Below are 57,671 nucleotides of genomic sequence, written 5' to 3' on the forward strand. Positions count from 1 at the left end.
TGGCGAGAACCTCGCTTAAATAACAGTGCGACAACCGCCCAATAGGCAATAAATGTCACCACGCTTAAGCCAATAGGTTGAGAGCGATAAGCAAAAAACGAAACTAAAAAATTACCAAAAACACTGGAATCATCAAGAATATGGCTAATATCCCAAAGTGGATAAATAAAGAAATCAGGTAATTCAAAATCCATCTCAATCAGTAGATTTGCAATTTCTTCTACTGCTTTTAATAACAGAGAAACAGCTAGAAAGAGTAATAAAAAACCGGTTACGGTAAAGAAATAGCGCCATGAAATCACTTTTGAAGTCAGCAGAAATAACCACAGTGTGAATGCTGCGACAACTAAGCCAATAAAGACTTCAATAAAGAAAGGCAGTGCTGTTTGTGTATTGAGGGTCATTATATGGCTAGAAAGGAATACCACCACTTCACTGCCTTCTCTGGCAATCGCAATGGCTATAATCAATAAAATACCCCACGCACTTTGTTGCTGTGTTTTTTGGGTGAGTTCATTTTCTATATTTGCTTTTAATGATTTTCCTTGTCCATTCATCCAATAAACCATCTGTACAATAAGCACACAGGCGAGAATTTCCATTGTGAGCATAAATAGAGATTGCCACATGTCTTCTAGCGAGCTAAATACACCATAAATACTCAGCGCTAGAATAACGGCAAGAAATAGCCCAAATATCACGCCACCCCACAAGTATTTCATACCTTGTTGTGGTGTTGGTGAACGTTTTATCCATGCATAAATAATACCTATTACTAATAGCGCTTCAAAACTTTCTCGCCAAACAACAAACAGAACTTGTCCCATATTTACTCTGCCTTTTCAGTTGCAACAATTTCACCTTGAGGGTGAGAAAGGTGAAAATCATCAAAGAAGGTGTAACGACCCGGTTTTAGTGGTGCGATTACAACGACAGAATTTGCGCCCGGTGCTAATACTTTTTCTTTTCTTAGCTGTGTACTTTCAAATTCAACAGGGCTAGTGCCTGTATTACGAATTTTTATTCTTATCGGTTTTTTGGCGGGAACTTCAAGTACTTGTGGGATAAGTTCACCATCTTTCATTTCTAATTCAACAGTGTATTTCTCTGTTGCAAAAACAGAGTATGTCACCATTAGCAGTAGTAATAATGTGTATTTAGAGAGAGTTTTGATCATCAGCATTTCACTTAAAAAAGAGAAAAAGGACAAATCCAAATGATTGGATTTGTCCTTTTTCAAGCTAATTAGTAACTACCTTTACGGCCTGTACCGCTATAGGTGAAATCCCACGACACTTCAAAGGGTTCAAACCAAGGTGCAACGCCAGTTTCTTTATCAATATGGCGACCAAAAGCGATATCTTTGTTGTATGAAGGCGGGTAAATCTTATAGGTCACGTTATATTGACCATTTCCATCCAGCTTCAGGTTTTCACCATAGTGAGGGCCATCATTGGCAACCATTGCCATAAATGTGCCTTGCTGTTTTTTCGCAGGTGCATCAGATTTTGTTACGGTGTACTCAATGGTGAGGTAGGGTATCCAATCGCCTTCAGCAAATCCATTCGGATTATCTTCTGTGGCATGAATATCTGCTTCTAAATGGATATCTGCTTTATCAGCCGCTAAGTGATTCATCGCATGATGACCTTCTTCAGTATCCATGGTGATAGGTTGGAGATAAACCCCTTGAATTTCCATACCATTTTTAAGAATAGGGTGACCAACTGGATACTCAACGGCTAATGCAGATGCAGAAAGAAATGAGAGTGCAGAGAGAGAGAGCGCATAGCGATATTTCATGTTTAACCCTTATTATTGAATGATAATTGTTATTATTCTTAATAAGATTAACATAGTTTGTATTAGAAATAGGAGATAATCTGTACGAAAAATATCGCTTAATTTGGTGGGGAAATCAGTGAAAATAGTACTAACATTTTCTTTTATAAAAGAAAAAAATTTGTTGTTCTAAAATAAATATATGAAAGGAATTAATAATTCTAAGTAATAATACCCAATAAAATCATCTAATTAAGAACGATATATGGAAATCTTATTTATCTTAATGAGAAGATAAAACAGAAGATTTCCATACCTAGAATATTAAATTTGACTTTGAGCACTCCAAAACTGTTTGGACTGTGTCAATGCCACAGCAGAAACTTGCTCTTCATTTGGTGGTAGGAAAAATGCAGGAGTGACTTTTAGCTCTTGTGCAATATGAAAGAGCATATCAACATCAATCTTACATAGCCCATTCTCATAACGTGAAAATTGTTGCTGGCTAATACCGACTCGTTCAGCGACAACCTTTGCTGACAAGCGAAGTTGCTGGCGTTGTTTACGAATTTTATGCCCAATAATTTGAGAAATGGGATAAATCTTTGACATTAGTGACCTCATTCTTCCTATCAACCACCAATAATATCCAATAAATTGAATATCAAGTTTCCGTGATGGATCTTCAAAATATACAAGCACTCCGGCTTGAATGAGTAAAATCCATACTAATGTGTTATCGGTTAATTGGGTGAATTATTTATACCCATCATGTTATAAGATGATATTAATTTTCATTAAACTATTTTGATATCCTTCTTATTTCCAGCAGGATTGTCGAGAATTTTTTGATAAACAGTGCTATATATTGTCTAAACACCATTTTATCTGCTATTTGTGCTCGCATTTGTGATTAATAAAGAGTAAATAATGAGGCTATAACAAGAAAGATAAAACCCTCTTTGACTGTGTTTATACTCGAAAATACCTTTTATGCCTTTTTATAATGGGTTATTTTTGAGTTTTTTTTTATATCGTCGAGATTTCCTTTCTTAAACCCGTGTTAAATTCAAACAACTATCCTCACTTTATTGAAATTTATAAAATTACATTCACATCTAATAGGCTACGGCGTTAAGATTGTTAACTATAATACTTAGGCAAGATTATAAGTGTTGCAGGGTAATTATCTATTTATCGTCAAGGTCGAGATTATGAATGTAAAAGATATCATTCGTCATGAACCATTTGGAACATTGTTAGGCTATGCGCCTGGTGGTGTCGCGATTTACTCTTCAGATTACAGCAGTATTGATAAAGAAGACTATGCCGCTAATGATTCATTCCGTAGTTATATTGGTAATGAATATATGGGGCACAAGTGGCAGTGTGTTGAGTTCGCTCGCCGTTTTCTCTATTTGCATTATGGGGCTGTATTTACTGATGTGGGAATGGCTTATGAGATCTTCTCACTGCGTTTTCTACGTAAAACGATAGATGATGATATATTGCCATTACAAGCCTTCGCGAATGGTAGCAAACAACCCCCAGCAGTGGGTGCTTTGCTGATTTGGCAAGAAGGTGGTGAGTTTAAAGTAACTGGGCATGTCGCTGTTATTACTGAAGTGCTTGAAGATAAGATCCGTATTGCAGAACAAAATGTTATCCACACTCGATTGCCAGCAGGGCAACAGTGGACAAGGGAATTACCTCTTAAAGTGACGGATAACGGCTACTTTATTCAAGATACTTTTAATAATACAACGCTATTAGGTTGGATGATCCAAACAGAGCCTAATGTCTATAGCCTTCCTCAACCTAAAATTGCGCCAGAACTGTTAAATATTCATGCCGAAAAGCTTGATAATAAAGGCCAATTCGATGGTAAGTGGTTAGATGAAAGCTCGCCTCTAGAAAAAGCCTATGTCCTTGCACAACACGGCCATATTATTAATCAAGATAGCTATGAATATTTCACCATCTCAGAAAGTGCAGAGCAGGAGCTTATTCGCGCAAGTAATGAAATGCATTTGATGTATCTACATGCAACTGAAAAAGTGTTAAAAGACGATAAGTTACTGCGTTTATTCGATATCCCTGAAGTGTTGTGGCCTCGTATCCGTTTATCATGGCAAAACAGACGTCATCAAATGATCACGGGACGATTAGATTTTTGCATGGATGAGCGCGGTGTCAAAGTTTATGAATATAATGCTGACTCTGCCTCTTGCCATACAGAAGCGGGTTTAGTTATCGAAAAATGGGCACAGAAAGGTGGAATTAAAGATGGTTTTAACCCTGGTGAACGTTTACTGGATGCATTAGCAGATGCTTGGAAACACTGTGATGCGAAACCTTTTGTGCATATTCTTCAAGATGATGATAGCGAAGAAGATTATCATGCTCTGTTTATGCAACAATCGCTGACTCAAGCAGGTTATAACAGTAAAATTCTACGTGGACTAGATGAGCTTCATTGGAATAGTCGTGGTCAATTAATTGATGCAGACAAACGTGTCGTTGAATGTGTCTGGAAAACATGGGCTTGGGAAACGGCGTTAGACCAATTAAGAGAAGAGAGTGAGCAACAAGCACTGATCCCTATTCGCACAGGACATCCTGAAGATGAAGTACGTTTAGTTGATGTGCTTTTACGTCCTGAAATTACAGTTTTTGAGCCTCTTTGGACATTAATTCCTAGTAATAAAGCCATTTTGCCGGTTTTATGGCAATTATTCCCTGATAACCCTTATTTATTAGATACTGATTTCACGGTGACGCCTCGTCTTGCACAAAGTGGTTATGCAATTAAACCTATTGCTGGGCGTTGTGGTAGTAATATTGGTTTAGTGGATCATAAAGAGAATGTCTTAGATGAAACCAATGGCCAATTTGATCATCAAGAAAATATTTACCAAGAACTATGGTGCTTACCAAAAGTGGCAAATCGTTATATCCAAGTTTGCACCTTTACTGTTGGTGGGCATTATGGTGGTTGTTGTTTACGTTCAGACCCAACTCTGGTGATTAAAAAAGAGAGTGATATTGAGCCTTTAATAGTGGTTGAAGATAAACACTTTTTAGCTAAATAAGATCATAGACGTTAAGAATGAAGAAATAATAGACCCGCCTAATAGGCGGGTTTATTGTAAAAATAACGAGATCCTTAGTGAAAAATAGAATGATACAAAAATTTGAAACGCTTAGTGAGTTATTAGCATCGCTTTCAACACTTGAATCTAATGAGTGGATTTATACGGAAATTACAACTTGGGATCGTGATCCTGATCAGGCAACTTTTTATTACATTCCTTGGGATTATCTTCAAGAATTACCTGATGATGAGATTTACCTTGATGATGAAGATCTGGAAATGCCAAAAGTTGTTGAAGATAAAAATTTACGGGGCTGGATGGTCGTTTGTGATTTAGTGTTATTTTATCAAACCCAACAAGCTCAACAAAAAAACTTGCAGTGGGTCATTGAAGAAATTAACCATTATCGTGAGTATGATGCCTTTCGGTGTTTGAGTTAGATTTTATTCTTAGTAATAAAATATCAAATCATTAACTATAATGATTTGATAATTAATGATTTGATTTATGATTTTTATTTTAATAAAGAATATTTTCAATATTGAGCCAATCATTGGCATAATGATCTGTCATTAATAAAAAACATTCGGCAATAGCGCGATTGAGTGATTTATGTTCAACAGTGTCTTTTTCTACTGAAGTGACAGACCATACTTTGTTTTCTTGATGATAAGAGCATGCCATTTCACAATCTTCTAATAAAGAAAGCGCATCATCGGCATTTTTGAGTAAATCGAATGATGCACCATCGGGATCTAAAGAGCTCCAAACTTTTTCGGTTTCTGTATCAAATTCGATTTCATAACCATAACGACGATAGATAGCGGTTAGGTTTATTTGAAAATCCGTATAGTGACTATAACGATGAATGGAAGGCTGGTAAGTATCAGGCTCTTGAGCTTTTCGATTATTTTTATAGTCTTGAATTTGTTTCTCGCGAGCTTGTGCGCGTTGATAGCCCTCGTTGCCAAATTCTAAAATACGTGCTTTGCGATGAACGTTACTAAAATCCAGCACCGCAGCCCCATAATAAAGTCCTTCTTCTGTTTTCACATCCAGTAAATCAACGAGGATATAACGTTTATTTTCTGTGATATTTTCTTTATTCGTGATCGTTAGCCCTGCATATTCTGCAATAGCAATAATTTGTTGTGTTGAAAAGGTCATCTCTTTCATCGGATTTTCCTTAAAAAATTAAATGCTTTCCTTGATTTGTTTTTTCAGCCATTGAATGAAAAGTTGTACTTTAGCATTATTTTTTTCATTTCGAGTGACAAGGTAATAACGCTGAGCACAAAAAAGCTCACTATTATCAAAAGGAATAATTAATTCTTTATTAGCCAATTGTTTTTGTACTAAACGCTTTCTTCCCATTGCCACCCCTGAGTGGTTCACAGCAGCAATAACAGCAAGATCAGAACGGTCAAAACAGATATTGCTACGATTAGGAAAAAGTGAAAGCCCCATATATTCACTCCAAGCTCGCCATTCGTCAAAATCAGAGTTATTACTCCACGCTTGTCTATCATGTAGCAATGTGCAATTAGAAAGATGATGAATATTGCCGACAAGCTCATGCCTTTTCGCATATTCGGGACTGCATACAGGAATAATAGATTCTGAAATTAAATCTTCACAATAAAGGTTTTGTAGCTGCTTATCATCGAAATAGATTGCGAGATCAATACCATAACCTCGAAAGTTAATATCATCATTTCCTGTGAGTAGATTTAATTCAATGGATGGATACCGTTCAGTAAAATCTGAAATACGAGGGACTAACCAACATTGAGCAATAGAAGGGCGAGAATAAACAGTGAGAACACCGGAGACTTCTTGATTATGAATATCCAAAATCTCTTGGTTAATATCTTCTAGTGTTTTTTTAAGTGCCCAATAAATACGCTCTCCTTCTTCTGTCAACTCAATTCGGCGATGAAATCGGTTAAATAGCTTAATGCCTAGCTCTTCTTCCAATGTATTAATACGGTGGCTAATGGCACTGGGGGTTAATGATAGCTCTTCTGCCGCTAAAGCGAATGAAAGATGACGACCTGTTGCTTCAAAAGTGTGAAGTCTTGCTAATTGATAACTGGATAATCGTTTATTTCTTAAAATCACGTTAGAAGATTCAAACATTCTTTTATTCTCGTTTTGTTATTAATAGTAACGTAGGTTAACAATCAAGCTAATATTAAGATGAAATACCATGCTACCACTCGTCATAATGTGATTATTTGTGCTTTTGATCACTTATTTGAGTTAATTGAGTTCATCTTAGTGTAAATTTTCATCATTTGTAAGTACCGAATGATTAATATTCAATATGATTAACAATAAATAAAATATTTGGGATGGATATATGGATTCAACGTTATGGGTGCTAGGTACTCTTATAATTAGTATCTTGCTCATTGTTTTTACTATAATAAAACTTAAGTTTCACCCGTTTTTAGCCTTACTATTGGCAAGCTTCTTTGTGGGTACTGCAATGAAGATGAATCCTTTAGAAATGGTAAATGCGATTGAAAATGGTATTGGTGGTACGTTAGGATTTTTAGCGGCAATTATTGGTTTAGGCACTATTCTTGGTAAGATGATGGAAATATCAGGTGCCGCAGAACGCATTGGTATTACATTACAAAAATGCCGTTGGTTATCTCTAGACGTTATTATGGTATTGGTTGGTCTTATTTGTGGTATTACACTCTTTGTTGAAGTGGGTGTGGTATTACTTATTCCTCTTGCTTTCTCAATTGCGAAAAAAACAAATACATCATTATTAAAATTAGCTATCCCATTATGTACAGCATTAATGGCTGTTCACTGTATTGTTCCTCCTCATCCTGCTGCTCTATTCGTAACAAATGAATTAGGAGCAGATATGGGAACCGTTATTGTTGCAGGTCTTGCGGTAGGCTTAGCTGCATCTTTAGTCGGTGGTCCTCTATTCTTAAAAATGTTAGGCGAGCACTTACCATTTAAAACCGTACCTGAAGAATTTTCTGATATGGAAATTCGTGAAGAAAAAGATTTGCCTTCATTAGGTTCTACTCTGTTTACGGTCTTATTACCTATTGTTCTGATGCTGATAAAAACAGCAGCCGAATTAAATATGACTAAAGGTACATCGGTTTATACCGCATTACAGTTTATTGGTAACCCAATTACTGCGATGTTTATTGCTGCCTTTGTTGCTTATTATGTGTTAGGTATTCGCCGTAATATGGGCATGAATACTTTATTAAAGAAAACAGAAGATAGCTTTAGCTCTATTGCCAACATCTTATTAATTATTGGTGCGGGTGGTGCTTTTAACGGCATTTTAAAAGGTAGTGGTTTAAGTGAATCTTTAGCGTTAATTCTTTCTAACTTGGATATGCATCCAATTTTATTGGCTTGGTTAGTCGCCATTATCCTTCATGCCGCTGTTGGTTCTGCAACTGTTGCAATGATGGGCGCTACTGCAATTGTTGCACCATTAATGCCTTTATACCCAGACATTAGCCCTGAAATTATTACATTAGCAATTGGTTCAGGTGCTATTGGTTGTACCATCGTCACAGACTCACTGTTTTGGTTAGTGAAACAGTATTGTAATGCAACTTTAAGTGAAACTTTTCGTTTTTACAGTGTCGCGACCTTTATTGCCTCCTTTGTCGCATTAGGCGGTACATTTATGCTTTCTTTTGTCATATAAAAGAGAACGACTATGAACCATATAGATATAAATAAATTAAAAAGTAATTTTCCACTAGTTAATGACTTAGTGGACTTAAAAGAAGTGGTTTGGTTTAACCCAAAAGTGACCACCACTGACCAGGGACTTCCATATGTTGGTTTAACGCAAGATGACGTAATTGACGCACAAGCACGGTTACAACGTTTTGCACCTTATTTAGCTAAAGCATTTCCAGAAACAGCGGTTACTAAAGGAATCATCGAATCAGAAGTGGTTGATATTCCTAAGATGAAAGTTGCTCTTGAAAAGCGTTATAACACCTCCATTAGCGGTCAATTGCGTTTGAAAAAGGACAGTCATCTGCCTATTTCAGGTTCAATTAAAGCTCGCGGTGGAATTTATGAAGTACTGACTCATGCTGAGAAATTGGCAATCAATGCGGGATTATTAAGTACAGATGATAATTATGAAAAATTATTTTCTGATAAATTCCGTGAGTTCTTTAGCCAATATAGTATCGCGGTAGGTTCTACAGGCAACTTAGGTATGTCTATTGGGATCATGAGTGCGAAATTAGGCTTTAGTGTGAGTGTTCATATGTCTGCTGATGCACGTCAGTGGAAGAAAGATAAATTACGCTCTCATGGCGTGAATGTTGTTGAATATGAACAAGATTACAGTATCGCGGTAGAAGAGGGGCGTAAAGAAGCAGAGAAGGACCCTAACTGTTTCTTCATCGATGACGAAAACTCAAAAACATTATTCTTGGGTTATGCGGTAGCGGGATTACGTTTAAAACGCCAATTTGAAGAACAAGGTGTTCGTGTTGATAGTGAACATCCTCTGTTTGTTTATCTGCCTTGTGGTGTTGGTGGTGGTCCTGGTGGTGTTGCTTTTGGGCTGAAACTGGCATTTGGTGATGCAGTACACTGCTTATTTGCAGAGCCAACGCATTCACCTTGTATGTTATTGGGCGTTTATACCCAATTACATGAAGGTATCTCTGTACAAGAGATTGGTATCGATAACGTCACTGCCGCTGATGGTCTTGCCGTTGGTCGTGCATCAGGCTTCGTAGGTCGTGCCATGGAGCGCTTAATTGATGGTTATTACACTATTGATGACCAAGAGCTTTATGACTTACTCAGTTTATTAAATAAAGAAGAAGGAATTAAGTTAGAACCTTCGGCTTTAGCTGGAATGGCTGGTGCTATACATGTCACTCAAGCTAGAGATTATCTGCAAGGCTTATCACTGGACAGTCAAAAAATGCAAAATGCAACGCATTTAGTGTGGGCGACGGGTGGTGGTATGGTTCCTGCGGATGAAATGCAAAAATATCTCGCTCAAGGAAAATAGAGTGTAGAACGGGTGCTATCAGCTTTTGTTCTGATAGCATCTTAAAAAATAAAGGGAGTAGTACAAGTATCTCTAATCATTATCTAAAACAATAATAGCGTAGCAATGTGTTACACCAAGTGTTACATCAAACATTCACACCAGGATGTCACACCAGGGGAAAATGTCGTAGTATTATTATAAAAAAGAGGCACCCATTGGGTGCCTCGCTTACTTTATATCTTGTTAAATCAGAATATATTAAAAATCAATTTTGACATTTACTCCATAATTTCGACCCGGTAATGGCGCTAAGTATTTCAATTGAGAAGATGCCGGTCTTGCTTCAGTATTGGTGAGATTATTAATAATAAAATCAACTGAAACGTCTAACTTATCAAGATGATATTTTTTACCAATACCCGCATCGACTAAAGTATAAGAAGGGAAAGTAATATCTCCACCATACATTAATCCACCACTTTCTTTCTGTTTTTTATTGTAAGTGGCGCTACTAAATGCCGTTAATTCTCCATGCTGATAATTAATGCTAATACCATGTTTTTCATTAGGTAAGTTTGGCAAATAATTACCTGCAATAAATAGCTTTCTTTTGCTTTTATTTTCGACAAAATCCCCAAATAGTGTAAATGTGAGATTGTGCTCGTGAGGTAATTCGTATAAATACTTAAATTCGTATTCTAATCCTTTTGTTTCAAGATCTGTTTCATCCCATTCCATAACGGTAACTCCACCACGGCTAACTCCTGTTAATCTCCTAAATTTAAAGTCACTATAGTCTGTTTTATACAGATTAAGTTTATTAGAGAAATTACCAACCTCGATAACAGATGATAATTCAATACTTTTACTTTTCTCTGTATTAAATTTACTATTTCCTTGTTCCTCAATTAGATAAGCATAATGAGGACCATGTGTATAAAGTTCATTAATTTCTGGTGCCCGATAGGAAATATTTTGTTGTAGCTTTAATGTCCATTCATCAATTGGTGTAAAAGATAAGGCTAGTGTATTTGCACTTGTATCAAAATGACGGTTTTGTAAATTAGAACCTTGTCCTCTACCGCTATTATAATTAGCTGGAATATTGAGGTGATGTTGAGTGTAGCCTTTACGGTATCCAGCGGTAATTTCAAAAGGAGATAAATTGAGTGACTCAACCCAATATATCCCATACTCTTTGGTTAATACACTTGGTAAATAAGCATCATAACCAGACGTTTTCAGATCACGATAATTACCATTAACGCCAACAGCACCATTTAACCGATTAAATAGTGGAGCATGTGCAGTTTCTAATGCTAATTGGTGATTTTTTGTCTCAAATACTGATGATGCAATTTGTCCCACCAATTCTTCATCTTTAGATTCAGAATAAGAGTAATAAAAAGCACTGTCCCTTAAAAAAGGTGTTAAGTGATAATGTTTTCCCTGTATATCTATCCGCCGATTATGGTTTGAAACTGAAACCGGTTTATACATTTCTCGGCTTGTTTTTGTGGTGAGATAGGCATATCCCGGCACACCGTAAGAAGTCTGAAAATCAGTAACAGATAAACCTATATAGCCTTTATCTCTAATATAAGAAAGAGATGCATTGCCACTTTGGCTTTTTAAAAAGCTATTCGGGATCTCTTTATTGTTATTTTCAACATAATGTTTAGGTGGAGTTACATGTTCAATAGATGTAGGACTGCCGGGTTTATATAGTGAATTTGGTTCGTTATTTACATAGCCAATGCCTGAAAAATAATCTTTATCTTTAAAGGTGTATTTATCACCTTCACTTAACTCATATTCAATCTGATACTTTTTCCAGAATTCACTAATATAAGGATAAGCTTCAGGATTACGACTGGTAAAAACTTTCATATCCACTTGGCATTGATCACGTAATGCAAAGTGCTCTTTAAGTTGCTGAAAGCTGTAGCAAGGACCTGCTTTAGAATTCGTAGGAATTTTATATCTAGAGACACGCTTCGTTGCTCCAGAAAGATTAAAAATCCAATTTTCTTCATCGCTGAGTTTAATATTTGCAGAGCCACCATTACCGTTATTGGTACTTCCATTAAAAGTTACAGCACCTGAAATGGCTTTTTCAGGTAATTGTGTCATTATCCTATCATCCCATAAATGAATGGCACCACCGCTTGTACTACCACCATAAAAGAGAGCTTCAGAATTCTTACTGATCGATATTTCATTAATTCGGTTCATATCAATGGGAATAGGCATATTTCCACTAATAAATGAAACATCATTAATTGGCAGATTATTGACTAAAATACCGACACGATTTCCTGATAAACTTCGAATAACAGGTCTTGCAGCATTAGGTCCAAAACCTTCGGCTTGTACACCCGCGACTTTTGCAACGGTATTACCAATAGTATTCGTTTTTATTTGTTCAAGTTGTTTATCTTTTATCTCTTCTCGGTTATTAAGTAATAAAGAGGAAAACGTCTCTTTATTTTTTATTAGTGTGCCTTTAACTGTTATTGCATCGTTTTGATTTTCTTTTTCTTTGCCTTTATCATCATTACTCTCTTTTCCATATAAAGGAGATGACAAAAGCATAAGCAAAATAATAGAGAGTTTACTTTTTTTCATGATATTTATATTAGAATGTAAGAGTAGCGCCTAAGATAATATTACGACCTGGTAAATACATTTCATCTTTAATATAAGAGGTACTGTCTTTCCCTTTTGCATCAAAGATATTATTAATCTTGGCATATAAGGTATAATCGGTGTTGTCTAAATAACCAATATATTCACTACCTAAACTAACCGTGTTATAAGCATCTGTAGATGTTTCATACTCGGCTGTTTTATTCTGTTTCCCAAAATGATCAACACGGATTTGTCCGGTTAAGTTTTCTGCCAAACTATGTTTAATATAAGCACTTAATCGATAAGCCGGTATTCTTGGTATATTTCCCTTATTATTTAGTAAATTTGCTCTGATATAATCACCAGAAATACCAATTAAGCTATTTTGGTTATAGTAATAATCAATATTTCCTTCTACACCTTTAAATTGTGCATCATGTTGAACATATTGTAATGAACGATAACCATTATTTAATTCAGCACCAGTAAACTTACCGTAAATATAATTATTGATACGATTGTAATAGGCACTCATATTAAATTGAATATCGCCTGTTACTTTAGTTACTCCAATATCAATATTATTTGCGGTTTCTGCAGTTAAATTAGGATCGCCTTTTTCAATGGTTCTACTTGCTGCATGAACACCATTCGCATAGAGCTCTTCTGCGACAGGTAATCTTTTTGTGTGTGATAGTGATAAATTTAAAAAATAGTCTTGTGTAAAATTCCACGCTAATCCAGTAGAAATAGAAGATGCACTCTGTTTATTAGTTTTTTGAGTTTCTCTATTTAACAGCGATTGCCACTCTTGGCGAAATCCTAATTCATAGCGAAAATCACCTAATTGGTATTCTTCTAATAAAAAGAGTGAGTGATTTTTTGTTTTTGTTGAAGGAACATAAGCCTCCTCTCCATAGGCACTAAAATCACGTTGATTAAATTGTCCACCAATAACGCCATGCCAGCCTAAAATTGGTTTATGTGTGAAAGATAATCTTAATTCATCTCCTTTGTTTTTAAATTGGGTGCTGACTTCATGATCTTCTTTTTCGTCATGATGATAATTGGTTCTGGCTGCACTGAAACGTACAGATTCAATACCGGCAAAAGGGTTACTTTTTTCACCACGAAGATCCCATCGTTTACTCTCTATAACAATATAAGGAATGCCATGTTCATGTTGTTCATCAGGGTATTCATGATTGTGATCATGATGATGACCAGCTAAAGGAGGGCTAATAGGGGCGTGGTGGTGGCCCTCATCATGATCGTGAAAATGAGTATGACCAGGCAATCCATATCGGCGATGCTGTTCACCATAGCCAATACCAATATAGCCATCATCAAAGATCCAAGATGTACCAATATTTGCAGATTGGTTATCTTGATAAGAGCCTGCTAAACGGCTAGGTTCTCCTTGATGCAAAGGCGCAGGTTGTTTGTAATCGCTTTGATAACGCTTAGTGCCTTCAATACGCAGAGCTAAATTATCTTGCCCTAATGTTAATCCGGCTGATCCTGTATTTCCCTTAGAAACGGAATCGTATTGATACTGTAATTCACCCTCGTAGCCTTTTTCAGGTACTGACATAGGAATTTTGCTATCAATAACATTTATTGCTCCTCCTATCGTACCTCCTCCATAAAGTAATGTTGTCGGTCCTTTTAATACTTCAATACGCTGGCTTAAAAAAGGTTCACTGGTGATGGCGTGATCAGCACCAATAGATGAAACATCCATAAGATCACTACCACTGTGCAATACCTTGACTCGATTTCCTGACATTCCCCGAATAACAGGGTGTACCGAACCCCCCCCAAAAAAGCTGGCATGAAAACCTGGCAAAGATGTCAATGTTTCTGCAATAGATGCACTACGATTAGTGCGTAGATCTTCTTGTATTAAAACCGCAACGGGTATTGCCATTTTTTCTTGTGATGTATGTAAAGGTGTTGAATAGACTTTTAATACCTCATTATTCTGATTTTCCTTTGACTTTATTGCGGGGGTTGCATTTGCAAATAAAGAATAACTTATTGAAATAAAAAGTGTTGTATAGCTAAAAATAGATTTTTTCATATCACTTACCCTCCTTTATTTATGATGTTATAACATAACATTTTGTAAATATTGTAAGTAAATATAATTATCATTAGCAAGTGATCATTTTTAAAAATAATAAAAATCTTATAATTGATTGTAATTTAAGGATAAAAAATAAATTAGGAGTGTGAAAAATAAAGAAGAAAAAAGGCGCCATAATGACGCCTTTAAGATAAATGATAAAATAGGGTGAAAATGTTTATTCTAAAATAAACATGCCATAAGGATGGATTTGTAGATAGTAGCTATCGCCTACATTAGGTTGAAGCTGTGTGGCATTGACTTGTAATAGCAAGGTTTGATTTTGCCATTCCACTGTCACTTCATATTGAGGCCCCATATAAGCGACATGGACAATTTTGCATTGCTGACAAGCATCGCCTTGCTGAGATAAGGTGATCGCTTCAGGTCTAACGCCCACTCTCACTTCTGTTTTAGTCGTATTAAACGTATCTGGTTTTGGTAAACGATATTGGAAGATATCAACATAATCAGCGCCCAATGTCGCTGGGAATAAGTTGGCATCCCCCATAAAGCTTGCCATAAATTCAGAAGCGGGTTGGCGATAAAGAGTTTGTGGTGAGCCTAATTGCATTATCTTGCCTTTATTCATTACTAAAACCATATCAGAAACCGCAAATGCTTCGCTTTGGTCATGAGTTACGTAAAGAGAGGTGATATTAAACTGTTGTTGTAATTCACGAATTTTCTCTCTCATACTACGACGTAAGTTCGCATCAAGGTTACTCAGTGGTTCATCAAAAAGTAACACTTTAGGCTTTAAAATTAACGCACGCGCTAAGGCGACACGTTGCTGTTGCCCGCCAGATATTTGGTCAACAAAGCGGTCTTCAAAACCAGCTAAATCCACCAGCTCTAAAGCTTCAGAAACACGTTGTTTAATTTCAGCTTTAGGACGTCCTAGCATTTTTAAGCCATAGCCAATGTTTTCCCCCAAAGACATATGAGGGAAAAGGGCGTAAGACTGAAACACCATACAAATATCACGTTGCTGAATTGAGCGGTCAGTAACATCCTCTCCGTCAATAAAAATCTTACCTTCTGTCGGTTTTTCTAACCCTGCAACTAAACGTAACACCGTTGTTTTACCACAACCTGAAGGCCCCAATAATGAAACCATTTTGCCTTGTGGAATAGATAAACTGAGATCTTCAATTACCGTGTTAGAGCCAAAACGCTTAATTACATTTTTCAGTTCAACGAAATGTTGTTGTGTCATGATTTATACTCCGTATTACTGTGCATTTTTGGCTTTAGAGCGTGAAACACGGGCTTCGCCAATCAAATAGTCAAATAAGAAAATAATTGCCAACATCACAACGATTAAAATCGAGCCGTAGGCAATTGCGACGCCGTATTCACCATCTTCAACACGGTTTAAAATATAAGCGGTGGCAACGCGTGTATCTGGTGTAACAAGGAAAACGATGGCACTGACTGTGGTAATGGCACGCACAAAGCTATAAATCAGCGCAGATAAAATAGCAGGACGTAATAACGGTAATAGTACATAGAAAATAGTTCTCATTGAGTTAGCTCTTAAACTTAAAGAGGCTTCATCAAGAGATTTATCAATTTGTCCTAATCCCGCAATACCTGCACGTATTCCCACTGGTACGTTACGCATTGTCATAGAGATAATGACAATGGCAGCGGTTCCCGTTAAATAGAAAGGCGAGTCGTTAAACGCAAGAATATAAGAAACACCTGCAACGGTTCCCGGTACAGCGAAACAAAGCATTGTCGTGAACTCGATACTTTTCTTACCTTTAAAGTCTTGGCGTACTACGATATAAGCAATTAATAGTCCGAGAACGGCTGTAATCGGCGCTGCAATACCCGCATATAACAAGGTATCTAACAACGAAGGCCATGCACCGTCACTCATTCCTTGACCAAATAGTTTGATAAAGTTATCAAGTGTTAAGGTGTAATCAACCCCCCAGTTAACAGTGAAACTGCCGTAGAAAATACTGCCATAGAGCAGGATATTAAAGACAACCCAAATACCTAAAACGGTAGTCACAAATGCAATCAGTGAAGACGGAAGAGGTTGAACATCACCGCGATAGGATTTACCTGATACCGTGACGTAAGAGCGTTTACCAATCCACATATACTGCACACAGAACACTAATAGTGAGAAAACTAGCAGTGACGCACCTAATGTACTGGCTGATTGATAATCTAGCTGAGAGCCTGTGATATAGAAGTAAATTTGTGTGGCGATAACGTCAAAGTTGCCCCCTAAAACCAGAGGGTTACTAAAGTCGGCCAGAGATTGCACAATCACAATTAAAAACGCATTGGCTAACGCGGGCTTAAGTAACGGCATAAAGACGTTAAAGAAGGTTTGATAGCGGTTAGCTCTTAAGGTGTAAGACGCTTCTTCTAATGAAGGATGAATGGTTTTTATAGCACCATCTAAAATCATAAATGACATTGGGGTAAAGGCGAGCACTTGAGCTAACCAAATCCCCGTAAAACCATATAACCAGTTGGTATTTTCAAGTCCTGCGTAAGTCGCGAGAAACTCTGTTACATAGCCAGAGCGCCCCATCATTAATGTCACGCCTAAACCGACAACAAAAGGAGGTGTAACAATAGGTAAGATAGAGAATACACGACCAATAATGGCAGAACGTACCGCAATACGAGACGTATAAATTGCCAAAATTAAACCAAAGAAAGTACAACCGATACCCACTGCGATAGAGAGCACAATAGAGTTGAGCATCACTTGCACAATATGAGCTTGGCTTAAAATAGCGATAAACTCAAAAGGTGCAAAATTGCCCGCGCTATCTTTAAACATCGGAATAAAAATAGCGATACTTGGGAAGATGATAAAGGCGCCAATCAGCGCAACAACGGCGATTAAAGAGCCAATAACAAAACTGTCACCACCCAGCCATTCAAGGCGTGTTAAGGCGGTTTTCATGATCATTCCCAAAGAAATAAAGAGGATGATCGCAGAATAACCTAAGCCACGCCCTTCGAGAGTTGCACTAACGATTGCAATAAATGCACAAAATAGCGCAAAACCTGCATCAAAATAGTGGCGAGAGCGATTTTCACGCTTAGGAGCAGTTAATGGACGAAATAACAGTAAACTAGGTAATAAAAACCAGAGCCAACTGATATTGACGCTACTCCAGCCGTAAGAGGTGAGCAATTCATCTGCTGTAGAATCTAAAAGACCGTAATCAAGGCTCCATGACGGCAGTAAAGCAAATGCCATCCATGCAATTAGGATCCATAAAAATATGGGATCCCGCCTCTTTTTTTCAGGTAAAGCGAGTGTGTGAGACATAAATCCCCCGAGAGTAAATGTATTTATTATTATGAGAAAAAGAGAGCGAGAGGTTATCTCGCTCTATTAATAAGCTATTTACCCATTTTTACTTCGGTAACCCACTTATTAATCAGCTCTTTACGCACTTCGCTATCGCCATATTTATCCATGTCGTAGTTAATGAGTTTTAAGTCTGATAATTTTAGTGCCATTGGTGAAGATTCAGCCGAGGTATTCGTTAGAATTTGGTAAGATTTACCTTCTTTCCAGCTAATTTCCTGAGCTTCTTTTGAGAGTGTCCAATCTACGAATAATTTAGCATTATCCATATTACGGGCATTTTTGATGATACTGACACCACCGATTTCATAGCCTGTACCTTCACAAGGTGAAATCAATTCAAGTGGAGCGCCATTTTCAACTTCTAATGAGTAGTCATGTAAGAAACCAATACCAATGGCGGCTTCACCACGCGCTGCATTTCGCGCTGGGGCAATACCTGATTTGGTGTACTGAGAGATGTTTGTATTAATTTTCTTCAGATAATCAAAGGCTTGTTCTGTGCCCCATAACTGGTCAAAGGTTGCCAGTGCGGTATAAGCAGTTCCTGAACTTTGTGGATCGGCGATTTGAATTTCACCTTTATACTCAGGTTTGATTAAATCTTTCCAACAAGTCGGAATAGCAATCCCTTTTTCTTTTAAGCGATCTTTATTCACGCCGAAGCCTAAGATACCGACATAAACCGCAGAAGAGTAGTTACCTTTGCGTTTAGCTGGATCACGAAACTGTGGCATTATCTGATCAAGATTTGGTGAAACATAAGGCTCTAGCAGATCCATTTCACCAGCTTGTGAGTGAGGGTCCATCGTTCCACCATACCAAACGTCAGCTTGTGGATTGCGTTTTTCAGCTTCAATTTTAGCTAAAGTACTTCCTGAACCATTACGAACGAAGGTTGTTTTAACATCATACTTTTCGGCAAAGGCTTTTGTTTCAGCTTCACACATGGCATTTGTCGCACTACAGTAAACTACTAAGCGACCAGCCGCATTTGTTGATAAGCTAACTGCAGAAAGAGCCAGACCAGCCGCAACGAGTGTAGAGAGGGTTTTCAATTTCATGTTCAGAACCTTTTAAATGTGTCGTCATCGGAAAATGAAAGAGGGCCAACTAAATGCTCTTGTTTGCTAACATCAGCAATCAACAATGGCATTAGTAAGAGTCCCATTAAGGCCGCAGCACTGGTTAATAATGCAAACATCCCAGTCCAACCATAATGCGCCATGACCTGACTTAATGGCCAACCTGCCATTGCCGCCCCTAAATAGGCAAACAATCCCAAGTAGCCAGTTACCGTGCCTGCTGCGTTTTTATGGCAATATTCTGTTGCAGCAAGCCCGATTAACATCTGTGGTCCGAACACAAAAAAACCGATACTAAAAAAACAGGCTGCGAGCAAAGCATAATGATGAATTGGAATTAACCAAAGTGCTGTTACTGCGGTAAAAAGTCCGAGTGAAAACAGCAATATCATTGGTGCTCGTTGGCCGCGGAATAATAAATCCGAGCCCCAGCCCGAACATAACGCGCCGAGTAAGCCACCCACTTCAAATAAAGAGAGAATGGCATTAGCACTCAATAAGTTGGCGCCATGTGTTTCTGATAACCAGATATTTCCCCAATCGTTAATCGCCATACGTATGAGATAAACCAAAATATAGGAAAAACCCAGTAACCAAATCATTCGGTTAAATAAAATGCTCTCTTTCAAAATAGTTAGCATAGGTTTAGGGGGAGATGCCTGCTCTTGACGTAATTCAAAAACATCGCGCCGCCACACACCCACAGTAGGAAGCCCTTCCTCTGCAGGAGTACCTTTTAATCGTACACACAACCACAACCCGATGATGATACCGATAATACCGGGGACAAGCAGTGCGACTTGCCAACTATAATGCGTCGCTAGCCACGCAGTTAAAATGGGAAGACTCATCCCGCCAAGGTTGATTGAGATATTCCATAATCCCCACCAGAAACCGCGTTCATTGCGTGAATACCAGTGTGTTAACAACCTTGCACAAGGAGGCCATCCAAAGCCTTGAAAGAAACCATTTAGTGCCCAGACCAAAAGCAGCGCGGGAAACGAAAGACAATAGGCAAAAATAATATTCATAATGCCTGTCATGACTAGTCCCACACCCATAAACCAGCGATATCCCCATTTGTCATGGAAAATACCGGAAACAAATTTAGATAAACCGTAAGTGAGATAAAAAAGGCTGGCTATCCAACCGATATCCCCTTTATCTAAATTCAATTCAACCTGCATAACGGGCATTACAAAGTTGACGCTTTTACGTGTGAGATAGAAAGTGGCATAACCGATAATCATCGACAGCATTAAATTTTTGCGCCAAAAGTTATAGGTCTTATTAATTGATGCCGAATTTTTACCTGACATAACATCCTCTTTGATGTTGCAAATGTAAAAAAAATGTCGCGAAAAAGAATGAGATAAGGTTGTAGATGACTAAGACTTATTCCTAGTTTTCACTGTTTTCTTTTGAATTTGTGGGTAAGTTAACAATTATTTTCGTACCGTGATGGTTAATCACTTCCCATTCTCCGCCTAAAGCGCGAATGCGTTCTTCTATTCCTCGTAATCCAAAGCCACTACTTTGTTGTGCTGATAATGATGTCGGTAACATACCAACGCCATTATCACTAATAATTAGCCGTAAACGGTTTTGATTTTGAGTCAGTGAGATTTGGATATAGGTTGCGTTAGCATGTTTACTAATGTTGTTTAACAGCTCTTGCACCAAACGGTAGAGAGTAAAAATAATGGTTTCGTTTTCAGGCTCTTTATCTAATGAGTAATTAAAATTACAGGTAATGCCGTTGTCATCAAAAGCAAACTCATTGATTAAATGATGAAGGGCTTTTTCAAGCGACATCTCCTCTAAAACAGGAGGGCGTAATTGTCGGAGTAGTTGACGTGTAGATTGATGAATTTGTAGGGCGAGTCGCTCAATTTGCTCTCCGGTTTGGCGTGTTTTGTCGTTATCCGCCGTTCTTTTGATTAGCATTGATTGAATTTGGATAGCCGTAATATTCTGCCCAATTTCATCATGTAATTCGCGAGCAATGGCTTTTTTAACATCTTCTTCGGTATGAACGAGCTTTTCCATTAGATCACGACGAGCTTGTAACTCTTGTTCTAGGCGTAAACGGTAATGACGTAAATTATGAGCGAGTTGCTGTTGGCGACTAATTGCAATCCCTAAGCCAATACCGATAATGGCTTGTGTGGTTAAGAACATTTCTAACTCACGCAAATCATTAAAAGCACCATTGACTTGGCGAGCAAAAGTAATAATCAAACTACCTAACAGTGCGGATAAAACGCCACCTTGCCAGCCATAACGGTAAGCCATAAAGACATTAGGAATAAACACAAGGATAACTAATAAACGCTCTATCTCGGGTGTTAAAAAAAACTGAGCACTTAACCCGATAAGGCAAAATAGAAATCCCCACATTAGCAAGGAAGTTCTTAGCGGAGGATCGGGAGTACCATCAGAGATTAAGGCGCGACTTTGTAATTCACGAAGATATTCATAAAGTAAAAAGACAAAAGGCGCGAGCAATATGCCCCCGGTTACTGATGTGAGGAAAATATCGCTGGTGGTATTAATAATAAACCCGAGAATAAAGGCTTGTAGCAGGCTATTAAAACCCACAGCGCCAATTAATAGGGTTAAGCGTTGCCAATAAAGCGGATATCGCCACCAAATACGCTGAACTTCTAGTGCGACAACGAGGCTTAGTATTGGAGAAAGATAAATAATGGCGTGGGTAATTAATTGCTCTTGTGCTAACCAGTAATAAAGCCCCCATTCGGCAAATAGCATCGGTAGCCAAAAGCGGCGCCAAAGTAAAATTATCAGGGCTAATCGTAGACCTTGAGGTAAGAAAAGGGCAGCTTGTTGCCCATTTTTACTTAAATAGAAGCCAATCACCCAAAGTGATAGCCAAAGTAAAGAGTAGGTGAGCAATAAAAAAAGGGATTGAAGAAGAAAACGTAGTCCCCTTTTCATATTACAACGAGCCTGTGATCAACTGATTTTTTAAGGCGAAATGAACTAAATCGATGGTGGTTTCACAGCCTAATTTACCCAGTACATTGGCTCGATGAACGTGTACGGTCTTATGGCTGAGATTAAGTTGTACAGCAATGGTTTTGACATTAACACCTTGAACTAACAGATTAAAAATCTCTCTTTCACGAGGAGTTAAAGTGTGGAGTGCATCTTCTTTTTCAGGTGTTTGTCGTAATGCTTTCATGGCATCAGAACAGAGATAACAACCACCTTGATGTACAGCACGTACTGCTTGTACTAACTCTTCAGGACCACAACGTTTTGTTAAATAACCGCGAGCACCAGAGTCTAGTGCACTCTGAACAAAGGCTGGGGTATCATAAATACTTAAAATAATAGTTCGAAAATCGGGGCGCTTTTGTTTTAAACGGCTTTGGAGTTGTAGACCACTTTCGCCAGGCATAGATAGATCCATAACGGCAACATCAATATCGTCATGTGCTAAATAAGGCCATGCTTCTTGCCCATTAGAATATTCACCCACGATGTGAATATCGGGTTCTAGCATTAGGAGTTGTGCAAAACCAGAACGCACAACAATGTGATCATCTACTAAAGCAACTTTTATCATAATTTTTTATTAGTCAGAGAGTAGTCAGACAATACTTATATGATTTATAACAAGCTACAGAAAGATAAGCGAGGAAAAATGGAGAAGAAATCCGGTTTTAAACCGTATATCTCGTTTTTATCAAGGTGAATCGTGACAAGTAAATAATAACAATAGGTTATTTATTGTTCTTGTTATTATTTCCCATAAGCAGGGAACCTCTGCCTATGGGAAGTGGGCAATATTTTATTGATTAAGCAACTTGAACGGGCACGGCTTTGGCAATGCGCTTCATTTCGTTGTTGTCTTCAAAATATGCAATGTTTGGCTTATGGCTACGCGCATCGCTATCAGGAATTTGTACATAAGAGCAAATAATTAAGCGATCGCCAACAGCGGCACGACGAGCGGCGGCACCATTAACAGAAATAATTCGTGAACCTCTTTCTGCACAAATGGCGTAAGTTGAAAAACGTTCGCCATTATCAACGTTATAAATATCGATAGCTTCATTTTCAAGAATACCTGCGGCATCCATAAAATCCTGATCAATCGCACAAGAGCCTTCATAATGCAGATCGGCTTGTGTCACTTTTACGCGATGAAGTTTGCCTTGTAACATAGTGCGTAGCATTGTTGTGTTTCCTATATTCTAATAATTAAGACACAAGATTAACTTGCTGGTTATCGATAAGACGCGTATTACCCAGCCATGCAGCCATTAAAACAACCGCTCGACGGCTTTCTTCATTTAATGGTGTGAGTGTATCTGCATCACAAATAAAGCACTCATCTGCACGAAAACCTTGCTGCTCTAAGGTATTTTTTGCATTTTGCAGTAACTGGTTAACATCATGATCACCCGACTTTAATTGTTCTGCGATTTCTTGCATCGCTTGATAAAGTGCGGGGGCTTGTTGTTTTTCGCTATCAGATAATAGGCGATTACGCGAACTGAGCGCTAAACCATTTTTGTCACGTACGATAGCAACAGGAACGATGCTGATATCCATACATAAATCACTTACCATCTTTTTGATAATTTGCAGTTGTTGAAAGTCTTTTTCTCCAAACATCGCAACATCAGGTTGCACAAGATTAAAAAGCTTACTGACAACCGTTGTGACACCACGGAAATGACCAGGACGGCTTGCACCCTCTAATACAGTAGACAATACAGGCACATCAACGGTGGTTTGATTTTCCATGCCGTGCGGATACATCTCTTTCGCTGAAGGAGCAAAGATAATATCGACATGCTTATCACGCAGTAACTCGCAATCTTCTTGTAAAGTTCGAGGGTAGTTTGCTAAATCTGCTTCTCTATCAAATTGAAGTGGATTCACAAATATAGAAGCTATCACGACATCCGCGTGAATACGGGCTTCTTCAATTAATTTTAGGTGACCTTCATGAAGATTACCCATTGTTGGAACCAATGCAATGCGTTTACCTTCTTGCTTTAATCGCTTGATTTCTCTGCGTAAGATAAGCGTAGTTTCAATAATTAGCATGGCGTGACTCCTTTAAACGATATTGATAATTAAGATAATAAATCAGTTAAATGAATGTTTTTCTTCGGGAAACAGACCTTGTTCAACTTGTTGAACATAAAGGCTGACAGCACCTTTTAATGATCCTGCTTCTTGTAAAAAATCTTTTGAGAACTTAGGTGCTTGAGGGGTTAAGCCTAATAAGTCATGCATCACAAGAATTTGCCCATCAGTGACATTACCTGCGCCAATACCAATAACAGGCATCGTTAATGCGTCTGTAATTGCTTTAGCCAGAGTAATAGGAACACATTCCAATACCGCTAATTGAGCACCTGCATCTTCAAGGGCAATAGCATCTTGCTTTAATTGCTCGGCTTCATCGTGCTCTCTACCTTGGACTTTGTAGCCCCCGAAAACATTGACTGACTGTGGTGTTAATCCTAAATGGATACAGACAGGAACTGCACGCTCAGCCAGCATTTTAACGGTAGGAATTAACCAGCTTCCACCTTCAATCTTCACCATGTTGGCACCTGCTTGCATCAAAATGCCGGCGTTAAGGCAAGCTTGTTCAGGTGTTGAATAAGACATAAAGGGCATATCAGCAATTAAGAAGGCATTAGGAGCGCCTGCTCTTACACAGCGGGTGTGATAGGCAATTTGCTCAACAGTAACGGGGAGCGTGCTGTTATGGCCTTGTAATGTCATTCCTAGCGAATCACCAATCAGCATGGCTTGAATACCTTCTTGTGCAAAAAGGCGGGCAAAACTTGAATCATAAGCGGTGATTGTGGCGAATTTTTTCTTTTCTTGCTTATAGCGATTTAGCGTTGAAAGCGTAGTGGGTTTCATTGTAACAAACTCCATCATTGTCGTTTTTTGTGTGTAGATAAAATTAATTACTTCACATAATCGTTTGTTTATTAAAGAAAATATTTGATTGTCAAAATAAAGCCGCTTTCGATTGTAGCATTTAAGGACTAAAAACGAAGAAAAAGTAACTAAATGAGTAATAAAAAATAACAAATGATAATTTTTATTTATATTCATCAATTGGTTATATATGAAAAATAAATATAAAAGAGTTTAGAGATTGAGGCAGTGAGGGGCGTTTGAAAAATCGAGGGAAAGCAAAGGAGAGGAGATAGGCTGATACTGTTTATGTTTTTTACCAAACACGCCGTAAAGCTCCGTCGTTCAGGGCGGGGATATAATGCGGAAAAGCCCGAGAGGCTTTAAAGATCAGTCAGGTGTCTCCTGCTGTTCAATATATTGTTTGATGATTGAAAGCGGTGCTCCGCAGCAACTGGCTGCAAAATAACTCGGACTCCACAGAACACCTTTGTAGTAGTAGCGTTCCGCAATATCAGGGCGATCCCGACGCAGTAATCGACTGGATACCCCTTTGAGACTGTTCACTAAATTAGATACAGATAGTGTTGGCGGATAGTTAACCAGCAAATGAACATGATCCCGCTCGCCGTCCATTTCAACGAGTTCAACATCAAAATCAGTACATACGCTGGAAAAATAATTCCTCAGCTTTTCGATGGCATCCTGATCAAATATTTTTCGCCGATATTTGGTAACAAACACCAAGTGAATGTGTATCAGGAAAACACAGTGCCTACCACGGCGAATATCAGTTTCTCTTTTCATAGACCAAAATATAATAGTGAATATGAAACGGCTTCAATCCTTTAAATTTCAGTTAAGACCAAATGGTCAGCAGGAGCGTGATATGCGGCGCTTCGCAGGGGCTTGTCGTTTTGTTTTCAATCGTGCGCTGGCACTCCAAAATGAAAATCATGAGGCAGGAAACAAATTTATTCCCTACACGAAAATGACTTCATGGCTCACTGAATGGAAAACCGATCCTGAGACACAGTGGCTAAAAAAAGCGCCATCACAACCGCTTCAACAATCCTTGAAAGATTTGGAGCGCGGCTACAAGAATTTCTTCCAAAAACGAGCTTCTTTTCCCCGCTTCAAAAAACGCGAGCAAAACGATGCGTTCCGCTACCCGCAGGGGGTGAAGCTCGATCAGAGCAATAGTCGAATATCCTTGCCAAAGTTGGGATGGATACGCTATCGCAATAGCTGTGAAGTCATTGGAGAAGTGAAAACCGTCTGTCACAAAGTAAATTCGAGTGCCTTGAGTGCGGATATACAGAGAACGCGGATATCAACGGTGCTCGTAACATTTTAGCGGCAGGACATGTCGTTCTAGCCTGTGGAGGGATGGTGCAGTCAGGAACCCCGAGGTGAGTCAGGCTACGGTCTGAACGCAGTAGGGATCCCCGTCCTTCAGGGCGAGGAGGATGTCAAAGTATCAACCTTTAGCATTAAGAGCGTATTAGTGTGAAATTACCACTTTTCCATGCCATTTTCGGGTACTAACGCCAATCTATCTGCTAATAACTCACCATCAGGAAAGCGAAGGTCGGGGGCTAATTCAGCTAATGGATAAAGCATAAATTCACGGACTTTAAGCCCGTAATGAGGTACGGTTAATCGCTCGGTTTGGATCACATCATCACCAAATAACATAATATCAAGGTCGAGCGTTCTTGGTCCCCAACGATTACCTTCTTTTCTAACACGACCTTGCGCCAATTCAATAGCTTGAGTGTTATCAAGTAACTCTTCTGGCGCTAATGTTGTATCAACCGCAACAGCGACATTTAGGTAATCAGGCTGATCTTGAGGCCCCATTGGACGTGTACGATACCAAGATGACTGTGCAATCAATGTTGTTTGTGGGATCTCACTGATTGCTTTAATCGCTGAATTCACCTGCTCGTCAGGTGAATTCAAATTACTTCCCAGAATGATATAAACACGTTTTTTCTGTTTACTCATTGGTACTCTCTTGTCTAGATGCAGGTTTTGCACTTGGATGACGAGGGCGTTTACGTGGACGTGGACGTCTGCGAACCGGTGCTTGACCTAATTCAGATACCATTGAGCGCTGTTGCGTATTGTTAGACGCTTGGAAATCAGCCCACCAACTTGCTAACGCTTCAAGCTCTGGATTGTGTTGTACATTGGCACGTAATTCCAGTAAATCGAACGCTGCACGGAATTTAGGGTGCTCAAGTAATTTATTCGCACGACGACCTTGGCGTTTAGGTAAACGTTGCTGTAATTGCCAGATATCACGCATTGTTGTGGTAATACGTTTTGGTATCGCAATAGTACGGCATTGCTCATCTAAAATATCGTTCATCGCCATAGAGAAAGAGTCATAGTAAGAAAGACCACTTTCTTGGACTAACTTTTCAGCATGTTCAATTAATGGATACCACAACATTGCCGCAAATAAGAACGCCGGATTGACTCGCATCTCTTTATTAATGCGATAGTCCGTATTTTTGAGAACTTGATCTAACATTCTCTCCATCGGCGTATCATGTTGCTCCGTCATTTTAGAGGCAATCAGCGGAAACAGTGGCTCAAGTAATTGATGACGGCACATTAACTTGTAAGTTTTGTAGCCTTGCCCTGTTTGTAATAATTTTAGTGACTCTTCAAAAAGGCGAGCTGATGGAATATTACGTAATAAAGGGGCGAGCCTACCAATTGGCTCTGCGGTTTCAGGCGCAATTTGCATATCCAATTTGCTGGCAAAGCGAATGGCTCTAAGCATTCTGACGGGATCTTCGCGATAACGCGTTTCAGGATCGCCAATTAAGCGAATAATACCTGCTTTTAGATCCGCTAAACCGCCAACGTAATCACGTACAGCAAAATCATCAACACCGTAATAAAGGCTGTTTAATGTAAAGTCACGACGAATGGCATCTTCTTCAATTGAGCCGAAAATATTGTCGCGCAGTAACATGCCACTTTGTGCTTGCTGAGATTGGTTATTGTCTGAAATCTCATGATCTTCATGAGAACCGCGGAAAGTCGCAACCTCAATCACTTCAGGGCCAAACATAATATGAGCAAGACGGAAACGACGACCGACTAAACGGCTGTTGCGGAATAATCGACGCACATCTTCAGGTGTTGCATTAGTGGCAATATCAAAATCTTTTGGTTTTTTTCCCAGTAATAAGTCACGGACACCACCACCCACTAAATAAGCCTGAAAGCCTGAGTTGTTAAGGCGATAAAGCACTTTTAATGCATTATCGCTGATGTCTTTACGTGAAATTGGGTGTTGATCTCTTGGGATCACAGTCATTGGCAAATCACTCCCGTTCGCCTTTTCTTTATTACTCTTTTTTTTACGGGGACGGTCTGCGGATATAGCAGGACGCCGACGCACAGGTTTCTGTGTTTCTTGTATTGGTCGGTCAGATGCAGTGACTGGCCTTTCACTTGCTACCGGTTGTGTGTCTGATGACGTTGTTTGTCGCCCTAGCAGATTACGGCAGAAATGTGCTACTCGATTAAAAATATGACACCTCGAATAATAAATTCTAATAATTAAAAAAATTAAGCGGCTAATCATAGCCTACTGAACATTTTTTGAGAATGCTTTGTGTGGTTTATTCATACCCTTGTTGCTGATGATTTTGTTTTAAAATCTCAGAAGGTGACCACTGCGCAGTCGCAATCTCTAACAATGATGCTAACGAATAATCTTGCCAACCCGCAATAATAGGCTGATTAAGAAATCGCAAAGCATCGATAATGACGGGTCTTGGATCAGTATCTGGCAACGCATGTGCGTGATTTTGTTTTGATAATTTATTACCGTCATGATTTATTGCTAAAGGTAAATGAGCATAACGCGGAATAGGTAAATTCAGTTGTTTATGTAAACTGATTTGTCGCAACGTGGGATCAAGTAGATCGGCACCTCTAACAACTTCGGTTACACCCTGATAATTATCATCAATCACCGTCACTAGATTATACGCAAATAAGTTATTTTTTCTGTGAATAATCATATCTTCTAACACGATAGACGTACTCTTTGAATAATATGTACCTTGAATGACATCTTCAAAATGATAAACAGGATGCTGTTGGATCAACCTCCATGCACTCTCTTTATTAAAAGGTATCACATTGTCTGTGAGTGGCTCTCGGTGACGACAGTGGTTATCATACACGCCCCCTAAGTCATGTAAACGATGACGGCTACAATGACAGTGGTAGCAAACACCCTCTTTCCAAAGAGTGTGTAAAATTTCACGGTAAGCATCATGGCGTTGCGATTGATAGAGGATCTCTTCATCCCAGAACAAACCATAATGTTCTAATGTGCGAATAATTTGGGATGCAGTGCCGGGGGGTTCTCTAAGAGGGTCGATATCATCGATGCGCAGAAGCCAACGCCCATGGTGTGTGCGAGCTTGAAGATAACTGCCAAGCGCAGTAACCAATGAGCCAAAATGAAGTTGACCCGTTGGCGATGGCGCAAAGCGCCCAATATAGTCTGTAATCTCGTGCATCGAAAGATTCAGATTAACGCCTCAACGTATTAGGCTGAGGCGTTTACTCATTATTAGCCAGCCATCTGCTTTTCACGGATTTCAGCTAATGTCTTACAGTCGATACATAAATCGGCTGTAGGGCGAGCTTCTAAACGGCGAATACCGATTTCTACTCCACAAGATTCACAGAAACCAAAGTCATCATCTTCGACTTTTTTCAGTGTTTTCTCGATTTTCTTAATGAGTTTACGTTCACGATCACGGTTACGCAGCTCAAGACTGAATTCTTCTTCTTGTGCAGCACGGTCAACGGGATCGGGGAAGTTTGCCGCCTCATCTTGCATATGAGTAACGGTGCGGTTGACTTCATCCCTGAGCTGATTGCGCCAAGATTCAAGTATTAGCTTAAAATGCGCTAATTGGGCTTCGTTCATGTACTCTTCGCCCGCTTTTTCCTGATATGGCTCAACGCCAGCAATAGCGAGAATGCTCATGGACGATGTTTTACGCTTTTGCCCTTCTTGCATAATGCTTCTCCTACATACGCATTTCTGAATAATCCCCACCTTCAAAACAGGAAGGGGAAAAAATAGGGCGCTATAAATAGCAGATGCCCGCGAGGATAGCAATTATTCCTTCAATAAGTTTTCTCATGGTGTGAAGGCACGCAAGTAAATGTCCCTTTTTAGTTAAAAAATGCTTAACTAACACCATAAGAATCAATTAACCATTTGAAATAAAAGGTAATTGCTCTCCAATTGTTAAATTGTATTCACTAATATTGATGCGATAACACAAGATTTCAACCCCTGCATCACTCGCTTCTTTTAGCAGTGAAGCATAGGCAGGGTCAATCTCTTTAGCAACAGTCACTTCCGTAATCCCAGTATGGGGAACTGCGTAGAATAAGACAGCCCTTAAACCCAATTTTGCGATAGCCGTCAACTCTCGAAGATGTTTCTGTCCACGTTCTGTCTTTGCATCAGGGAAATAGCCCATACTGTTGTCTAGCAAGGTGACTGACTTCACTTCAATATAACAGTCAACTTTATGATTTGATTTAAGTAAAATGTCAATACGGCTGTTCTCACTGCCGTATTTCACTTCTCGTTTTATCTCGTCATACTCAGATAATTCTGGAATGTCACCCGCCTCAATAGCATCAGCAATAATTCCATTCGCTCTTAAGGTATTTACACAAATCCAATCATCGGTTTGAGTTTGAGTCAGTTCCCAGCTATGCGGATATTTTCTTTTTGCATTTGAAGAGGTGGAGTACCAAACGGTATCACCGGGTGTCGCACATCCCGTCATTGCACCGGTGTTGGCGCAATGGAGCGTGAATTTTTCCCCATTAGGGGTAACAACGTCTGCTAAAAAACGCTTATATCGTTTTAGTAAAGTGGCAGATTGTAGCGGTTGCTCAAATTTCATGACAACTCCGATGAAAATACGACCTTTAATAAAGCGCTAATGCTACAATGCCTAGCCAAGAAAGTTAATGAGTCATGGAGCCTGTGTGCATTTATTGCCAATCTTTGATGTAACAGAAAAAATCGTTACTGCATTAAAACAATCCCCACAAGTTTTGCTTCATGCACCTACTGGTGCTGGTAAATCCACGGCACTTCCTCTCTATTTGCTGGAGCAAAACTGTTTTGATGGCAAAATCATTTTATTAGAGCCAAGACGAATAGCGGCTAAAAGCATTGCTTACCGTTTAGCCAGCCAACTAAATGAAGAAGTTGGAAATACGGTAGGTTACCGAATGAAGGCGGAAAGCAAAGTCAGCTCACAAACTCGACTTGAAGTGGTAACAGAAGGGGTATTAAACCGGATGTTACAGCAAGATCCAGAGTTGACAGGCGTGAGCCTAGTGATTTTAGATGAATTTCATGAACGTAGTTTACAGGCAGATTTAGCACTGGCTCTATTGCTTGATGTGCAGATGGGGTTACGTGATGATTTACGTGTTCTGATTATGTCCGCAACCTTAGATAATCAAAAACTCACCTCACTATTACCAGATGCCCCCATGATCAGTGCACAAGGGCGCAGTTATCCCGTCGAAAGAGTGTATTCTCCTATCAATACGCATCAACCCTTTGAACAAGAAATTGCCACAATGGCGTTGCGATTATTGACACAAGAAACTGGTTCTATGCTGATATTCTTGCCGGGTAGTGCAGAGATAGTGCGTGTTGTAGATATTCTAAAAGAGAAAGTGGATGGCAATATTTTACTATTTCCACTTTATGGCGCGCTTTCATTAGCTGAACAACAAAAAGCGATTGAACCAACTGAAAAAGGTTATCGAAAAGTCGTACTTGCCACCAATATTGCAGAAACCAGCCTGACTATTGAAGGTATTCGCTTGGTTCTTGATAGCACTATTGAAAAACGCGCTCAATTTGATTTGAAAAGCGGTGTTACTAGCTTACTGCGTCAAAGAATTAGCCAATCATCACAGACACAAAGAGCTGGGCGAGCAGGACGTCTTGAAGCGGGTATTTGCTGGCATTTAATAAGCCAAGAACAGGCAGAGCGTGTTGCTTCTCACCAAATACCTGAAATTTTGAGTAGTGACTTATCGTCGTTATGGCTTTCTGTCTTGCAGTGGGGCTGCCGTGACATTAATCAATTGAATTGGTTGGACACGCCAACACCTCAAGCATTACATGCTGCTAAAGATTTATTGTATCGTTTAGGGGCAATAGATAAACAAGGTGGATTAACCGCACGAGGCTCACGCATGGCTCAATGGGGCATAGAGCCCCGATTAGCAGCAATCTTAGATTATGCGAGTGAGCAAAGTGACAATCATCTTGCGACGGCAGCACGCTTATGTGCAATCTTAGAAGAGCCACCCCGAGGACAAGAAATTAATTTAGAGTGGATTGCTCAACAAAAAAACACCTTCTGGACACGACGTGAAAAACAGCTTTCTCAACATCGAAAAGGGATGTTTTGTCCTGAATTGTTAGGTTTATTATTAGCGGTTGGGTTTCCTGATAGGATTGCTAAAAATCGTGATAATCAAGGTCGTTTTCGCTTAGCAAATGGGCAAGGTGCTATGATGGAGCACTCGCACTCAATAAGTGATACAGCGTGGATCTTAGCACCATTATTACTACAAAATGCGCATTATGCCGATGTCCGAATTTTATTAGCGCTACCGATTGATATCGATGAAATATCAGCTACTTTTCCAGAGCTTATTGAAAATAATACGACGGTTGAATGGGATGAAAAACGCGGTACGTTGGTTGCATGGCAACAACGTCAGTTAGGACGATTAACTTTAAGCCAGCGTCAATTAGACAAACCCAATAAACAGCAAATGCAACAAGCATTATTGAATTGGCTGAGAGATAACGGTTTAAATGCTTTAGCACTGAGTGAAGAGACTCAACAGCTTTTTATACGCCTTTCTTTGGCGAAAAAATGGTGCCCAGATGCTTTATTACCTGATTTAGAAGAAACGGTGTTACTTGAAACGTTAGAAACATGGCTATTGCCTGAGCTGGGAGATGTTCAGACATTAAAGGCATTACAACAAATTGATATCAATACGATTATTAAAAATCAATTAACATGGCATGAAAATCAGTTGCTTCAAAGCTTATTTCCGACGCATTATTTGGCGCCAACAGGCACAAAAGTGATTATCAACTATGATTTGGAGTTACCTCCTGTGATCGCGATCCGCATTCAAGAGGTTTATGGCGAACAGCAAAGTCCTATTGTAGCGAATGGTCAATTACCTGTTTTGATGGAATTATTATCACCTGCTCATAGACCTATTCAGAAAACACAAGATTTAGCGACATTTTGGGCAGGAAGTTATAAAGATGTGCAAAAAGAGATGAAAGGGCGTTATCCCAAGCATTTATGGCCTGATTCACCCGCAGATACCGCACCCACACGACGAGTAAAAAAATATAGCCACTAAATGAATATTAGTTTTACCCTAGTTTTATTCGTATTTGAGAGCTTTCTTGTGGGATCACACAGAAAAATAGCGACAATGTTAGGCTTCTTTATCCTGTGATAAAGGGGTTTTAATGAGAGATACAGTTCATGAGTAGAAAGAAAAGACCAGTGAAACAAACCAAAAGAGGTCGTTCTTGGTTTTGGTTATTTGTCAAAATCGCCATTGTGGTTGCGGTTTTAATGGGCATTTATGGTGTTTATTTACATTCTCAAATTAAAGAGCGCCTTGATGGCAATGTTTGGGAATTACCCGCCGCGGTTTACGGACGTACCGTTAACTTAGAACCGAGCATGAATTATAGCCAAAAAGAGATGGTGAGCTTACTTGAGGGTATGCAATACCGCAATGTTAACAAAATCACTCGTCCTGGCGAATTTGTTGTAAGAGGCAACACGATTGAAATGTTGCGCCGACCTTTTGATTTTCCTGATGGCCGTGAAGAACAAATTTTAGCTAAATTAGCCTTTGAGCAAAATTCCTTGGTTAGCATTACTAACATGGATAATCAGCGGCAGTTTGGCTTTTTCCGTCTTGATCCTAAATTAATTACCATGATGCAATCTGCAAATGGTGAACAACGCCTATTCTTAGCAAGAGATAAATTCCCACAATTATTAGTGGATACATTAATAGCAACAGAAGATCGCCGCTTCTATGAGCACGACGGTATCAGTTTTTATTCTATTGGTCGTGCTGTATTAGCGAATTTTACTGCGGGCAAAGCAGTTCAAGGCGGGAGTACCTTAACGCAACAGTTAGTAAAAAACCTGTTTTTAACTAACGAAAGAACATTAAAAAGAAAGCTTAATGAAGCCTATATGGCGATCATTATGGATGCGAGTTATAGCAAAGATCGCATTTTAGAGTTGTATCTTAATGAGGTTTTTTTAGGGCAAAGTGGCGATGAACAAATTCGAGGCTTCCCTTTAGCTAGCCTTTACTACTTTGGTCGACCTGTTGATGAATTAAGTCTTGATCAGCAAGCTCTTTTAGTGGGTATGGTTAAAGGTGCCTCTGCTTATAATCCTTGGCGTAACCCTAAAGCGGCGTTAGAACGTCGTAATGTGGTGTTAAAACTACTGCAAACCCAAGAGATAATCGACCAAGAGCTTTACAATGTGCTTAGTGCGCGTCCTTTAGGTGTGAAGCCACGTAGCGAAGCGTTAACGCCTCAACCTGCGTTTATGCAACTGGTTCGCCAAGAGTTACAAACAACCTTGGGCGATAAAGTTAAAGATTTATCAGGCACCAAAATTTTCACCACATTAGATCCTGTCTCACAAGATGCGGCTGAAAAAGCGGTTGAGGTGGGTGTCGCAGATATCCGTAAAGTTCGTAAAATTGACGATCTTGAAGGGGCGATGGTTGTTGTGGATCGCTTAAGTGGTGAAGTGAGAGCCTTAGTGGGGGGATCTCAACCACAATATGCAGGTTTTAACCGTGCATTATCGGCTCGCCGCTCTATTGGCTCTTTAGCAAAACCAGCGACTTATTTAACCGCATTAAGTGAACCAGATCGTTTTCGTTTAAATACATGGCTTGCTGATGAACCGATTTCTGTACCTATTCCCGGGGGGAAACCTTGGCAACCTCGTAACTACGATCGTGGTTATAAAGGTAAATTAATGCTGGTGGATGCGTTAGCAACATCACGTAACATACCTACAGTAAATCTTGGTTTAGAAGTGGGATTAGACCAAGTGATCAAAACATGGATCAACTTAGGCGCACCAGCGGAAAATCTGGAAAAAGTGCCAGCGATGTTATTAGGTGCATTAAACTTAACACCGATGGAAGTGGCTCAAACCTTCCAAACAATTGGTAGTTTAGGTAATCGTGCAAAATTATCATCATTGCGTTCTGTTATTGCCCAAGATGGCACAGTGCTTTACCAAAGTTATCCTCAAGCTGAAACGACTGTTTCACCTCAAGCGGCTTATATGACGTTATTTGGTATGCAACAAGTGGTGAATTCGGGAACAGCATGGCGTGTATTAAAACCAAAATTTGGCAATTACAACCTTGCAGGCAAAACCGGTACCACTAACGATCTTCGTGATAGTTGGTTTGCCGGAATAGATGGCAAGGAAGTGACGATTTCATGGATGGGACGCGATAATAATGGTCCAACGAACTTAACAGGTTCAACAGGGGCGCTGTTGCTGTATCGTAACTATTTAGAAAATCAAGCACCGCTGAAATTAAATCCATCAGCACCAGAAGATATCGCAGAAATGTCTGTTGATGCTCAAGGTAACTTTGCTTGTTATGGTGGAGGTGTTCGTACTCTACCTGTATGGACTGCTAATCCAGATGGATTGTGCACACCTATTCAGCAAGACACTGATGAAAGTGGTGCACCAAAATGGTTACAAGATCTATTTTCTGAGTAGGTAATCACGTAGATTAGCTAAAATAAAAACGGCACATAAGTGCCGTTTTTTGTTTATTTACATCTTATTTTTATCAAAAAACTAATCGGATCTTAGCCCTTCATCTGAGCAAAAGCATATTCCGCTGCATCAATAGTGCGTTGAATATCTTCTTTGGTATGAGCGATAGACATAAAGCCAGCTTCAAATGCAGAAGGTGCAAGGTAGACGCGTTTTTCTAACATTAAATGGAAGAACTGTTTGAAGCGTTCAACATCGCAGTTCATCACATCTTGGTAGCAAGTGACTTCTTTTGCATCCGTAAAGAATAGACCAAACATACCGCCAATATGGTTGATAACCATTGGAATACCTGCTTGTTGTGCTTTTTCAAGTAAACCATCAGCCAGCATTGTTGTTAGTTCATTTAATGTTTGATGAACACCCGGTTGTGATACTTCGTGTAAACATGCGAGACCTGCTGCCATTGCAATGGGGTTGCCTGATAAAGTACCCGCTTGATAAACAGGGCCAATTGGCGCGAGTTTAGACATCACTTCCATATGTCCACCAAATGCACCCACTGGCATACCGCCACCAATGATTTTACCTAAGCATGTTAAGTCAGGATCAACATCGTAATAAGCTTGTGCGCCACCTAATGCCACGCGAAAGCCTGTCATAACTTCATCAATAATCAGCAATGCACCAAACTCATCACATAATGCACGCAAGCCCGGTAAGAAGTCTGTTTTTGGTGGTACGCAGTTCATATTGCCCGCAACAGGTTCAACAATGATACAAGCGACTTCTTCAGGGTAGTTTTCAAATGCTTGGCGTACAGAATTCAAATCATTGTAAGTACAGGTTAAGGTGTGTTTTACAAAATCAGCTGGTACACCAGGTGAATTTGGCTGCCCCATAGTTAATGCGCCAGAGCCCGCTTTTACTAATAGGCAATCTGCATGACCGTGGTAGCAACCTTCAAACTTAATGATTTTGTCACGACCAGTGTAACCACGAGCAAGGCGAATAGCGCTCATTGTCGCTTCTGTTCCTGAGTTCACCATGCGAACCATGTCCATGGAAGGTACAAGTTCAGTGACTAGGTTTGCCATTTCAACTTCAGCTGCCGTTGGTGCACCAAAGCTTAGACCTTTTTGTACAGCGTCAGTAACTGCATGGCGAATGGAAGGGTGGTTATGGCCTAAAACCATCGGTCCCCATGAGCCGACATAGTCAAGGTAAGCTCGTCCATCAACGTCGTAAATATACGCACCATTAGCACGTTCAATAAAAAGAGGGGTTCCACCTACACCGTTAAATGCTCTAACAGGTGAGTTGACACCGCCGGGGATCACTTGTTGTGCGAGATTATAAAGCGTTTCAGACTTGCTCATGTCAGACTCCTAATGATGGGTGAGCGTAAGATTAAGGCGTATTCTAAATCACCACGCAGATGAAGCCAAATATACGGCAACAACATTTTGATTTATCACTGTTATTGTGGGTACGTGGTTTATCGTAAAAAGTGATAGGTAGCAAAAAGTGTATTTTGTCCACAACAAACTTGAAGGTTATGAGCAGGTATTAGATAATCATCACATTATATCAGCAAGAAATATAAATTTTTGCTGGCTGTTTTTTTGCTGGAATACCCAGTCTGGAGTGAACAATGAGTGATGATATGGCTCTGCCGTTACAATTTACTGACGCGGCTGCAAATAAAGTAAAAGATTTGATTGCGGATGAAGAAAATCCAAATCTGCGTTTACGTGTTTATATCACGGGTGGCGGTTGTAGCGGATTCCAGTATGGTTTTACCTTTGATGATGCAATGAATGAAGGTGATATGACCATAGAAAAACAAGGCGTTGCCTTAGTGGTTGATCCGATGAGTTTGCAGTATTTAGTGGGTGGCTGTGTGGATTATACCGAGGGATTGGAGGGGTCGCGTTTTATTGTGACGAATCCTAATGCTAAGAGTACGTGTGGTTGTGGCTCCTCCTTTAGTATTTGATCCTTCTTTGGCGTCGTGGCTGTGTAGTAGTGCCACGGCGTTAGAGCAGTGCTCGTAATGCTCACATACTAATGTATGCTCCACTTACTGTGCACTGCTTGCTTGCGCACGACTTTTGTCTGTGGTTACTCTTCTCTTCTTTATTTTTGGTTGTTTAAAAGGCTGTGTATTAGTGGCTACTGAATAACTGATTATTTTGCTAATGGTTCGTTGCTATTGCCTCACAAACTTGCTGTGCCGCATTAATAATACGCGGTGCAGGTCGGCTAAAACTGTCTTCATCAATAGCAATAACCGGTACTGTGAGCTGAGGTTGCCAAAATGCTTGTACTGTAGGTATTTGATCTGCTTTACCACTGAATATAATCAAATCAGGTTGCTTTGTAAGTACTTGTTCACGACTTACTTGAGGCCATGTCACAGGGCTATTAGCAAAGATATTTTCACCGCCACAAAGTTTAGTAATATGGCTTTGTAATGAGCTATTTGATGTAGTAAATAACGGCTGCATCCCAAATTGAATAAATACTTTTTTCTTGGAGTGATTCGATATAGTTGATGCGTATTGTTGCTGCAACGCTTGATATTGCTGGCGTAATTGTTGGGCATTTTTTAATGCAATATCAGGATGATGGCTATAATTGGAAAGAGTAATGAGATCGTCTGCGATCTCTTCAATACTTTGTGGATCAGAATAGATGATAGAAATCCCCAAAGCTTTTAACTGATCTAACGAACGTTGTGGATTACCGCCTTGCCATGCAATCACTAAATCAGGTTTTAATAATAGAATGCGTTCGATATTAATACCCTGCCAATTGGCAACTTGTTCAATACTTTTGGCTTCCGCTGGATAATCAGAGTAAGCACTAACTCCGACAATATTATCTCCCATACCTGCGGCGTAAGCCATTTCAGTAGCTGATGGCGATAACGTAATAACACGATCAGCAGGTGTGATAGCAATGACAAAGTTTAGCCAAAATAATGAACAGAGTAATAATCCAAGATTGATAAATAAACGCATTACTTTTCCGATAATAAAAAATACCCACCTATTTTTTATCTTAGAATAAACAAAAAATAAAGGTGGGGTATTGATAAAACGATATTAGGATTATCTCGACTTAATTAGTCTTTTAATTTATCCAACATCGCTGTCACCATTAAGCTCGATTGTTCTGCAGCAACAGATAAAAACTCATCAAAGCTTAAATGCGATTCTTTATCAGCCACATCAGAAATAGCACGAACCACAACAAATGGTGTGTTGAATTGATGGCAAACATGACCAATTGCGGTGGATTCCATTTCTACGGCAGCAACATCTGGGAATGTACGACGAATACGCGCTAAAGGCTCTGCACCATTAATAAATGCATCACCACTACAAATTAAACCACGAACAGCATTTAATTTTAGCGATTCAATACACTCTTCTGCGATGCTAATAAGTTTAGGATCTGCAATAAAAGCAGGAGGGCATTGTGCCATTTGACCTGGTTCATAACCAAACGCAGTCACATCTGCATCGTGATAGCGAACTTCTGTTGAAACAACGATATCACCGACATTTAATCTTGAGTCTAAGCCACCCGCAGAACCAGTATTGATAACAACATCAGGGCGAAAATGCTCAAGCAATAAGGTTGTGCCAATCGCAGCCGCAACTTTACCAATACCTGATTTTAATAATGCAATATCAACACCGTTGATTGTGCCTGTATAGATTTCACAACCGCCACGAGATAAGATTTGGCAATCTTCAATTTTCTCACGTAGAAGTGTGACTTCTTGCTCCATTGCACCTATTACGCCAACTCTCATTGTGTCATACTCACTTGTAGGTTAATAATAAATAGAAATTTAAATAGAGTTTAACATCTATCGGAAAAACACGATATAACACAAAGAATAGAGAATTCGTTTCATCGAAACCAGAAAGAGGACAGAAATGATCGATTTTAAGCTGAAGTTAAATTATCAACGCAAATATAACAGCAGTGATATCGATATTAACGATGAAATGCAGGTTTCTCGTCAATTTGAAAGTGATCGTGGCCGTATTATTAACTCAGCCGCTATTCGGCGTTTACAACAAAAAACGCAAGTCTTTCCTTTAGAGCAAAATTCCGCAGTACGTAGCCGTCTTACTCATTCTCTTGAAGTTCAGCAAATTGGTCGTTATATCGCTAAACAAATTATCGGTGAATTAAAAAAGCAAAATAAGCTTGAAGTGTATGGCTTAATTGATCGCATCGATAGCCTTGAAAGTTTAATTGAGATGGCGTGCTTAATGCACGATATTGGTAATCCACCTTTTGGTCATTTTGGTGAAGCTGCGATTAAACATTGGTTTCAAAAAGTATTATCACCAGAGGCGACAGCCGAATTTGATAGTTGTCCGTTTATCCCTATGCAGTATTCAGCTAAAGTGCAATTAAATGAATTGCGACAAACTTTACGCCAAGATTTATGTCAATTTGAGGGTAATGCTCAAGCTATTCGAATGGCGCATCATCTTCTTAAATTGAATTTAACCTATGCTCAAATTGGCTGTGTATTAAAATATACCCGTCCCGCTTATTGGCAAGGTGAAGTCCCTAAAGAATATAGCTATTTAATGAAGAAACCGGGATATTACTGGTCTGAATTAGCATTCGTAAAAGAAGTACAAGAAAAACTAAATATGGGTGAGTTCTGTCGCTTTCCTCTCACATATATTATGGAAGCTGCTGACGATATTTCGTATTGCATTGCGGATTTAGATGATGCAGTAGAAAAGGGAATTTTTGATATCAACCGTCTTGTTCAACTTTTACGAGATGCATGGCGTGAAAATGGTGATGTGACCGAAGGTGATTTATTCGATATTACTGTGAATAGGGCTTATAAAAAAGTCGATCAAAATGAAGCTAAGCGTAGCATGCAAGATCAGTTTTTTATGTATTTACGTGTTTATATTACAGGAAAATTAGTCCCTTATACGGCGTATCGTTTTATAAAAAATCTCCCCCAAGTTTATGAAGGGAGTTTTAATCACGCCTTATTGGAGGGGGATAGTGCTGAGCATCGTTTATTAACAACATTAAAAAGTGTCGCTAAAAAATGGGTGTTTAGCCATCCTGAAGTTGAAGAGCTCGAAATGAAAGGATATCGCGTGATCAGTGGATTACTTGATATCTATAAGCCCTTGCTTTTATTATCAACTGAAGATTTTTTAAGATTGCATAAATATAACGAACATCCTAAATATGTAATTGAGACGCGTTTATATCATAAGCTTTCTGTTAAACATAAACTGGCTTATAACGATATGTTAGAAAAGCTAAATGATATAAATACTGAAAGAGGAAAAATTTTAGAGTTTTATTATCGTACCAGATTAATTCAAGATTATATCAGTGGAATGACTGATCATTATGCTTATGAAGAATATAGAAAATTAATGGTTTGTGATTAACTTGTAATCATTAAGAGAAATGCTATCTAATTGATTGGTGATAATTTTTAGACTTTTCTTAGTGATAATAAAGATTTATTAAAATAACAGAAAATAGATGTTATTAATTGTAAATATATTCAATATAAAAGTTATATATAATATTTGTTAGTTATAGAACAATATAAAATCCATAAAACGAGTGTCTTAGGTTGTTATCATTAAAAGTTTTCTCAATTTAACAAAAATATTGCTTATATCAGTTAAGTAAATAACTTGTTCGATGTTATACTCTTCCCATGTTTTCTTCTGAAATGCATAGTCATTCATGTAACGCTGAAAAACATACAGCGTATTCTAAAACGATGTCATTTCACTGTTAATCCGTCATTGATACTTAATTTAATACTATGGTGCAGTTTTATTCCCCTAAAAAACGCCCTGTGAAAAAACAGGCGACAACTCTGGAAGTGACCGCCAGTGCATTGGATGCAAATGGTCAAGGTATTGCTCATGCTGAGGGCAAAACGATTTTTGTAAAAGGATTACTCCCACAAGAAACTGCTCGTATTCGTTTAACAGAAGAAAAACGCCAGTTTGCTAAGGGCGAGGTTATTAAGCGTTTAACTACCAGTGAGCAGCGTATAACGCCTCATTGTGAATATTATGAGCGTTGTGGTGGTTGTCAGCAGCAACATGTACTGATTGCGTTACAACGTACAACAAAAGCAGGTGTGTTATCACATCTTATTAAACGTGAAACGGGAGTGGTGATTTCAGCGGAACCTGTTATTGCCGGCGCTGAATATGGTTATCGTCGTAGAGCAAGATTGGGATTGCGTTATCAACCTGAAAAAGGGTTGGTGATGGGATTTCGCCAAGAGCGCTCTAATGATTTGGTCATGATAAAAAAATGCCCAGTATTAAAACCTCAGTTAAATGATTTATTGTCTCCTCTTTGGGCATGTCTTAAACAATTAACATCAGTACGTGATTTAGGGCATGTTGAAATGGTGCTCGCTGATAATGGGTCGTTGGTGATTTTACGTCATTTATCACCATTACCTGAGAGTGATAAACAGAGTTTGCGTGATTTCTCTCAAACTCATCAAGTTACGATGTATCTTGCAGGTGATAATAGCGAGATAGCACGATTAACTTCAATTGAGAAGGAACCCTTCTATCAAATAGAAGGTCTAAATTTACGTTTTGCACCTACTGATTTTATTCAAGTAAATGATGAAATAAATCCTAAGATGGTTGCTCAAGCTATTGAATGGCTTGATTTATCGCCAGAAGATCGTGTGTTAGATCTATTTTGTGGTATGGGAAACTTCACTTTGCCTATCGCAAAACGTGTCAGTGAAGTGGTGGGTATCGAAGGTGTACCTGCGCTGGTTGAAATGGCGAAAAAGAATGCAGAACTAAACCAACTGGATAATGCGCATTTTTGGCATGCAGATTTATCAGCGGATTTCTCTGCAATGTCGTGGTCGAAAGAAGGATTTAACAAAGTGTTGTTAGATCCCGCAAGAGCAGGCGCTTCGGAGGTAATGTCACATATTGTGAAGTTATCCGCAGAAAAAATCGTGTATGTCTCCTGTAATCCGACCACGTTAGCCAGAGATAGTAAGATATTATTAGATTCTGGATATCAGCTAACCAGTTTAAAAATGTTGGATATGTTTCCACAAACGGGTCATCTGGAATCAATGGCACTGTTTAGTCGAAAGTAAATTTATTTGAAAATAAACAGTTAGCCAGTAAATAAGTCGCAAATAAGATTTATACCGTGTAGGGAGAGAATATGGTTGCAGTAAGAAGTGCTCACTTAACACCTGCAGGAGAGTTTGCTGTTGATAAATGGGTCAATAGCTTGAACTTAACCCATGTCAATGCGGGTAGTGAAATCATGCAAACCTGGGAATACTGCCATCGTACTGTTCAAGGGCGTGAAGATGCCGAACTGTTATTGTGGCGTGGTGTTGAAATGGTTGAGCTTCTTTCGACACTAAGCATGGATAAAGACAGCATGAGGGCAGCGCTTCTTTTCCCACTTGCTGAAGAAAATCTTATTGATCAGGAAATTGTTACTGAACACTTTGGTGATGCTATTTGGAGCTTAGTGCGTGGTGTTATGGAGATGGATGCCATACGCCAATTAAAAGCGACACACACTAATGAAACAAGTTCGGTTCAGGTAGATAACGTGCGTCGCATGCTGTTATCTATGGTGGAAGATTTCCGTTGTGTGGTCATTAAACTTTCAGAACGTATTGCCCATTTACGTGAAGTGAAAGATGCCACAGAAGATGAGCGCGTGCTGGCTGCTAAAGAGTGTTTTAATATTTATGCACCATTAGCCAACCGATTGGGTATTGGTCAATTAAAATGGGAATTAGAAGATTTTTGTTTCCGCTATCTTCATCCTGATGAATACAAAAAAATAGCAAGCTTGCTTCATGAGCGTCGTATCGATCGCGAACAGTACATTGATAATTTTGTCAGTACAGTACGTGGTTATATGAAAGAAGAGAATGTTGATGTAGATATCTATGGACGCCCTAAACATATCTATAGCATCTGGCGCAAGATGAAGAAAAAGAATCTCGCATTTGATGAGTTATTTGATGTGAGGGCGGTACGTATCGTTGTTGAACGCCTTCAAGACTGCTATGCGGCATTAGGGATTGTGCATACTCATTTTCGTCATTTACCTGATGAGTTCGATGATTATGTTGCAAATCCAAAACCGAATGGCTATCAATCTATTCATACAGTTGTATTAGGGCCCGAAGGCAAAACGGTTGAGATCCAAATTCGTACTCGTCAAATGCATGAAGATGCCGAATTGGGTGTGGCAGCGCACTGGAAATATAAAGAAGGTGCAACTGGAGCGGCAACGAAAGGCGGTACAGGCAGTTATGAAAACCGCATTGCATGGTTACGTAAACTGATTGCATGGCAAGAAGAGATGGCGGATTCTGGCGAAATGCTGGATGAAGTCCGTAGCCAAGTTTTTGATGATCGAGTTTATGTCTTTACACCAAAAGGTGATGTAGTTGATTTACCAGCGGGATCAACACCACTTGATTTTGCTTATCATATTCATAGTGATGTGGGACACCGTTGCATTGGGGCGAAAATTGGCGGGCGTATTGTGCCGTTTAGCTATCAATTACAGATGGGGGACCAAATTGAAATTATCACGCAAAAACATCCTAATCCAAGTCGTGATTGGTTAAATCCCAACTTAGGTTATGTCACCACAAGTCGTGGGCGTGCGAAAATTCATAACTGGTTCCGTAAGCAAGATCGCGATAAAAATATTCTTGCTGGACGCCAGATTTTAGATAACGAATTGGCGCATATGGATATCAACATGAAAGAAGCAGAAAAACTGCTGATTGCACGTTATAACGTGCATAGTGTTGATGAAGTATTAGCAGGTATTGGTGTTGGTGATATTCGAATCAACCAGTTGGTGAATTTTATTCAAAGTAGATTGAATAAAGCCACTGCGGAAGATGAAGATAAAGAAGCTCTGCGGACACTCGAAAACAAAACGCCAGCACCAAGAGCCACAGGATCAGGTGGAAGCATTGTTGTCGAAGGCGTAGGTAACTTAATGCATCATATTGCACGTTGTTGCCAGCCTATTCCGGGTGACAATATTGTCGGCTTTATCACTAAAGGTCGTGGTATTTCTATTCACCGCGCTGACTGTGAGCAACTAGCTGAACTGCTTTCTCATGCACCAGAACGTATCGTTGATGCGGTATGGGGAGAGAATTACTCTAGTGGTTATTCATTAGTTGTTCGTGTTGTTGCTAATGATCGTAGTGGATTATTGCGTGATATCACCACTATTTTAGCGAATGAAAAAGTCAATGTACTAGGTGTCAGTAGCCGTAGTGATGTGAAGCAACAAATTGCGACAATCGATATGAATATTGAGATTTATAATCTCCAAGTATTAGGTCGTATTTTGGCAAAACTTAATCAGTTGCCTGATGTGATAGAGGCGAAACGCTTTTCTCACTAAAACATTAAAATGATAAGATGCCGAGACAACTGTTCTCGGCATTTTTTTATCTAAAAATGTATTAAACAGGATAAAGCTCACTCTTATTTAAAAGGCAATGTGATGTCAGAAAATCGTGAAATCTTTCGTTTATTAGAAATTATGGCGCAGTTACGTGATCCTAATACTGGATGTGAATGGGATAAAGTGCAGACTTTTGACACTATCGCGCCTTATACCTTAGAAGAAACGTATGAGGTGTTAGATGCTATTGCTCGTAAAGATTTTGCTGATTTAAAAGAAGAGTTAGGCGATTTGCTTTATCAAGTTGTTTTTTATTCACGAATGGCGCAAGAGCAAAAGTTATTTGATTTTAATGATGTTTGTGAAGCTATTAGTAATAAGCTAGAACGTCGACATCCTCATATCTTTGCCTCTGAAAGCGAAAATAATTTATCAACGGAAAAACATCGCTGGGAAAAACTGAAAGCACAAGAGCGTGAAGCAAAAGCACAATTTTCATTATTAGATGATATTCCCGCCACATTACCCGCTTTGATGAAAGCAGAAAAAATTCAGAAACGATGTGCTTCTGTCGGATTTGATTGGAATGAACTTGAACCTGTTTTAGGTAAAGTGTTTGAGGAAATAGATGAAGTGATGGCTGAAGTGAAAAAAACACCTCAAGATGCGTCTAAAATTGAAGATGAATTGGGTGATTTACTATTTTCAGTTGTAAATTTATCCCGACATCTAAAACAAAAACCAGAGCAAGCATTAAATCGAGCATGCCGCAAATTTGAACAACGCTTTCGCCTTGTTGAAAAAATGCTCTCAGAAGAGGGCGTAGGCATAGAAAATGCTTCATTGGAAGAGATGGAGATCTGTTGGCAGAAAGCAAAGAAACAACAGATTGAGTGAATTGTGACACGCAAATTAGCGCCAACATGACATAAAATGCGATAAAAATAGCCTGTAACATCTCGTTTTTTCAGTTGTTTTTATAAAAATTGATAAAAAGCGAAATTATAAAAGGTAATTTCGTTTTTTTGTTTTTAGATGATTTTAAATATCGCAGTTACATTTTATTGCATTAAAAATGTGATTAACCTCAAAAAAATTAAAAGCATGATCATAAGCAAAAGATCTCGCTATAAACCTGCTACACTTAATATCGTGAAAAAAATAAAGCATCTCTTTTCTAAAAGTGGTATCTTAGCTGAAAGGATTAAGCTAAAATGCTTGATAAATATTTTCACGGGTTTAGTTTATTGAATTTTTACTGTTTTTTCGTGTTTAAACGGATAAGTGGCGTGATGAAAAAGAACTTTATACTACTAAGAATGTTTGTAGCGAAAATAAGGTTCGGGTATACTGTGTTCCCGTCCAGTTATATCCATCATCCTAATACACCTAAACTTTCAGGTTCAGCATGAAAACGAATTATATTTTTGTGACCGGCGGGGTCGTATCCTCTCTGGGTAAAGGCATTGCCGCAGCCTCTCTGGCGGCTATACTCGAAGCCCGTGGACTCAATGTCACCATGATGAAGTTGGATCCGTATATTAACGTCGATCCAGGTACTATGAGCCCAATTCAGCACGGGGAAGTCTTCGTCACTGACGATGGTGCTGAAACTGATCTCGACTTAGGACACTATGAGCGCTTCATTCGCACGAAAATGACTCGTCGTAATAACTTCACGACAGGTCGCGTATACTCTGAAGTATTACGCAAAGAGCGCCGTGGTGACTATCTTGGGGCTACAATTCAAGTTATTCCTCATATCACTAATGAAATCAAAGAACGCATCATCCGTGGCGGTGAAGGCCATGATGTCGTTTTAGTTGAAGTCGGCGGGACAGTTGGTGATATCGAATCTTTACCATTCTTAGAAGCGATTCGCCAAATGGCAGCAGAAGTGGGCCGTGAGCACACATTCTATCTGCATTTAACATTGGTGCCTTATTTAGCCGCTTCTGGTGAAGTGAAAACCAAACCAACTCAGCATTCTGTAAAAGAATTACTGTCGATCGGTATTCAGCCTGATGCGTTGATTTGCCGTTCAGACCGCGTTATTCCTGCAAACGAACGTGCCAAAATTGCACTGTTCTGTAATGTGCCAGAGAAAGCGGTTATTTCATTAAAAGACGTCGATTCCATTTATAAAATCCCTGCACTATTGAAATCACAGGGATTAGATGATTATATCTGTAAACGATTCAGCTTGGATTGCCCAGTTGCAAATCTTGCAGAGTGGGAACAAGTTATTTACGAAGAAGCTAATCCTGAAGGCGAAGTAACCATTGGTATGGTTGGTAAATATGTTGAATTACCAGATGCCTATAAATCAGTGATTGAAGCATTAAAACATGGTGGTTTCAAAAGCCGTGTTACTGTAAATATCAAATTAATTGATTCACAAGACGTTGAAACCCGTGGCGTAGAAATGCTTAAAGGGTTAGATGCAATCTTAGTACCAGGTGGTTTTGGTGAACGTGGTGTTGAGGGCAAGATTATGGCTGCTCAATATGCGCGTGAAAATAAAATCCCTTACTTAGGTATTTGCTTAGGTATGCAGGTTGCTATGATTGAGTTTGCACGTAATGTCGTTGGTATGGAAGGCGCAAACTCTACTGAATTTGCACCAGATTGCAAATATCCAGTTATCGCATTAATTACTGAATGGCGCGATGAAAATGGCAACATTGAAGTGCGTTCAGATGAAAGTGATTTAGGTGGCACGATGCGCCTTGGTGCTCAGCCTTGCCATTTAAGTGGTGATAGCTTAGTTCGTACACTGTATGGCAAAAACACCATTACAGAGCGCCATCGTCACCGTTATGAAGTAAATAACCTACTATTAAAACGTATCGAAGATGCGGGTTTACGTATTGCAGGTCGTTCAGTAGATAACAAACTGGTGGAAATTATTGAAAATCCAAACCATCCTTGGTTTGTTGCTTGTCAGTTCCACCCAGAGTTTACCTCAACGCCGCGTGACGGCCATCCGTTATTTGCAGGCTTTGTGAAAGCAGCCTTTGATAACCAAAAAGGCCTGCTGAAATAGGATATATGAGAAGAGATAGGGTATCTCTTCTCGGAAATTTAACTTGTACAGAGGAAAACCGAATGTCCAAAATCGTTAAAGTACTTGGTCGTGAAATTATTGATTCTCGTGGCAACCCAACAGTTGAAGCAGAAGTACACTTAGAAGGTGGTTTTGTTGGTATGGCAGCTGCTCCATCAGGCGCATCAACAGGTTCTCGCGAAGCTTTAGAATTACGTGATGGTGATAAATCACGTTTCTTAGGTAAAGGTGTTCTGAAAGCAGTTTCAGCTGTTAATGGTCCAATCGCTAAAGCGATCCTTGGCCAGGATGCAAAAGACCAAGCTAACATCGATAAAATCATGATCGATTTAGACGGTACTGAAAACAAATCAAACTTTGGTGCAAACGCAATCCTAGCGGTTTCTTTAGCAAACGCAAAAGCAGCAGCTGCTGCGAAAGGTATGCCTTTGTATGAGCACATTTCTGATCTGAACGGTACTCACGGTCAATATTCTATGCCTCTGCCAATGATGAACATCATCAATGGTGGTGAGCATGCAGATAACAACGTTGATATTCAAGAATTCATGATCCAACCAGTTGGTGCGCCTACTCTGAAAGAAGCAGTGCGTATGGGTTCAGAAATCTTCCATCACTTAGCAAAAGTGCTGAAAGCAAAAGGTATGAACACTGCAGTTGGTGACGAAGGTGGTTATGCACCAAACTTAGAATCTAACGCTGCTGCATTAGCAGCTATCAAAGAAGCAGTTGAGAAAGCTGGTTACGTTTTAGGTAAAGACGTTACTCTGGCTATGGACTGTGCAGCTTCTGAGTTCTACAACAATGAAACGGGTAACTACGAACTGAAAGGCGAAGGCAAAACCTTCACTTCACAAGAGTTCACTCATTACTTAGAAGAACTGACTAAACAATACCCAATCGTTTCTATCGAAGATGGTTTAAACGAATCTGACTGGGATGGTTTCGCATACCAAACTAAAGTTCTTGGTGACAAAATCCAACTGGTTGGTGACGACCTGTTTGTAACTAACACTAAGATCCTGAAAGAAGGTATCGACAAAGGCATCGCTAACTCAATTCTGATCAAATTCAACCAAATCGGTTCACTGACAGAAACTTTAGCAGCAATCAAAATGGCGAAAGATGCAGGCTACACAGCTGTTATCTCTCACCGTTCTGGTGAAACAGAAGATGCAACTATCGCTGACTTAGCAGTTGGTACAGCAGCAGGCCAAATCAAAACAGGTTCTATGAGCCGTTCTGACCGTGTTGCTAAATACAATCAACTGATCCGTATCGAAGAAGCATTAGGTAACAAAGCACCTTTCAACGGTCTGAAAGAAGTTAAAGGCCAAGCATAATCTTGCACCTTTGATTAGAAAGTCTTATTTATTGGAAAGGGGAGAGCCTTGAGTTCTCCCCTTTTTTTTAATTTTTTTTCAGAAAAAACAGAATATTTATTCTTAACATCTTTGAAAAAGTGTGATGTGTAAGAGGAAATAGTGTTCAATTATTACTCTTTTATTAATAAATTGGTTAATTCTCGTGGATGAGATCCCAATTATTAGTTTTGCGCATTTTCAATGACGAGAAATGTTTTTATATTTCACATATAACCTATTTCGTTAACAATTATGGCTTAGTGAACCTAATGTTCATATCAGCTAATGTGGAGTATTATCATGGACGCGTCCAATTTAGCCCCATCGGCGAAGTCGAGCCCGATAAATAAACGAGGGTTAATCATTCTGGCAATCGATGTAGTTTTATTATTACTTTTGCTAGAATTTTTACCTTATGATCCAAAGGCCAATGCAGGTTTAGCATTAATGGTGTTTGTGGGAGTGTTATGGCTGACAGAAGCTATTCACGTCACGATAACGGCATTATTTATACCTATTTTAGCCGTTGTGCTTGGGCTAATGAATACCAATGAGTCATTAAAATCATTTGCGAACCCCATCATTTTCTTATTCTTCGGTGGCTTTGCATTAGCGACAGCGCTTCACATTCAAGGTCTAGATCGCTTAATTGCTAACCGCTTGCTGATGATTGCAAAAGGTAAACTTTCAATTGCTGTATTGCTGTTATTTGGTGTTACTGCATTACTCTCAATGTGGATCAGTAACACAGCAACAGCCGCGATGATGTTACCTTTAGTATTAGGTATCCTCTCCAACCTAGATATTCGTTCAGAGCGTAATACCTTTGTATTCGTATTATTAGGTGTTGCTTATAGTGCAAGTATCGGTGGTTTAGGTACGTTGGTTGGTAGCCCACCTAATGCGATTGCAGCGGCTCAGCTGAACTTAGATTTTATTACATGGATGAAGTACGGTATTCCAATCATGGTGGTGTTATTACCTATCATGTTTATTGTGATGTACCTGATGTTGCGTCCTAACTTAAAACATAAATTTGATCTGAAATTAGAAGTGTTAGAGTGGAATAACAAACGTGTTATTACCATGATCATCTTCTTAGTTACTGTAGTATGTTGGATCTTCAGTTCTTTCATCAGCAGTGCTTTTGGTGGTGTAAAAGATTTAGATACCGTCATTGCAGTCAGTGCAGCAATTGTTATCGGTGTAACAGGTGTAGCAAGCTGGAGCCAAATCCAAGAGAACACAGAGTGGGGCGTATTAATGCTGTTCGGTGGTGGTTTAACACTGAGCGCTATTTTACAGTCTTCTGGTGCAAGCCTTGTGATGGCAGATTTCATGAAAGAAACCTTCGGTGCAAGCCACTGGTTCGTGATTATCCTTGCAGTAACAACCTTTATCATCGTATTAACTGAATTTACCAGTAATACAGCGAGTGCGGCGTTATTAGTACCAATCTTTGCAACGGTTGCACAAGCATTAGGCATGCCAGTAATGGCGTTAACTATGATTATCGGTATCGGTGCATCTTGTGCGTTCATGCTACCTGTTGCAACCCCGCCAAATGCGATTGTCTTTGGTTCTGGTTACATCAAACAGACAGAGATGGTACGTGTCGGTGGTGTACTGAACTTAGTGTGTATCTTAGTTATCTCTCTGTTTGCTTGGTTCTTCTGGCTATAAGTTAGTACGCTAAATTAACCAAATAGAGATAAAAACGAAGCGCTTGATAATAAAATATCAGGCGCTTTTTTATTGCCTATTATTTTGAATAATAAAGAGGGTATTCAAACGAAATTAAATAGAAGGAAGGGAAGAAAGGGAAGAATAGAAAGATACGATTTTCTTGAAAGGGACTACTCATTGAGAAGAAAGAAAAAAGCCATCTCTATTTATCACCTCTAAGGCATTAAATATATTGATGGCTTTGAAGAAACTAAAGTGCAGAAAACTATTTTATATACAGTGTTAATTGAGTACCCGGTTTTAACATTTTAATGTCAGCGTTCCAGCTCATTAACTGTTTCAGGTTAATGCCGTGGCGACGGGCAATACTGTAATAAGAATCACCTTGGCGTACTTTATAGTAGCTTGGTGAAGGTTTTGTTGGTTTCGTTGTCGTGGTGCTACTGACACTACCTGCATTATGAATTTTTAATGTCTGACCAACCAGTAATGTGCTCTTTGCATTTAACCCATTAATACGCTGTAAGTCTTTGATACTCATATTATAGCGGCGAGCAATAGCGTAAAACGAATCCCCTGAACGAACCTTATAAACGCTTTCTTGCTTAATAGATTGATTCGTTTTGGCGACAGCCAAGCGAATAGTTTCTAATACAGCTTCATCTTCAAAAGCGTTACGGAATTGGTCAAGCTTATTGCGAGGCAACATAATGACATGAGGGCCATTCGGTGCAGTTATTCCACGTTTATAGCCTGGGTTATAGTCTTTCACGGTATTAATAGGTAACTGACTTAATTCAGCGACTTTATTTAACGTGATTTGCTCACCGACATCAAATGAGGCTAATGCTTTATCGCGATAGTTACTTTTTGGAAAAGTAATATCTTGTTCGTTTTCACGAATAACTTTGCTTAAAGCGAGAATTTTCGGCACGTAATTCATCGTTTCTTTAGGTAAAGAAAGCGACCAATAGTCTGTTGGTAAGTTTTGACTCTCATTTGCCTTTATTGCTTGCATAACACGACCTTCACCAGCGTTATAAGCAGCAAGGGCAAGTGCCCAATCACTATCAAACATGACATACAAACGCTCTAGTAAATCAAGAGCTGCTTTAGTTGATGCCATGACATCACGACGACCGTCATACCACTGATTTTGTGCCAAACCATAGTAATTACCAGTTATTGGTACAAATTGCCATAAACCCGCTGCATTTGCAGAAGAGGTAACATGAGGATTAAACGCACTTTCAACGACAGGAACAAGTGCAAGTTCCATTGGTAATTCACGTTTTTCAATTTCATCAATAATCGAATACATATAAGGCTCTGCACGAGCAGCAACGCTCTGTATATGTTTGGGATTATTTAAAAAATATAATTCTTGCTGCGAGATCCTTTCATTTTCAGGGAGATCCATTTTCAATTCACTTATCACATAACCCCATAAATTGGTTTTTACATCATATTGAGGTTGGTGAGAAGTTGAAGTCCCTTTCGTTGATATTGGTGTGTTCGCAGACAAATTAGGTTTAATGTTCTCAGATTGCTGGCAGCCCGCCAGTAACAATATGGAGAACAAAATCGCTTTTGTCTTCATAATAGAAAAATTCATCCTGTGTGTTTTTTGAACCAAATGATACTTAGTGTGCCAAAATAAAACAACCAATAGGAATTAAAAGTTGTCTTTTAATTCTCTTAATTTTGTAAATGTCTTAATTGGAGCATAAGTATTAGTGGTTATACCTAAAATCCTTTGCAAATCAATATCGTCAGATTTCAAAAAAAGATTAATATTCTTTTCATTTTTCAGTGTTATTGGCACAGTAGGTTGCAAATTTTTACGCATTTCACTAACTTGGGCTAAATAATCGGTAATAAGTGCATTTTCTGGCATGATATGATGTGCAAAGGTCATATTTGATAGGGTGTATTCATGAGCACAACAAATTAATGTGTTATCAGGTAAAGCACTCAATCTTTGTAATGAACTGAACATTTGTTGTGCAGTTCCTTCGAATAAACGACCACAACCACCAGAAAAAAGTGTATCGCCACAAAATAGATAAGGTTCGCAATAATAAGCAACATGACCCAATGTATGGCCCGGCGTACCAATTACATTAAAAGTAAAAGAGCCAACAATAATGCGCTCTTGATTATGAATAATATTTTCAGCCCCTTTACTTTGTGTTTCTTGTGGGCCAAAAATGTCGATGTTAGGATATTTTTTTACAAGTTCAGCAACACCACCAACATGATCATCATGATGATGGGTTAATAAAATCGCGATAGGTGTTAGTGAGCGTTGTGAGAGCATTTCAATAACAGGTTTGGCCTGTGACGGGTCCACAATCACACATTCACTATTTTCATTACTTAATAGCCAAATGTAGTTATCGGATAAAGCAGGAATTCTGATAAGCTCCATATAAGTTACCTTACTTATAAAATATAAAGGGTTAAACGATGAAAGCAGCGCGTTCAGTAAAACCAATTACAATGCCGGATTCTTGGCGTGATATTCCTTGGGGAGAATATTATCGCATGGCGATTGAATTGCGTTTACAAAACTGGTGGCCGAAAATGTATGGCTTTCATTTGCTGAAACTCGGTCAACTCAGTGCCGAACTGGATACCAAATTAAGTATCGTTTCACATCAAGTCAATGTGACATCGAATGCAATAAATGCGGATGTTATAGCGTCTTTGGATTATCTACCCTTTGAAAATAAATCGGTTGATGTTTGCCTTATGGCTCATGTGCTTGATTATAGTGCAGATCCCCATTGGCTATTAAGAGAAGCTGATCGTGTTTTAATTGATGATGGTTGGATAGTATTAACGAGCTTCAACCCTATTAGTTTATTAGGACTGGGTAAATGCACGCCTCTTTTGCGACAAAAACAGCCTTATTCAAGTCGTATGTTTTCACTTCGTCGCCAAATTGATTGGCTTAGTGTGCTAAATTACGAAGTGATGACACAACAGAATTTCCAGATTATGCCATTTTCAAGACCAATAAAACGTGATGGTAGCCGCTATCACACCGGAGGCTGTTTAAATTTAATTATCGCTCGCAAAAGAACGCTTCCTTTAACACCTACCGCGTTGAAATTTGCATTGCCTCGCATGAGTGTAAAAGGCCGAGTTTTGGGGGCTACACGCAATCACTCAGAGCCATAAAGCATTACTCGTTGGCTGTCTTAACTTTCTGGCTTTCAATATAGCCTGTGTCTTCTTGTGTAGGAGATTGAGCCGCCGTTTTTGCTAATTCATCACAACGTTCATTTTCATCATGACCTGCATGACCTTTTACCCAATGCCATTCGATTTCATGACGAGTAATAGCACTATCTAAGCGTTTCCATAAATCGACATTAAGCACAGGGCTTTTGTCTGCTTTACGCCACTGGCGCTTTTTCCAGCTATGGATCCACTGTGTAATACCCTGCCTGACATATTGGCTATCTGTTGTCAGTGTAATTTTACAAGGGAATTTTAATGTTTCTAATGCTACGATAGCGGCAAGAAGTTCCATTCGGTTATTGGTGGTCATAAAAAAACCTTCACTTAGGGTTTTTTCATGTTGTTGATAGCGTAAAATAGCGCCATAACCACCGGGGCCTGGGTTGCCTAAGCATGAACCATCGGTGAATATTTCTACCTGCTTGTGCATAAAGGCGACTTATCCTTTTTGATTAATACGAAAAACTAACCCTAAGTCTGACATAAAAACGGATTATGAGCACTCCAATCACACGACAAATTGTACTTGATACCGAAACCACCGGTATGAATAAGCTGGGCGTTCATTATGAAGGTCATAATATCATTGAAATTGGTGCCGTAGAGGTTATCAATCGTCGATTAACAGGGCGAAATTTCCATGTTTATATTAAGCCTGAAAGATTAGTAGATCCTGAAGCATTTGAAGTTCACGGTATTAGTGATGAGTTTTTAGAGGATTGTCCTTCTTTTGCCGATATTGCTGACGAGTTTTTAGAATATATTCGTGGCGCAGAGCTGATCATTCATAACGCATCGTTCGATATCGGCTTTATGGATTATGAGTTTAGAAAGCTTAATCGCGATATTCCGCCTACTGAAACGTTCTGCCAAATTACCGATAGCCTTGCAATGGCAAGGGCATTATTCCCTGGCAAACGAAATAACCTTGATGCCTTATGTGATAGATACTTTATAGATAACTCTAAACGTACTCTTCACGGCGCGTTATTGGATGCTGAAATACTTTCTGATGTTTACTTGGCGATGACCGGTGGACAAACAGCATTAGCATTTTCAATGGATGGCGAATCAAGTAACGAACAAGAGCAAAATGATATTCAGCGTATCGAGCGCCCAGTTTCAGGATTAAGAGTAATAAGAGCCACCGCAGAAGAGCTTGCTGAGCATGAGTCTCGATTAGACTTAGTTGAGAAGAAAGGTGGGCATTGTTTATGGCGTCCTGCATCAAATGATGAGGCCGTTTGAATATAAAAAAAGCATAATTGTTTAGTTGAGATTAAAAACTATCCAAATGCATCTTTTTGTTAGAAAAACAGTTGACGACAAGGCAAGAGATTCGTAATATTCACCTCATCCGAAAGGATACGCGGAGCGGTAGTTCAGTTGGTTAGAATACCTGCCTGTCACGCAGGGGGTCGCGGGTTCGAGTCCCGTCCGTTCCGCCAACATTCTAAACCCCAGCATTTATGCTGGGGTTTTTTGCTTTATTAGCCTAAAAAACTTTAAATCTTAATTATTCCAATCCTCAGTTAATACGCTATCTTATCTTAATAGTTAACACTATTCTTGAGGCAGTTCTTATGTTATTAACTCTCGACCAAATCACAAAAGCGCTAGAGGATAAATTTTTTCCTTTAGGGGAAGATTTTAATGATTTAATTCTTTTTAAAAGGACAACACCTCTTACTGGTTTAGGTTTGCTAGAAAAGACGCTAACACTCTCTCTTCCTGATGATTTTACCTCTTTTACCTCTCTTTATAATTTAGATAATTTCTCATTATTTAATATCAGTTTTGGCTGTGATGAAGATTACCTTGAAAGACTTTTGATGCTAAATAGCCCCAATGAGTTTACTCAATGGTGGATTGGTGATAAACGACCTGAAAACATCATTGTTATTGCATTGTCAGATCCTTATACCATTTTATTAAATACTCAAACAGGGAATGTTTTTGCAATGACTAGTGAGTCATCTATGGATAGTTTTGAACATATTGCAGCGAATTTTTTTGTTTTTTTTAGTGCAGTTACCACACTGTTTTTAACGGATATTTCGCCAGATAGAATTATTAAATTAACATCATCTCAAACAACCTCATTTTGGCATCAATTAAAACCTGAATAAGATGAAAAATATAAAGAAAAAAGAGCTAGTTTATGATGGTTTTGAAGCTGATTTTTATCAGCTAAATCACCTTATTCAATGCCCTTATTACGATGAAGATATGTTAGTTAGCGTAAAGCAATTAAGAGACTTAAACAGCTTAGATGAAGAGGTAAAACAGCAGGTAATAAATAAGGTTAAAGGACTCACCTTAAATCTAGGAACGTGCTATACCTATGATGGTTTATCAGTAATGTATGATATCCAAGGATCAAAAAAAGAAAATATGCAGTTGCTTGGTTTATTTGCTATAGGTGAAAGACAACCTGCACGCTATCAAATCATAGTGTTAGGGATATTTAGGATTAATTTATGAATACGGAATTTTATTTACGTTTAAGTATGCTATCTAAAAAAACATAATCATTATGTTATGTTGAAATCAGACAGAGTTAACGTAGAAATAATTGAGTCTATTAGCCATGAGCTTTTTTAACGAAATCCAACAAAAAGTCAGCATTACACCTTTCTTTTCTAATATGGGGAAGGTGAGCATTGATGATAAGAAAATTATCTATTTTCAAAGTATTCAAGCTTGTTTTGAATCCTCTTTAAGTGTCGAATGGTTGCCAACTTCTCCCACACAAGATGATCCTTTCTATATAAAACAAGGATACCCCAAAGATTTGGTCGAAATGCGATTAGTCGTCAGTAAAGCCGTGATAGAGAGTCTAAAAGCGTTTCCTGTACCAGATAGTCAAT

49 protein-coding genes, 1 tRNA gene and 1 pseudogene (3 of these 51 only partly in view) are annotated in these 57,671 nt (G+C 39.0%); 21 read left to right on the forward strand and 30 right to left on the reverse strand.

The annotated features are described in order from the left end of the window. A protein-coding gene (locus C0T34_RS13650) for an EfeM/EfeO family lipoprotein (RefSeq protein ID WP_098941044.1) crosses the window boundary here: on the reverse strand, position 1 shows a 1-nt sliver of it. Its footprint begins 923 nt before the window's first position; just 1 of its 924 coding nucleotides falls inside the window; only part of the start codon is in view: it crosses the left edge, with 1 base visible at position 1; the stop codon falls past the left edge of the window. Beyond that, positions 1-827, reverse strand: partial view of an FTR1 family protein gene (locus C0T34_RS13655; RefSeq protein WP_109850317.1) — the 5' portion only. Its footprint begins 10 nt before the window's first position; the window shows 827 of its 837 coding nt (coding positions 1-827); its start codon is at positions 825-827; its stop codon lies beyond the left edge, outside the window. Before C0T34_RS13655 ends, C0T34_RS13650 begins: the two co-directional genes overlap by 11 nt. 2 nt (positions 828-829) lie before the next feature. Then, complete coding sequence (locus tag C0T34_RS13660) at positions 830-1,177, reverse strand: cupredoxin domain-containing protein (RefSeq protein WP_098941042.1); 348 nt, start codon at positions 1,175-1,177, stop codon at positions 830-832. Between the two features lie 68 nt (positions 1,178-1,245). Beyond that, positions 1,246-1,803 carry an iron transporter gene (locus C0T34_RS13665; RefSeq protein WP_098941041.1) on the reverse strand — a complete coding sequence of 186 codons (558 nt, stop codon included), beginning with the start codon at positions 1,801-1,803 and terminating at the stop codon, positions 1,246-1,248. Between the two features lie 303 nt (positions 1,804-2,106). Next, positions 2,107-2,394, reverse strand: coding sequence for a helix-turn-helix transcriptional regulator (locus C0T34_RS13670; RefSeq protein WP_072063612.1), 288 nt, complete (start codon positions 2,392-2,394; stop codon positions 2,107-2,109). Positions 2,395-2,996: 602 nt separating this feature from the next. On the opposite strand from C0T34_RS13670, the gene gss reads away from it, so the two are divergent. Further along, complete coding sequence (gss, locus tag C0T34_RS13675) at positions 2,997-4,874, forward strand: bifunctional glutathionylspermidine amidase/synthase (protein WP_109850318.1); 1,878 nt, start codon at positions 2,997-2,999, stop codon at positions 4,872-4,874. A gap of 89 nt (positions 4,875-4,963) precedes the next feature. Beyond that, positions 4,964-5,317 carry a hypothetical protein gene (locus C0T34_RS13680; RefSeq protein ID WP_098941039.1) on the forward strand — a complete coding sequence of 118 codons (354 nt, stop codon included), beginning with the start codon at positions 4,964-4,966 and terminating at the stop codon, positions 5,315-5,317. A gap of 79 nt (positions 5,318-5,396) precedes the next feature. Here C0T34_RS13680 and C0T34_RS13685 read toward each other — a convergent pair whose 3' ends face one another. Together C0T34_RS13685 and dsdC are read right to left on the reverse strand one after the other, a co-directional pair. Then, on the reverse strand, positions 5,397-6,053 hold the full coding sequence (locus C0T34_RS13685) for a hypothetical protein (protein ID WP_109850320.1): 657 nt from the start codon (positions 6,051-6,053) through the stop codon (positions 5,397-5,399). An 18-nt stretch (positions 6,054-6,071) separates the two neighbouring features. Next, positions 6,072-7,016 (reverse strand): DNA-binding transcriptional regulator DsdC, encoded by a 945-nt coding sequence (dsdC, locus tag C0T34_RS13690; RefSeq protein WP_098941037.1) that lies wholly within the window; start codon positions 7,014-7,016, stop codon positions 6,072-6,074. Between the two features lie 223 nt (positions 7,017-7,239). Here dsdC and dsdX point away from each other — a divergent pair, with 223 nt between their 5' ends. Continuing rightward, positions 7,240-8,577, forward strand: a complete 1,338-nt coding sequence (dsdX, locus tag C0T34_RS13695; protein ID WP_109850321.1) for a D-serine transporter DsdX — start codon at positions 7,240-7,242, stop codon at positions 8,575-8,577. A 12-nt stretch (positions 8,578-8,589) separates the two neighbouring features. Beyond that, on the forward strand, positions 8,590-9,918 hold the full coding sequence (locus C0T34_RS13700; protein WP_098941035.1) for a D-serine ammonia-lyase: 1,329 nt from the start codon (positions 8,590-8,592) through the stop codon (positions 9,916-9,918). A 240-nt stretch (positions 9,919-10,158) separates the two neighbouring features. Here the strand turns inward: C0T34_RS13700 and C0T34_RS13705 are convergent, their stop codons facing one another. From C0T34_RS13705 to tnpA, 12 genes are all read right to left on the reverse strand, one after another. Then, a complete protein-coding gene (locus C0T34_RS13705) occupies positions 10,159-12,528 on the reverse strand; it encodes a TonB-dependent receptor (protein ID WP_075673472.1) in 2,370 nt (789 codons plus the stop codon). Between the two features lie 10 nt (positions 12,529-12,538). After that, a complete protein-coding gene (locus tag C0T34_RS13710) occupies positions 12,539-14,614 on the reverse strand; it encodes a TonB-dependent receptor (protein ID WP_109850322.1) in 2,076 nt (691 codons plus the stop codon). 223 nt (positions 14,615-14,837) lie between these two features. Next, entirely contained in the window at positions 14,838-15,878 is a 1,041-nt protein-coding gene (gene fbpC / locus C0T34_RS13715; RefSeq protein WP_075673470.1) for a ferric ABC transporter ATP-binding protein, read from the reverse strand. A 15-nt stretch (positions 15,879-15,893) separates the two neighbouring features. Continuing rightward, positions 15,894-17,972 carry an iron ABC transporter permease gene (locus C0T34_RS13720; protein WP_109850323.1) on the reverse strand — a complete coding sequence of 693 codons (2,079 nt, stop codon included), beginning with the start codon at positions 17,970-17,972 and terminating at the stop codon, positions 15,894-15,896. A 74-nt stretch (positions 17,973-18,046) separates the two neighbouring features. Next, positions 18,047-19,078 (reverse strand): ABC transporter substrate-binding protein, encoded by a 1,032-nt coding sequence (locus C0T34_RS13725; protein ID WP_069368510.1) that lies wholly within the window; start codon positions 19,076-19,078, stop codon positions 18,047-18,049. 2 nt (positions 19,079-19,080) lie between these two features. Next, positions 19,081-20,433 (reverse strand): MFS transporter family glucose-6-phosphate receptor UhpC, encoded by a 1,353-nt coding sequence (uhpC, locus tag C0T34_RS13730; protein WP_083629108.1) that lies wholly within the window; start codon positions 20,431-20,433, stop codon positions 19,081-19,083. Positions 20,434-20,500: 67 nt separating this feature from the next. Continuing rightward, on the reverse strand, positions 20,501-22,057 hold the full coding sequence (locus tag C0T34_RS13735) for an MASE1 domain-containing protein (RefSeq protein ID WP_109850324.1): 1,557 nt from the start codon (positions 22,055-22,057) through the stop codon (positions 20,501-20,503). 1 nt (position 22,058) lies between these two features. Further along, the gene (locus C0T34_RS13740; RefSeq protein ID WP_023580792.1) at positions 22,059-22,691 is read right to left on the reverse strand and encodes a response regulator transcription factor; all 633 of its coding nucleotides are present in this window, start codon (positions 22,689-22,691) and stop codon (positions 22,059-22,061) included. 232 nt (positions 22,692-22,923) lie between these two features. Next, entirely contained in the window at positions 22,924-23,304 is a 381-nt protein-coding gene (gene panD, locus C0T34_RS13745) for an aspartate 1-decarboxylase (RefSeq protein ID WP_064719124.1), read from the reverse strand. Positions 23,305-23,329: 25 nt separating this feature from the next. Next, positions 23,330-24,184, reverse strand: a complete 855-nt coding sequence (gene panC, locus C0T34_RS13750; RefSeq protein ID WP_098941030.1) for a pantoate--beta-alanine ligase — start codon at positions 24,182-24,184, stop codon at positions 23,330-23,332. Between the two features lie 42 nt (positions 24,185-24,226). Then, complete coding sequence (gene panB / locus C0T34_RS13755) at positions 24,227-25,018, reverse strand: 3-methyl-2-oxobutanoate hydroxymethyltransferase (RefSeq protein WP_098941029.1); 792 nt, start codon at positions 25,016-25,018, stop codon at positions 24,227-24,229. Positions 25,019-25,408: 390 nt separating this feature from the next. Continuing rightward, positions 25,409-25,825, reverse strand: a complete 417-nt coding sequence (gene tnpA, locus C0T34_RS13760; protein WP_109850325.1) for an IS200/IS605 family transposase — start codon at positions 25,823-25,825, stop codon at positions 25,409-25,411. Positions 25,826-25,847: 22 nt separating this feature from the next. On the opposite strand from tnpA, the pseudogene C0T34_RS13765 reads away from it, so the two are divergent. Next, positions 25,848-26,297: pseudogene (locus tag C0T34_RS13765) on the forward strand (transposase); the annotation flags it as partial. A gap of 236 nt (positions 26,298-26,533) precedes the next feature. Here C0T34_RS13765 and folK read toward each other — a convergent pair. The 5 genes from folK to sfsA form a co-directional block, all read right to left on the reverse strand. Next, positions 26,534-27,028 (reverse strand): 2-amino-4-hydroxy-6-hydroxymethyldihydropteridine diphosphokinase, encoded by a 495-nt coding sequence (gene folK, locus C0T34_RS13775; protein WP_098941028.1) that lies wholly within the window; start codon positions 27,026-27,028, stop codon positions 26,534-26,536. Continuing rightward, positions 27,021-28,628: a polynucleotide adenylyltransferase PcnB gene (gene pcnB / locus C0T34_RS13780; protein ID WP_098941027.1), complete on the reverse strand. Its 1,608-nt coding sequence runs from the start codon at positions 28,626-28,628 to the stop codon at positions 27,021-27,023. Before pcnB ends, folK begins: the two co-directional genes overlap by 8 nt. 37 nt (positions 28,629-28,665) lie before the next feature. Next, complete coding sequence (gene gluQRS / locus C0T34_RS13785; RefSeq protein ID WP_098941026.1) at positions 28,666-29,577, reverse strand: tRNA glutamyl-Q(34) synthetase GluQRS; 912 nt, start codon at positions 29,575-29,577, stop codon at positions 28,666-28,668. A gap of 53 nt (positions 29,578-29,630) precedes the next feature. After that, positions 29,631-30,086 carry an RNA polymerase-binding protein DksA gene (dksA, locus tag C0T34_RS13790; RefSeq protein WP_023580786.1) on the reverse strand — a complete coding sequence of 152 codons (456 nt, stop codon included), beginning with the start codon at positions 30,084-30,086 and terminating at the stop codon, positions 29,631-29,633. 196 nt (positions 30,087-30,282) lie between these two features. Further along, positions 30,283-30,993 carry a DNA/RNA nuclease SfsA gene (gene sfsA / locus C0T34_RS13795; RefSeq protein WP_098941025.1) on the reverse strand — a complete coding sequence of 237 codons (711 nt, stop codon included), beginning with the start codon at positions 30,991-30,993 and terminating at the stop codon, positions 30,283-30,285. 85 nt (positions 30,994-31,078) lie between these two features. Between sfsA and hrpB the strand changes: the two genes are divergently transcribed. Together hrpB and mrcB are read left to right on the forward strand one after the other, a co-directional pair. Continuing rightward, on the forward strand, positions 31,079-33,511 hold the full coding sequence (gene hrpB / locus C0T34_RS13800) for an ATP-dependent helicase HrpB (RefSeq protein ID WP_109850326.1): 2,433 nt from the start codon (positions 31,079-31,081) through the stop codon (positions 33,509-33,511). 128 nt (positions 33,512-33,639) lie between these two features. Beyond that, positions 33,640-35,946 (forward strand): bifunctional glycosyl transferase/transpeptidase, encoded by a 2,307-nt coding sequence (gene mrcB / locus C0T34_RS13805; RefSeq protein WP_098941024.1) that lies wholly within the window; start codon positions 33,640-33,642, stop codon positions 35,944-35,946. A gap of 92 nt (positions 35,947-36,038) precedes the next feature. Here mrcB and hemL read toward each other — a convergent pair whose 3' ends face one another. Further along, complete coding sequence (gene hemL, locus C0T34_RS13810) at positions 36,039-37,325, reverse strand: glutamate-1-semialdehyde 2,1-aminomutase (RefSeq protein WP_098941023.1); 1,287 nt, start codon at positions 37,323-37,325, stop codon at positions 36,039-36,041. Positions 37,326-37,600: 275 nt separating this feature from the next. Here hemL and erpA point away from each other — a divergent pair, with 275 nt between their 5' ends. Next, complete coding sequence (gene erpA, locus C0T34_RS13815) at positions 37,601-37,945, forward strand: iron-sulfur cluster insertion protein ErpA (protein WP_006534944.1); 345 nt, start codon at positions 37,601-37,603, stop codon at positions 37,943-37,945. Between the two features lie 199 nt (positions 37,946-38,144). Here erpA and btuF read toward each other — a convergent pair whose 3' ends face one another. After that, positions 38,145-38,972 (reverse strand): vitamin B12 ABC transporter substrate-binding protein BtuF, encoded by an 828-nt coding sequence (gene btuF / locus C0T34_RS13820; RefSeq protein WP_109850327.1) that lies wholly within the window; start codon positions 38,970-38,972, stop codon positions 38,145-38,147. A gap of 104 nt (positions 38,973-39,076) precedes the next feature. Beyond that, a complete protein-coding gene (gene mtnN / locus C0T34_RS13825) occupies positions 39,077-39,772 on the reverse strand; it encodes a 5'-methylthioadenosine/S-adenosylhomocysteine nucleosidase (RefSeq protein ID WP_109850328.1) in 696 nt (231 codons plus the stop codon). Positions 39,773-39,899: 127 nt separating this feature from the next. Here mtnN and dgt point away from each other — a divergent pair, with 127 nt between their 5' ends. The 7 genes from dgt to C0T34_RS13865 all read left to right on the forward strand — a co-directional run bounded on the left by dgt (position 39,900) and on the right by C0T34_RS13865 (position 51,549). Next, positions 39,900-41,408 (forward strand): dGTPase, encoded by a 1,509-nt coding sequence (gene dgt, locus C0T34_RS13830; protein WP_109850329.1) that lies wholly within the window; start codon positions 39,900-39,902, stop codon positions 41,406-41,408. A gap of 389 nt (positions 41,409-41,797) precedes the next feature. After that, the gene (gene rlmD, locus C0T34_RS13835; protein ID WP_109850330.1) at positions 41,798-43,123 is read left to right on the forward strand and encodes a 23S rRNA (uracil(1939)-C(5))-methyltransferase RlmD; all 1,326 of its coding nucleotides are present in this window, start codon (positions 41,798-41,800) and stop codon (positions 43,121-43,123) included. Between the two features lie 71 nt (positions 43,124-43,194). After that, positions 43,195-45,432, forward strand: a complete 2,238-nt coding sequence (gene relA / locus C0T34_RS13840; protein WP_098940995.1) for a GTP diphosphokinase — start codon at positions 43,195-43,197, stop codon at positions 45,430-45,432. Between the two features lie 102 nt (positions 45,433-45,534). Then, positions 45,535-46,332 (forward strand): nucleoside triphosphate pyrophosphohydrolase, encoded by a 798-nt coding sequence (gene mazG / locus C0T34_RS13845; protein ID WP_109850331.1) that lies wholly within the window; start codon positions 45,535-45,537, stop codon positions 46,330-46,332. A gap of 511 nt (positions 46,333-46,843) precedes the next feature. After that, positions 46,844-48,481 (forward strand): CTP synthase (glutamine hydrolyzing), encoded by a 1,638-nt coding sequence (gene pyrG, locus C0T34_RS13855; RefSeq protein ID WP_075673391.1) that lies wholly within the window; start codon positions 46,844-46,846, stop codon positions 48,479-48,481. A gap of 62 nt (positions 48,482-48,543) precedes the next feature. Further along, complete coding sequence (gene eno / locus C0T34_RS13860) at positions 48,544-49,845, forward strand: phosphopyruvate hydratase (RefSeq protein ID WP_075673392.1); 1,302 nt, start codon at positions 48,544-48,546, stop codon at positions 49,843-49,845. A gap of 321 nt (positions 49,846-50,166) precedes the next feature. Then, positions 50,167-51,549 (forward strand): DASS family sodium-coupled anion symporter, encoded by a 1,383-nt coding sequence (locus C0T34_RS13865; RefSeq protein ID WP_088493586.1) that lies wholly within the window; start codon positions 50,167-50,169, stop codon positions 51,547-51,549. A gap of 268 nt (positions 51,550-51,817) precedes the next feature. Here the strand turns inward: C0T34_RS13865 and mltD are convergent, their stop codons facing one another. Next, complete coding sequence (gene mltD / locus C0T34_RS13870) at positions 51,818-53,152, reverse strand: murein transglycosylase D (protein ID WP_098940992.1); 1,335 nt, start codon at positions 53,150-53,152, stop codon at positions 51,818-51,820. Between the two features lie 75 nt (positions 53,153-53,227). Beyond that, complete coding sequence (gloB, locus tag C0T34_RS13875) at positions 53,228-53,983, reverse strand: hydroxyacylglutathione hydrolase (RefSeq protein WP_098940991.1); 756 nt, start codon at positions 53,981-53,983, stop codon at positions 53,228-53,230. 38 nt (positions 53,984-54,021) lie between these two features. Here gloB and C0T34_RS13880 point away from each other — a divergent pair, with 38 nt between their 5' ends. Beyond that, positions 54,022-54,738, forward strand: a complete 717-nt coding sequence (locus C0T34_RS13880) for a methyltransferase domain-containing protein (RefSeq protein ID WP_075673395.1) — start codon at positions 54,022-54,024, stop codon at positions 54,736-54,738. A gap of 4 nt (positions 54,739-54,742) precedes the next feature. Here C0T34_RS13880 and rnhA read toward each other — a convergent pair whose 3' ends face one another. After that, on the reverse strand, positions 54,743-55,231 hold the full coding sequence (gene rnhA, locus C0T34_RS13885; RefSeq protein ID WP_098940990.1) for a ribonuclease HI: 489 nt from the start codon (positions 55,229-55,231) through the stop codon (positions 54,743-54,745). A gap of 65 nt (positions 55,232-55,296) precedes the next feature. Here rnhA and dnaQ point away from each other — a divergent pair, with 65 nt between their 5' ends. The 5 genes from dnaQ to C0T34_RS13910 all read left to right on the forward strand — a co-directional run. Beyond that, positions 55,297-56,049 (forward strand): DNA polymerase III subunit epsilon, encoded by a 753-nt coding sequence (gene dnaQ, locus C0T34_RS13890; protein ID WP_075673397.1) that lies wholly within the window; start codon positions 55,297-55,299, stop codon positions 56,047-56,049. A 123-nt stretch (positions 56,050-56,172) separates the two neighbouring features. Next, a tRNA-Asp gene (locus C0T34_RS13895) sits at positions 56,173-56,249 on the forward strand. Between the two features lie 135 nt (positions 56,250-56,384). Further along, on the forward strand, positions 56,385-56,930 hold the full coding sequence (locus C0T34_RS13900) for a nuclease (RefSeq protein ID WP_109850332.1): 546 nt from the start codon (positions 56,385-56,387) through the stop codon (positions 56,928-56,930). A 1-nt stretch (position 56,931) separates the two neighbouring features. Beyond that, positions 56,932-57,285 carry a hypothetical protein gene (locus tag C0T34_RS13905; protein WP_109850333.1) on the forward strand — a complete coding sequence of 118 codons (354 nt, stop codon included), beginning with the start codon at positions 56,932-56,934 and terminating at the stop codon, positions 57,283-57,285. Positions 57,286-57,391: 106 nt separating this feature from the next. Further along, positions 57,392-57,671, forward strand: the 5' portion of a protein-coding gene (locus C0T34_RS13910; RefSeq protein WP_109850334.1) for a hypothetical protein. Its footprint extends 179 nt past the window's final position; the window shows 280 of its 459 coding nt (coding positions 1-280); its start codon is at positions 57,392-57,394; the stop codon falls past the right edge of the window.

Source organism: Proteus sp. CA142267, from assembly GCF_003336825.1.
Taxonomy (GTDB): domain Bacteria; phylum Pseudomonadota; class Gammaproteobacteria; order Enterobacterales; family Enterobacteriaceae; genus Proteus; species Proteus terrae.

Coding starts and splice junctions, on each gene's coding strand:
- C0T34_RS13660 (WP_098941042.1), bottom strand. CDS start 1,177: ATGATCAAAACTCTCTCTAAATACACATTATTACTACTGCTAATGGTG.
- C0T34_RS13665 (WP_098941041.1), bottom strand. CDS start 1,803: ATGAAATATCGCTATGCGCTCTCTCTCTCTGCACTCTCATTTCTTTCT.
- C0T34_RS13670 (WP_072063612.1), bottom strand. CDS start 2,394: ATGTCAAAGATTTATCCCATTTCTCAAATTATTGGGCATAAAATTCGT.
- gss (WP_109850318.1), top strand. CDS start 2,997: ATGAATGTAAAAGATATCATTCGTCATGAACCATTTGGAACATTGTTA.
- C0T34_RS13680 (WP_098941039.1), top strand. CDS start 4,964: ATGATACAAAAATTTGAAACGCTTAGTGAGTTATTAGCATCGCTTTCA.
- C0T34_RS13685 (WP_109850320.1), bottom strand. CDS start 6,053: ATGAAAGAGATGACCTTTTCAACACAACAAATTATTGCTATTGCAGAA.
- dsdC (WP_098941037.1), bottom strand. CDS start 7,016: ATGTTTGAATCTTCTAACGTGATTTTAAGAAATAAACGATTATCCAGT.
- dsdX (WP_109850321.1), top strand. CDS start 7,240: ATGGATTCAACGTTATGGGTGCTAGGTACTCTTATAATTAGTATCTTG.
- C0T34_RS13700 (WP_098941035.1), top strand. CDS start 8,590: ATGAACCATATAGATATAAATAAATTAAAAAGTAATTTTCCACTAGTT.
- C0T34_RS13705 (WP_075673472.1), bottom strand. CDS start 12,528: ATGAAAAAAAGTAAACTCTCTATTATTTTGCTTATGCTTTTGTCATCT.
- C0T34_RS13710 (WP_109850322.1), bottom strand. CDS start 14,614: ATGAAAAAATCTATTTTTAGCTATACAACACTTTTTATTTCAATAAGT.
- fbpC (WP_075673470.1), bottom strand. CDS start 15,878: ATGACACAACAACATTTCGTTGAACTGAAAAATGTAATTAAGCGTTTT.
- C0T34_RS13720 (WP_109850323.1), bottom strand. CDS start 17,972: ATGTCTCACACACTCGCTTTACCTGAAAAAAAGAGGCGGGATCCCATA.
- C0T34_RS13725 (WP_069368510.1), bottom strand. CDS start 19,078: ATGAAATTGAAAACCCTCTCTACACTCGTTGCGGCTGGTCTGGCTCTT.
- C0T34_RS13735 (WP_109850324.1), bottom strand. CDS start 22,057: ATGAAAAGGGGACTACGTTTTCTTCTTCAATCCCTTTTTTTATTGCTC.
- C0T34_RS13740 (WP_023580792.1), bottom strand. CDS start 22,691: ATGATAAAAGTTGCTTTAGTAGATGATCACATTGTTGTGCGTTCTGGT.
- panD (WP_064719124.1), bottom strand. CDS start 23,304: ATGCTACGCACTATGTTACAAGGCAAACTTCATCGCGTAAAAGTGACA.
- panC (WP_098941030.1), bottom strand. CDS start 24,184: ATGCTAATTATTGAAACTACGCTTATCTTACGCAGAGAAATCAAGCGA.
- panB (WP_098941029.1), bottom strand. CDS start 25,018: ATGAAACCCACTACGCTTTCAACGCTAAATCGCTATAAGCAAGAAAAG.
- tnpA (WP_109850325.1), bottom strand. CDS start 25,825: ATGAAAAGAGAAACTGATATTCGCCGTGGTAGGCACTGTGTTTTCCTG.
- folK (WP_098941028.1), bottom strand. CDS start 27,028: ATGAGTAAACAGAAAAAACGTGTTTATATCATTCTGGGAAGTAATTTG.
- pcnB (WP_098941027.1), bottom strand. CDS start 28,628: ATGATTAGCCGCTTAATTTTTTTAATTATTAGAATTTATTATTCGAGG.
- gluQRS (WP_098941026.1), bottom strand. CDS start 29,577: ATGCACGAGATTACAGACTATATTGGGCGCTTTGCGCCATCGCCAACG.
- dksA (WP_023580786.1), bottom strand. CDS start 30,086: ATGCAAGAAGGGCAAAAGCGTAAAACATCGTCCATGAGCATTCTCGCT.
- sfsA (WP_098941025.1), bottom strand. CDS start 30,993: ATGAAATTTGAGCAACCGCTACAATCTGCCACTTTACTAAAACGATAT.
- mrcB (WP_098941024.1), top strand. CDS start 33,640: ATGAGTAGAAAGAAAAGACCAGTGAAACAAACCAAAAGAGGTCGTTCT.
- hemL (WP_098941023.1), bottom strand. CDS start 37,325: ATGAGCAAGTCTGAAACGCTTTATAATCTCGCACAACAAGTGATCCCC.
- erpA (WP_006534944.1), top strand. CDS start 37,601: ATGAGTGATGATATGGCTCTGCCGTTACAATTTACTGACGCGGCTGCA.
- btuF (WP_109850327.1), bottom strand. CDS start 38,972: ATGCGTTTATTTATCAATCTTGGATTATTACTCTGTTCATTATTTTGG.
- mtnN (WP_109850328.1), bottom strand. CDS start 39,772: ATGAGAGTTGGCGTAATAGGTGCAATGGAGCAAGAAGTCACACTTCTA.
- dgt (WP_109850329.1), top strand. CDS start 39,900: ATGATCGATTTTAAGCTGAAGTTAAATTATCAACGCAAATATAACAGC.
- rlmD (WP_109850330.1), top strand. CDS start 41,798: ATGGTGCAGTTTTATTCCCCTAAAAAACGCCCTGTGAAAAAACAGGCG.
- relA (WP_098940995.1), top strand. CDS start 43,195: ATGGTTGCAGTAAGAAGTGCTCACTTAACACCTGCAGGAGAGTTTGCT.
- mazG (WP_109850331.1), top strand. CDS start 45,535: ATGTCAGAAAATCGTGAAATCTTTCGTTTATTAGAAATTATGGCGCAG.
- pyrG (WP_075673391.1), top strand. CDS start 46,844: ATGAAAACGAATTATATTTTTGTGACCGGCGGGGTCGTATCCTCTCTG.
- eno (WP_075673392.1), top strand. CDS start 48,544: ATGTCCAAAATCGTTAAAGTACTTGGTCGTGAAATTATTGATTCTCGT.
- C0T34_RS13865 (WP_088493586.1), top strand. CDS start 50,167: ATGGACGCGTCCAATTTAGCCCCATCGGCGAAGTCGAGCCCGATAAAT.
- mltD (WP_098940992.1), bottom strand. CDS start 53,152: ATGAAGACAAAAGCGATTTTGTTCTCCATATTGTTACTGGCGGGCTGC.
- gloB (WP_098940991.1), bottom strand. CDS start 53,983: ATGGAGCTTATCAGAATTCCTGCTTTATCCGATAACTACATTTGGCTA.
- C0T34_RS13880 (WP_075673395.1), top strand. CDS start 54,022: ATGAAAGCAGCGCGTTCAGTAAAACCAATTACAATGCCGGATTCTTGG.
- rnhA (WP_098940990.1), bottom strand. CDS start 55,231: ATGCACAAGCAGGTAGAAATATTCACCGATGGTTCATGCTTAGGCAAC.
- dnaQ (WP_075673397.1), top strand. CDS start 55,297: ATGAGCACTCCAATCACACGACAAATTGTACTTGATACCGAAACCACC.
- C0T34_RS13900 (WP_109850332.1), top strand. CDS start 56,385: ATGTTATTAACTCTCGACCAAATCACAAAAGCGCTAGAGGATAAATTT.
- C0T34_RS13905 (WP_109850333.1), top strand. CDS start 56,932: ATGAAAAATATAAAGAAAAAAGAGCTAGTTTATGATGGTTTTGAAGCT.